The following is a 51,655-nucleotide window of genomic DNA, read 5'->3' as shown; positions in this document are numbered from 1 at the left end:
CACCAACAATTTATCTCGTTAGCAACTTTTATATCTTACCACATCCGCTTGATCGTTGCAAGCTTTTTTTGAATTTATTTCTCAAATTCATTTGGCTTGTTTACTTTCGAACCGTGTGCCAACCGTGTTTTCTCGGCCGGAATTAGAATATACCACATGACTTAGTTACTATGCAAGCATTTTTTTAAAATAAAAAAAACCGCCTCTGAACGAGACGGTTCTATTATGCAACAACTATGAAATTGTTATTCAGCACCCAGGAAAGCATAGCGGATCAAAATGATCACAAACAGGATCCACATCAGCCAATGCACCTTCGTATCTGTGCGTCCAGTCAGCTTGCCGAACACAGCCAGTACCACATAAGCAATGATACCAGCGGAGATGCCGTTAGCGATACCGCCAGTGAAAGGCATCAGGATGATGGTCAAGAATGCCGGGAAAGCTTGCATGAAATCATCCCAGTCGATATCGCGTACCTGGCTCATCATCAGTACGCCGACAATGACAAGCGCCGGAGCTGTAGCGGCAGAAGGAACAACCAAAGCGATTGGAGCCAAGAACAATGCCAGAATGAACAGCACACCTGTCGTTACAGCAGTCAAGCCTGTACGTCCACCTTCAGCAACACCGGAAGTACTCTCCACGAAAGCGGTGATTGTGCTCGTTCCAAGGAACGCACCCGCACTTACACCGCCGGCATCAACGAGCATCGCTTTACCAAGCTTCTTCTCGCCTTCCTCTTTGTTCTTCAGAAGTCCGGCGCGGCCTGCCGTACCAACCAGCGTACCGAACGTGTCAAACAATTCAACGAATGTAAAAATGAAAATAACTTCTATTAGACCAATGCCAAGCGCACCCTTCAGATCCATCTGACCGACAGCCAGATTATCAAATGAAGGAATCCAGCTTGCACCGCTCAGACCCGACAGATCCGTAACTCCCATAGGAATACCGATCAGCGTTGTCAGCACGATACCGATAAGCAAAGCGCCCTTTAACTTCAGAACCATCAGGATGGCGATCAGGAAAAGGCCGATAATCGCAAGCAGTGTATCTTTGTTCTCAACGAAATTCCCCAAGCCCAGGTTGAAGGCACCGCCCGGTACAGGATGAGTAATATCGGTTCCCGGATTAATCGAAGCCGTAACAATATTACCGAGCTTAAGTCCAACAATCGTGATGAACAAGCCAATACCGACCGTGATTGCAATCTTCAAGTTATTCGGAACTGCCGTCAACAGCATTTGGCGAACCTTCGTTACCGTAAGAATGATGAAGACGATACCGGAGATAAATACGGCGCCGAGTGCCGCCTGCCAGGTAATCGCTCCATTTGAGCTTAACACGACGGTCATGAAATACGCATTCAATCCCATACCAGGTGCCAATGCAACCGGGATGTTAACAAAGAAGCCCATCGCCATCGTCACAAGACCCGCACCGACTGCAGTGGCGAAGAACACGCCTTCCTGCGGAATGCCCGCGCCCTCAGGACCCAAGAACAGATTGTTGACCAGCAGGATGTAAGCCATGGTCATAAAAGTGGTCAAGCCTGCAATAATCTCGGTTCTTACATTTGTTCCGTGTTCCTTTAGCTTAAAGAAACGCTCCATTGTAGAGATATCCCCCTTAAAATTAATGACACGGCAACACACAAATAGACCCTAAGGATAGATCCCCAGGGCCGTCGCTTGAAAAAAGAGCCGCAAAACAATCATTCGCATGCTGCCGGGCAGCATCCTTATCGAATAACCGACAGCGGATCAGGAGCAACTGCTCCATCTAGCTGGCCGGTCTCGAATGCTGGACGAGTCCGCATCATTATATTGCCGCTCTTCTTTTCGTAGCGAGATCATTACGGTGACCTGTAGAGACTCCCGGGCCCATTCCCGGGATTATACGAAAAAGCTCGTTATTTGTTGTTGTCATGTCAGTTTCTACACATATTCTAGGACGAGAAGCCCAAGCTTGTCAATAACAAAAACGAATATTAAACTTGTTAATTTAAAGAAATGTTCGGAAATTGACTCCACTTGTCATATCCCAGCACAGTGGCGTTGAAAAGAGTTAAAATCATTCTGGTGTTCACTCTAGCTTGGTGCTTCAATAAATAGAATAAAAATACAAAATAGCCCTGCACCGAGGCCTCTCCCCTATAATTGTATTAGGTGATCAGACATAAGAAATGATTAGCCTCTTGGAAAAAAGCTTCTGCCCGAATCTCTAGGCCATGGAAGCTTCTGCCTGAATCGTTAGGCCATAGAAGCTTCTGCCTGAATCGCCAGGCCATAATACAGCTTCTGTCCAAGTCATTTTGGCCATAAAAAACGCTCCCTCTCATCTGCCAAAAGAAGCAAATGAAAGGGAGCGTATATTTTACTATTCCGATCCTATTCCCACTCGATCGTTGCTGGTGGTTTGGACGTCACGTCATACACGATGCGGTTGACGTTCTCGACTTCGTTCACGATGCGCACGGAGATCTTCTCCAGAATATCCCATGGGATACGAGCCCAGTCAGCCGTCATGCCGTCAATGGAAGTTACAGCACGGATGCCTACGGTGTAGGAATACGTACGCGCGTCACCCATTACGCCGACACTCTTCATGTTCGGAAGCGCCGTGAAATACTGCCAGATCTCGCGATCCAGGCCAGCCTTGGCGATTTCTTCACGCAGGATGTAGTCGGAATCACGAACGATTTGCAGCTTGTCCTCCGTCACTTCGCCCAGTACACGAATCGCCAGACCCGGTCCAGGGAAAGGTTGACGGTGCACGATTGCTTCAGGCAAGCCAAGCTCTTCGCCCACCTTGCGAACCTCATCCTTAAAGAGAGCTTTCAATGGCTCGATCAGCGTGAATTTCATGTCTTCAGGCAGCCCGCCAACATTGTGGTGAGATTTGATGGTATGCGCCGTCTCGGTACCACTCTCTACGATATCGGTATAGAGCGTACCTTGAGCCAGGAATGCAAAATCATCAAACTTGCTGGATTCCTCATCAAATACATAGATGAACTCGTTGCCGATGATTTTACGTTTTTTCTCCGGATCGTCTACGCCTTTCAGCTTGGACATGAAGCGTTCCTGAGCGTCAATCTTAACAACCTTCATGTCGAATTTGCCAACGAAGGTCTCCATAACACTCTCAGCCTCGCCCTTGCGCAGCAGGCCATGATCGATGAACATACAAGTCAGCTGATCACCGATGGCTCTGTGAATCAGCATCGCTACAACGGAGGAATCAACGCCGCCGCTCAGTGCGCACAGTACTTTTTGCTCGCCGACAACTTCACGGATTTCACGAAGCTGATCCTCGATGAAAGTCTCCATGCTCCAGTTGCCCTCGCAACCGCACACTTCATACAGGAAATTCTTGATCATCTCATTACCATGAACGGAGTGACGCACCTCCGGATGGAACTGAACAGCATACAGCTTCTTCTCTTCGTTGCTCATGGCTGCGATCGGAGCAGATTCCGTTCCTGCATCCAGCTTGAAGCCGGAAGGCAGCGATACCACATGATCGCCATGACTCATCCATACCGTTTGTTTTTGCTCAATCCCTTTTACAAGCGTTGAGTTCGGAGCAAATTCCAATTCGGCCTTACCGTACTCGCGCTTCGAGGCGCGTTCCACTTTGCCGTCCAGCTGCTGAGCCATAAGCTGCATACCGTAGCAAATACCAAAAATCGGCAGCTCCAGATCATAAATGGCAGGGTCCACATGCGGCGCATTTTCAGCGTATACGCTTGAAGGACCTCCTGAGAAAACAATGCCGCGCGGGGAAAGAGCTTTAATCTTCTCGACGGGCGTGTTGTATGGCAAAAGCTCACTATAAACGCCAAGATCGCGAATGCGTCGTGCTATAAGTTGGTTGTACTGTCCACCGAAGTCCAAAACTACGATGATTTCATTAGGCTTATTCATTACCGGGCCTCCCTTGATTAATGAAATTAATTATACGCAACCCCAATTCATACCGTCAAGAAAGAGGGCCCTTTGTTTTCATGCCAGTTTTTTGACAATTCGGATGCATTGACGTAAAAAGAGTACTTTTTCCGTACGGGACCAAGGTTCGTCCTTGTATGCCGCCCGCTCCCAGCGCTGTGCAAACTGCTCCAGATCCGCTCTGAATTCGACATCGGCAATCGACAAGGAATGGACATATTGACGAAGGGTCTGCCCTCTCTCCAAGGCTCCAAACCGGCGCTGCAGCTTGTCCCAAACCAGTACGGAAGCGGATACAAGACCCTCACGCCTGCTTACCGCTATCGTTCTGGCCATCCTGATGAAGGCAAACCTCTCGCGAACGGCCGGAATTTGATAAATGACTGCCACGATGACAGGAAGAATAAGCAGAAGTAAGCCCCCAAACATCACGGGACCGATCACGGATATCAGAAGTAATACTTTAACGGCTGCGTTAATGACGGAATCCCAGAAGTCTAACCAAGGCTTAAACCCGGCAGGAGCTGAATCGCTGGCAACCGAAAGTGGCGACATCGGCTCAATGCCAAACCCGGGGGTCGGATCAAACGTCACCCAGCCATGATCGGGAAAAAAGACTTCAACCCAGGCATGCGCATTCTTCTGTGCGATCTCGTACCGATCGACCGTTCCCGCGACCCGCTCGCCAGGTGCAAATCCAGTTACATAGCGTGCGGGGATGCCTTCAGATCGGAGAAGTACGGTCATCGTTGTAGCAAAATGAACACAGTACCCTTCCTTCGTATCAAACAAGAAATGATCCGTAAAGTCTGTACCCTCAGGCGGCACCGATGTTTGCAGCGAATACGTATAGTTCTGCTCCAAATAGGATTCGATAGCTTCGGCCTTTTCATACCTGTTCGCAGCTGTCGAGGTGATCTCCTCCCCTAAATTGCGTACTCTAAGCGGCAGCTGTTCGGGAAGCTGCAGGTACATTTCTTTCATATATTCCGGATCGTCACCAGACGCACTTCGAAGTGATGGCACATCAGGCTGATCGTATAAAGATTCAATGGTAAAACCGGTTACCGCACTTTGGCCTTGTAAAGATACACTTTCGGAGAGCCGATCAACGGATAAGGTTGGCGCCCCTCTCTCCCTGGAAGATTGGATCTCATTCACGCGGGTAATGATGCCTCCTGCCAGAAGCGTCTGAATGGGCGTATCCTTGTCAAAAGTCAGCGTCTGAACCAGCGTGTTTCCTGCAGGCCGCTCCCAGAAGGGCAGGATCCCGCTCAGATCTTCGGATACCTTGACCGACTTGCGGATGGAAGGATCAATCCCCCATTTTCGGCCGTCATACAGGTTATAAGTGTCTCCCCGCCAATAGGTGCGCACAGGCGACTGCGCCGTAAAATACAGCTCATCACTGAGCGTCAGCGGCCCGCCTAAATCTTTTCCCTGAGCAGCATAACCCGTAACCTGGGAGGCAGGAACCGCTGGCTCTGTATTTCCCCGGAGCCGCTCCCCCCAGCCCGACAAGCGCTCGGCCACCTCGGTTAAAGACAACCCCATGCCTGCCGAAGGCTCGCTCAAGGCTCCTCCCATTCGGGTAACTCCTGTTATCAGAAATGAGGTTGCCAGCACAATCAGACCCCATCGCAGCACGGGCAATCCCGACAAGCGACCGACTTTTACAGGCTCATGGACCTGTATATCGCTACACGCACCCTCGACGGTTTCCTGCTTCAGCTTAAGAATCAGCATCATGCCCTGTGCCAGCAAAATATACAACACAGCCCGCATCATATCACGATAGATGCTCTCCTCCATGGCAGATTCCAGCACAGCTAAATAAAGCAGTGTCGAACCGCCAAACAGCCAGACGGTCCGGCGGTGTAATGCCAGCATATGGACGGCAGATACCATAATCCCCCACCCAACGAGCAGGACGATGGTCCTCGTCTCCTGGCTTAACGCTGTAAACTCCCACGCACGACTGAATGCCGCAGCATCATCCGGAAGTATCGCCGAAGCGTAGTCAACAAACCACGCGAGCGGATTCCGATAATCGAATAATTGGGAGCATAGCCAAATTACCAGTACGGCATTCAGCGGCAGCCACACCCAGCCTCGCCACGTAAACAATCCTTGCAGCAGCAGAAATACAGCCCAGAGGGATAAGGCTTGCAGCACAAGGTAGCTGCTCCCCTCTCCCGCAGCGTGAAGCGGCAGGAGCCACTCTGACAGGAGCCCCAACACAGGCAATGTAATAAGAAAACGATGAAGCAGCGTTCCGTGTGTTAATCGGGAATGAAACAAATTCGGCAGGAGCTTGGTTTCCAACCTCTGACTCCCCCGACGGCCAGCTTCAACGGACGAGCTGTTGCTGGATCCTCTCATACCCGGCACCCCCTATCCGGGTTGAATTCTCATAAGCCGATAACTCTTGCAAATAAACCAGCTTCCCGCCTTTGCTGAAAAATTCATGCGCCCACTCCGGGTGATCCTGATCTCCCCCTTGAACAGGCGATGCGTTTACAGGGGATTTCATCCGCTTTGCCATTTGCGTACAGTAAATGGTCACTTTTCTGCTGCCTTCATTCAGCAGGTTTATTCCGGTAACAGCCACATTCTTATGGAACACACCTGTCATTACAGCCCATTCCGTATTTTTCTCTGAAGAGTTATGTGAAAACTCAAACCTGGGCCTCCGTACAGAATCCTTCTCAGCCAGCTGAACGGAAGCAAACGGCAGCAGTATATCCTGATGATGCTCTGAGGAAGCTCCTTTGTACTCGATAGGCTGATTCGCTACACCAGCCCCATCCATTCGCAGCTTGAATGGCATTCTGTCGCGAAGAAGCTGTGTTACCAGTCCTACTGCGACAGATACGGTTTCTTCGAAAGCATCCTCCGGTTTCACTCCTTCATATCCGAAGTAACCTTGGAGCGCTGTATCCAGCACAATTCCCTGTCTTACCCCGTAACCTTCATGCGGCATAAAAGATTGCAGACGTCCAAGCTTCGCGGAGTTCTTCCAATGAATCCGGTTCATGGGATCACCGGGAATATAATCACGGACGCCGGTACCTCTCGTTTCGTTCCATACCCTCACCCGTGCACGCTCATCCTCTCTGTCCATATCGCTTCCCTGCACAAGCACCTGGGCCTCGGGCCACTTCATGGGCCTTGGGAGTACGATAAAGCCGCCAGTGTCACTTTGCAGACTCCGGCATGTCCTGAACCAGCCGAACATATCGCCCCATTCCACCTCACTATAGATTGAAGACCAGACTCCGCGGGGAACCTGGTTCAGACGGTAGGTATACTCGAGCCGCTTGCGCATGCCAGGAAACAGAAGCTTGCGATATTCCCTGCCACCCATCCGATCGGTTACGATGAGCCATGGAAGGGGCAGCACCGAGCGATAGGTGATCTGAACGGTCATCTCAACGGAATCTCCCGCCTGTATGCAGGCAGGGGAACTTCTACGGGAAATGGTCATCCGGGTTGGACCGAACAAACTCGTTAACCCCCCGCATAACAATAGAAACGTACACGCTAACCATACAAATCGAAGCGATTCCCCGCCTAACCACAGATAGAGCCCAAGCGCTGACGTAACCAGATGGCGATTCCCCCTCCGACCATTCCAGCAAACCGCGTACTCATGACAAACGTTCCCTTCCGGCTTCGCTAGACGGGGAAGATCAAACCTCGTAATGATGGACTCTACCATTTCATAAGGGGTGACTCCTGCTGCGCGTGCATCATGCCCCAGATGGATGCGATGGGTCAGCACAGGCACAGCGACACGAAGGCAATCATCAGGAATGACATACATTCGGCCTGTCAAAAATGCGGCTGCTTGCGAAGCACGGAGCCAGGCCAGCGTTCCTCTTGGACTGATCCCGAGAGACACGCCCTGCTGTTTCCTTGAAGCATCGGCAACACTGACCATGTAGCGCTTAATGGTGTCATCCACAAATACACGGGAAACCATCTGCTGCATTTTCATGAGCTCGGACCCCATCATGATTGGCTTCAGATCCTCCAGCCTCGGGCTGCCCATTCCCCGCTCCAGGAGCTCCAGTTCCCCCTCCATGTTGGGGTATCCGAGCGATAATCGCATGAGAAACCGGTCGAGCTGTGCCTCCGGCAGACGGCTTGTCCCTTCGTATTCGTAAGGGTTTTGCGTTGCCAACAGGAAGAACGGAGCTGGCAGCGGATACGTATGACCATCCACGGTGACGCGTCCTTCTTCCATCGCCTCAAGGAGTGCGGATTGCGCCCGCGGCGACGCCCGGTTAATCTCATCGGCCAATACGATATTGGACATTACCGGTCCCGGCCTATAAACGAATTCACCCGTATGAGGATAATAGACCGATGCGCCCGTAATATCCCCCGGCATTAAATCATAAGTAAACTGAATCCGGCTGAAGTCGCAGCCAATTAATGCTGCCACCGACTTCACCAGCATCGTCTTCCCGACTCCCGGCACATCCTCCAGCAGCACGTGTCCGCCTGCCAGCAGTGCCATCATCGTTAACGAAATTTGCTCCTCATGTCCAACAATGACACTGCCAACCCGCTTGGTAACTCTCCCCAGAAGATCAGGCGCCCATTCCGGAAGATTTGATTCTTCAGCATGTATGGATGAACTAAACAAGAACATCAACCTCCAACCTGTATTCATAGATTATTAGATTTAGAACCACTCGAAATTTAGAATCTATGAATAGGTTTTCCAAGAAAGAAGGAAGATAGACATCATTTACTAGAAAACCTGGAAGCCTCTACTGCCTCACTCCTATAGAAACCGGAATGATCTGCACCCCATCGCAGTTGGTTTGATGATCCCCTTCTTTCTTAGCCGCGCAAAAGAAAAAGCGGTTACCCGACCTAAAAAAGATCAAAGTAATCGCTTTTTCTATCGCATGAATGATTGATTCGTAGCCTTAACCGTCCGGGTCCCCCGCCGATTTTCACTATAACACGGGATGCTTGCCTTCATGATCTGCATGATAGGAGTTTGGCATTTTGTGCAACGGTTTTATTCTTTTACGCTGCCCACGTTCAATCCGACTACAAAATACTTCTGCAAGAACGGGTAAACGACCAGAATGGGCACGGAGGCTACAACCGTAACCGCAGCCCGTATGGATAAGGGCGTTACCATAGCTGTCGCTGAATCCTGAGTCATCCCGGCCCCTGCGGCCACATTAGGATTACTGTTGGAATTCATGCTGGACGACAGCAGTTTCATGAGCTCATACTGCAGCGTGCTCAGCTTCTGCGTGGAAGATGTATATAGGAATGCATCAAACCATGTATTCCATGCGCCTACCGCTACAAAAAGAGCAATCGTAGCCAGAACCGGCTTGCACAGCGGGAATATGATCTGCATAAAGATTTTGAAATCCCCCGCTCCATCGATTCTTGCCGATTCAACCAGACTTTCGGGCAGCGTGCCGATGTAGGTGCGAATCACGATCAGGTTGAAGGCACTCACCATGGACGGCAGAATGTATACCCAGAAGCTGTTCAGCAAATTCAGGTCCTTGATCAGGAAATATCCTGGAATCAAACCGGCGTTAAAGTACATCGTCAATACAAAAACAAGTGTAATTGGCTTGCGGAAGGCATATTCCCGCCGGCTTAAGGTGTATGCCAGCATCGTGGTCAGGAAGATATTCAATACGGTTGAGAGAACGGTTCTGGCCACCGTAATCCAGAATGCATTGTAGATCGTTCCTGAGGCGAATACAGCCTTATAATTCTGCAGCGTCCACTCTCTTGGCAGCAGATAGATTCCGCCGCGAATCGTATCGTTCCCGGCATTAAACGATACCGCAATTGTGTTGAGGAACGGGTACAGCGTAACAATAACAAGGAAAATCATGAACACCGTGTTAAAGGTGTTAAATAGAACTGGCTCGACACGGTTTCTTACGATATTTTTCTTCACTGGCGCATTTGCCGCTTTCTGCGGGCTGAGTTGTTGATTTGCCATGTCTATAACAACCTCTCTTCCCCAAGCCGCTTCGCGGTCCAGTTGGCAAGCAGCAGCATAGTGACGCTGACAACCGTCTTAAATATACCGCCGGCTGTCGCCATCGAGTAATTTCCTTGGGCAATCCCGTACTTCAATACGAATATATCAATCGTCTCTGCCCAGTCCACCACAAGCCCGTTGCCAAGCAGATACTGCACTTCAAATCCAGCTTCAAGAATATGGCCGATGGACATAATCAGCAAAATAACGATCGTTGCTTTGATGCCAGGAAGCGTAACGTGAAGCATCTTGCGATAACGACTGGCCCCGTCTATCTCAGCTGCCTCGTAAAGCGCAGGATCGATGGAAGCGATGGCGGCCAGATAGATGATCGTGTTCCAGCCAACCTCTTTCCAGACATGGGAGCCCCCTACGATTCCCCAGAAGTATTTCCCTTCGCTCAGCCATAGGATCGGTTCTTTAATCACCTGAAGTTTCATCAGGAGATCGTTGATGATCCCGTCAGAGGCAAGAGAGGTAGCCACGATGCCCGTTACGATAATCCAGGACAAGAAGTGAGGGAGATACGAGATGGTCTGAACGGTTCTTTTCCAAAACACTTTCTTGATTTCGTTTAACAGCAGCGCCAGTATAATGGCGGTAACAAACCCGAGCACGAGGTTAATCAAACTCATGCCCACCGTATTGCGCAGCACGCGCAAAAAGTTGTCGTCCGTAAACAGGAACTTGAAGTGCTTAAAGCCTACCCAGGCTTGTTCTCCGAAATCCTTGGCTGGCTTGTAATCCTGGAAAGCCATCGTCCAGCCCCATACCGGAACATAGGCAAACAATATAATGTACAGCATCAGCGGGACGGACATCATAATCAGCTGTTTCTGATTTTTGATGAGGTTCCATGTGATAGGCTGTTTCTTTCCCCTCTTGGGTATTTCGGACGGCTCTCTTTTTCGCTAAGGTCTCATCCATATCAAGCTGCTCTCCCCACAAACCTTAATTTTAGAAAGTGGAAGGCTAATTGCACGCCCTCCACCTCCTGACCTTGCCTGAACATTATTTGCTCCAGTTCGTAATTCTCCACTGGATCTGTTCATTAATGCGGTCTTCATAGGCTTTAATGTTGATCTTACCGATTTCAGCCGTATACTCACTCCATGCAGATTCGAAATCGGCCGGTTTAGCCAGGATCGCTTTTGGCAGGAATTTGGTAGACAAGTCGTTCAGCTTGGTATTGACCACCTTCGCTTCCGATCCTTCAACCAGATCGATGGTCCATGCCGGGTAAGCAACCTCATTCTCCGGCGGTTCGCTGAAGAAATCCACGTAGCTGTCGAAGCCGTACGCTTCAAGGAATTTCTTGTCATACTCCTTCAGACCGGCTTTGTACTCCTCAGGCTGAGCCGCAGCATCCGTAGCATTTCCGTCACTGAAGCTTCCTTCGATTTTTGGAGCGAAACCGAAGAACGCATCTGCTTTGTTTGCCAATTTCCAAGTTCCGTCCGTAAATGCATCACGCTGCTCCTGCGTTTTCATAAAGCGGCCTTCCTCATTCACGATGTAATCTTCGCCCTCAATCCCCCAACTCAGCACTTTCTGCCAATCTTCCGTAATCAACGCATCCAGCATCTTCAGAATCTTCACGGGATCCTTGGCATTCACGCTGATGCCGAATCCATTATTCAAATTGAGCGGTGCACGGTCACGATAATGATCCTTGGTGTTCTCATCATAGACCAGCGGAAGGCCGACGTACGTTCTTTCGTCCTTGCCCTGCGTGATCAGGGAATTCTCAGCATTCTGGAAATTCCAGTGCTGGTCGAACATGCCGAGAACCGTCCCGCTGGATAACTTGGCAAGATACTGATCGTAGTTCTGCACAAAAGTCTCTTTATCAATCAGGCCTTGCGCATTCATTTCGTTCAGCTTCTGGTAATACTGCTTGGCGTAATCCTTGTTGGCAAACACCTCGGCAACTCCATCCTTGACAACAACACCGCCGTCATTCGGATGTCCGATCAAATGCTGCGGTGCATTGAACAGGCCCCAGTTTCTCCAGTCATAGTTCAAGATCTCGAACCCGATCGTTGGACTGCCGTCGATCGTCGGATATTTTTCCTTGTACTTGCCGATCAGATCAAAGTATTCGTCCAGCGTTTTGACCTTCGGATAACCGAACTCCTCCAGCACAGCCTTCTGAATCCAGAATGCCGGTCCTGAATACCAGGAGCTGTTCAATTTACCGTTGAATACGCCATAGTTCGGAAGAATATAGATATGCCCGTCATTAGGGTCCTTCATCATGTTCCAGTAATCTTCATAATGCTTCTTCAAGTTCGGAGCATGCTCTTCAATGAGATCTTCCAGTGGAATGTAAGCACCGGCAGCTGTAAGTTTCGTATTTCCAGTCATCATATCCGGATAATCAGAACCGGCTATCATGACGCCCAGCTTCTGATTGATGTCGCCAGCCAGAAACTCAAAGTTGAAGCTGGCACCCAGCTCATCCTTGATCTTCTTATAAATTTTGTTATCCGGCGTCGGCTGCTGGCCAGCCTCGCCGATAAAGACACTGACTTCAAATGGCTCTACCTTATTCCCGTCTGTTCCGGGTCGTTGTTTGTTCCGCGGAGTCCTTTTTTTCCGGCGTGGCCGCATTATTTCCGTTTCCGCTCCCGCAGCCCCCAAGGACAACGCTGAGCGACAACAGCAATACTGTGCTGAGCCGAAGCCATGATTTTGTCTTTCCCCCCATAAAAGCACCTCCGTAATAATGTGGTTACATCGTGTACGAACCCGCATGCTTGTAACCTATCTATATTGTAAAAGCGCTTTCAAAGTCGGACTATACTATAACTAAAGCATTAACCTTAAAAACTTTAGAACATCCCGCTTTTGAATTCATTCGGCGACATGCCCCATCTTTTTTCAAAATGCTTAAGAAACTGGTTGTAGTGGCTATAACCGACCCGATCCGCAATCTCGCTGTTCTTGAGCTTGTTCTGCTTCAGCAGCGCGGTGGCCTCATCGATCCGCAAATTATGGATGAGTTCACTGAAGCCAATACCGTTCTTTCGAATCAGCAGTTGGCCGAGATAGACAGGATGTAAATAAAAGAGTTCCGCCAATCTCTTAATGGTTAGATTCTCGCGGTAATGCAAATGGATATAATGGTTGATTTCTTGTATTACTCCTTGCGATTGCCGTGCTTGCTGTACGAGCAGAAGCTCAATACACTCTTCGCCGCAGCGTATCAAATCCCCGATCAAGTCATCCAGATGGGTGACCCCGTCTGTTAATCCGGCTACGTTGTATTTGCTGGACAGATTTTGAGGCTCAGCGCCCTCTGCCTCTTTCACCAAGCCTATGATCTTGTACAGGACATGGATCACCATTTTTTTCACAATTCCAGGTGCGATCCAAAGCTCTCGAAATGCGGATGCCGCGATGGCGGCAGCTTCACGGAACCCCGCCTTGTCCAGCAGCTCCACAGACCTGATCACATCATCCATCAGGCTGATCTGATAATGATAGTGAAACGGTTGATCCCGTATCTCACGATAAGAAATGCATCCACCATAATCCGTATCATAAAATTTATGCTCGATGGCTTCCTTCGCGGTCAGGTAGCAGCGATGGATATTCAGAAGAGAAGGCTCAGTCGCTCCCTCTGACGCAATCAACCGCTGACCGGCATGACGGTGGAGCAGCTCCCGCAGCGTATCAGAAGACTCGCTCTCTCCGCTTGCGGAATGTCCATAAACCAAACCTATTCGGTTCGGTTCCAGATCGATCACATACTCTCCTTCCATCTGAACGGACAAACTGGCAATCGTCTCCCTGACGCTTGCCATCAGGGAAGGCTCCGATTGGATCAGGCAGCAACTCCATGCTTCACGCGCCGAGGATATTGCCTGAAGTTTCACAAGCCCGCTATCTTTAAGCGGCAGCTCCAGCAGTGAATGCTTGATCAGAGAAATGGCTTCTTCTCGCATGGCAATGACCCCGAGATTGAATCTGTTCTTCTCTTGCACAAGCTCCTCATGAATCCTGCTCAATTCCTCCTCGGCCTCTTCCCCGATAACAGGTTTCAGTATGTAGTGGTTGATTCCATGGCGCAGTGCCTTCCTTGCATATTCGAATTCGCTGTATCCGCTCATGACTACAAACTTAACCCCGCTGTCGGGATACTCCTGCTGCCACGTTTCAATCATGAGAAGTCCGTCCATGAGCGGCATATTCACGTCCGTGATGACCAAATCCGGCTTATATTCAACAATCTTCTGCAGCCCTTCAAGTCCGTTGCTGCAAGTTCCGCAGATGATAAACCCAAGGCGTTCCCAATCAATCCACAGCGCAAGCCCTTCCAGCGCACCCGGTTCATCATCGATCAAGAGCACGTTGAATGTCATGGCTCTCCCCTCCTCCGCTCCCTTGCTCCTGAGTTTCCAGCAGTTTGATCGGAATCTCGAACGAAACCGTTGTCCCCTGATTCGGGCTGCTGGCAATATTGAAAATGACATGATCGTTATAGTACAATTCCAGCCTCCGGTAGACATTTCGGATACCAAAGCTGTTGCCCGAGAATTGCTCGTTGCGAACCGACAGGATGATGTCCCGGAGCTTGTCTTGCTCAATGCCCTTCCCGTTATCCGAGATGACGATATGAAGATAGTCGCTGGCTACGGAAGCGCTGATCGTAACAAGACCGGCTCCATCCACCGTTTGCAGACCGTATTTGCAGGCATTCTCAACGAGAGGCTGAATGCTCATTTTCGGTATTTTATAATGAAGCGCTTCCACATCGATATGGAATTGATATTCAAATTTATCCCGAAACCGAAACTTTTCGATTTTGAGATACATTTCAATAAACCTTATTTCTTCCTCAACAGAGACCAAATCCTCTCTCCAGCTTAATAATCTGCGGAGCAGCTTGGACAAACTCTTAATGATGTCCGTCACATCCGAATATTGGTTCTTCGTACAGACCACTAATATCGCGTTAAGGGTATTAAACAGGAAATGGGGATTCATCTGGCTCTGCAAAAAGTTCAATTCAGCCCGGACCCGCTCCATCTCCAGGTCCTTCTTCTGAATTTCCAGCTTATACACATTGTTGATCAGAGAGTTCATCTTCGTTGTCATCTGATTAAAATTACGGATGAGTCCGCCAATTTCGTCCCGGCCTTCATCAATTTCGATCAGATCAAATTTCTCATTGCTCACCTTCTGCATATGACGGGACAGTCGCTTCACACGGTAATTGTAAGACCTGAGCATAACCGTAATAAAAATCGCAGCGATCAGCGTAACCACAGCTGCCAAAATGACGGTAAACAGCTGCATATCCAGCATGGCGCTCGTGATCCGGTTGCCCTGGGTTATGCCGATCAGCTTCCAGCCCTTAACATACCTGGCCGTTCCGATGGAGAACACGTGCCGATCCTCTTCATCGTACTGCTCCAAGTCAAACACCGGATAAGCATCATACTTCCCTCTCTCGTAACCGCTGCTGGCCGACATGATGATCTCGTTGTTCTCGTTTACTAAATACATATCCAGATAATCGCGTTCCCGTACAATGACGTCATAGATTTTGCTTAAGTCGATATCAATTCGAAGCAGCTTCTCATAGGTGTCATAGTTATCAAAATAAGCCATTTTCTCAATCACGCTTAAATACGGAACCGTCGAAGCCGAGTTATTCGCCTCCGTTGCCCTGTATGCTGCCACCAGCACCGGGTGGGTCGAATTGCTCCACAGCTTAAACCAATCACTGTCCAGCACATCGTCATTGATCACATGATAGTTGCCCCCGGACACAATGGAGGGATTGCCGGTGAAGATACTGATTCGCTGAATCTGGTTGTTGACCGGAATGTAGCTGATTACCCGATTCCGCAGCTGTTCATCAAAGGTCTCATAGAAATCCAATTGCGACTCATATTCCCGATCGAGCATTTCGTAGAGTGTCTTATCGGTGCTCAGGGCATGGCTTACTGCCACGCCGCCGTCTATGAAATTATGGATATCCTTTCTTGCCCGCTCCATCGATATGTCAAGGTTCTGCTCTTCTCTCTCCCTGATCAGCTCCGACATTCGATCCATGAACATCAAGTTAATCACCAGAATAGGCAGCAGCACACCTATGACAAAAATAAGAAAGAATTTATATTTCAGTGGAATATCGTTTACGAAATTTCCCCGTCCGAACATCCTCTTCATAAAAGGCACCCTCCCGGATTAGCGCAGCTTGCTATCCTCATTATTCTTGTAATTCGAGGGCAGCATCCCAGTTGTCATCTTAAATTTATGGATGAAATAGTCCGCGTTCGGGAACCCGACATGCTGTGCAACCTCGGACACCTTCATCCCGCTTCGCTTCAGCAGCAGCTTGGCCTCTTCAATCCGCTTGTCATTGACATATTCCTTAAAAGGCCTGCCTGCGTGCTTCTTGAACAGCTGTCCCAAATAGGTGGCGTTCATGTGAAAATGCTGTGCCAACTCCTGAAGCTGCAGCTTACTCCGGTACTCCCGGTCGACATACTGAATCACTTGAAAAATCGTGTTGTGCTCGTTGTGCTTCCTCAACTCAGCGAGCAGTGAGGAGGCTTGGAGCGCGAGATGCCGCACGTAGTTCTTAAGCGCTGCACCATTGCAGGCATCATCCAGATTGCCAAGCTCCTCCTGCAGCCTGTTCATGAAAATATCCGGATCCCCATTCATCTCGGCGATTGTTCTGCACAGCGACAACTCCAGATCAGCCACATCGGCCCGAATGGCTCTCAGATCCGGCATGTAATCGGTCATGACTGCGAAGATCCGCTCCAAACATGCTTCGATTGGTTGGGACTCCCCTGCCAGGATCATCGACATTAAATCTTCGACCCGCCCGAACGGAAATTCCCGGGAATCGGCCATTCTCCTCAGCTCCTGATAACAAAACACGCCGCTTCTTCCTTGGCTTCGTCTATAATGACGCACCTCCGCGCTTTGCCGGTAAAGCTCCCCGACGGCCTGAATTCCTCTCCCCATGGCACTCAATGCCACGATAACCGGCCCTCCCAGCTCCTGGACCAGTGCGGACTGCAATTGAAGCGCGGTTTCCATAACGTCATCAGGGGCCTGCTGCTCAACACGAAGCAGGACTCCGAGACTGCCGCTGCTATCCTGAAAGCATCCGAGCAGTCCCTCGGGGCCATGATTGGCAATCCATTTCATCAAGTCCATGCCCGAGGACTCCGTATCAATCAATAGACACCGAAGCTCCGGCTCTCCCTGGATCAACATCGCCTTGCGGACTTGCTCCGCTATATCGTGGTTATCCCCATCCTGAATTAATCGATTCAATAGATAATGGATGGCGATGCCCGCTTTCATCTGATGGCTATGTTCGGTTTCATACTCATCCCGGATCACATGGCTCAGTCTGGCTAACAGAGCTTCGATCTCTTCATCATCAATCGGTTTGAGCAAATATTCCGCAACCCGCTGCTGCATGGCGTTGTGGGCGTATCCAAAATCATCATATCCGCTCAGAATCACGAATTTCGGTGGATGGGGCATTGTCCGATTGCTGTGCTCAATCAATTCCAGACCGTTCAGCACAGGCATGCGGATATCCGTCATGACCAGCTCCGGCTGCAATCGTTCTATTAACTTCAACGCTTCCGGAGCACTCAGGGCTTCTCCGCATATTTGGAATCCGAACCGGTTCCAGTCAATCATGGTCCTAAGCCCCTCCAGGACCCATGGTTCATCATCCACCAGAAGTACATTGAACATCGTCATCGTCTCCCTTAGTGAAGCGTATTATGTAAGCGCACTCATTTTACTTATACTACCATACTAGTATACCTATGAGAATATACTGACTTGTATAAATTGATGTGAACGCTAATCGTGATGGTGCCTGGTTCTACAAGGCCATTCAGGCGCAGAACGCAAATAACCCGCAAGCGGATTCTGTCATCTAAGAATCCAGCTTATGGGTTATTCCTATCACCTATCAGCTACCCTTTAATTCCCGATAAGGTGACGCCCTCAATAATATATTTCTGGCCGATGATATATACGATAAGGACCGGAATCAGTGCTATGGAAGCCCCCGCCATCATCAGTGTCCAGTCTGTGGAATACATGCCGCGGTACAGATTCAGCATCATCGGAACGGTGAACTTATCCGTGCTGCTGAGAAAGATCAGCGGATTAAAGAAGTTGTTCCACATCCCGAGAAAGGTGAAAATGCCGAGTGCCGACAGCGCCGGTTTAATCAAAGGGAGCATGATCCGGGCATAGATCGTCCAGCGGTTCGCGCCATCCACAATGGCGGCCTCCTCCATCTCTTTCGGAATTCCCCGGAAGAATTGCCGGAGCAGAAACACCCCGAATGCGTTGAGCAACGCCGAAGGGACAATAATCGCCAGATGCGTGTCCAGCCATCCGATATTTTTCATGATCAGATATAGCGGAATGATGGTCACTTGTCCCGGCACCATCATGGTGGCCAGAAACAGAATGAACAGCGGCTCCCGAAACGGGAACGTGATTTTGGCAAAAGCATAGGCTGCCATGGAACAGGTAACTAGCTGTGAAAGGACGACGATCATATTGATATAAAAGCTGTTAAAGTATGCGCGCCCGAAGGGCAGTGCCGTCAGGGAATCCTTATAGTTGGACCAGATGAACGGGTCCGGAATCCATTTGGGCGGCACCACGAATACTTGCGACAAATCCTTGAGCGAGCTGAGCACCATCCAAACAAACGGCAGTGCCATAATACAAGCACCTATGATCAGAACGATGTGCAGCACGACGGTGGACATTCTCAATCCCCGATGTATCATTCATTCTCCTCCTCCTTCCTCGCATGGATCCGTTAGTCTTCGTAATGAACCCACCGTTTGGACATTTTCATCTGGAACAAGGTGAGCGACAGGATCATCACAAACAGGATGACGGCTGACGCCGTGCTCTTGCCGAAGGTAAAGTCCGCAAAGGCTGTCTCGTAAATGTGATACACGAGAGTATAACTCGCCTTCGCCGGTCCGCCGGAGGTCATGACAAAGGACTGGTCGAACACCTGGAAGGAACCGATAATGGACATGATCGTTACAAAAAAGGTTGTCGGCGACAGCAGTGGAATCGTAATATGAATCAACTGCTGCCATTTGCCTGCACCGTCAATCTCGGCTGCCTCATAATAACTTCTGGATATCCCCTGAAGTCCGGCAAGGAACAGCACCATGTTCCCCCCGAGTCCCATCCATACGCTCAAGAGGGCAATCGAGGGCATGACATATCTGGAATCCGTCAGCCAGGAAGGTCCCGTAATACCGAACCATTGCTGCAGATACATGTTAATGAGCCCAAAGTCTGCGTTGAACAGCCACATAAACACAACGGCCACTGCGACGGACATTGTAATGTTCGGCATGAAGTAGATCAGCCGGTACAGGATTTTCCCGCGAACCCGGTTTAAGCCTACCGCCACCAGCATGGCCAGAATAATGCCTGTCGGTACCGATAGAATCGTATAATACACCGTGTTGACCAGGGCGATATGGAACTCCTCATCCTGAAGCTGGGATATGAAATTCTGGAGTCCGATAAACTTCTTGGCTCCCATCCCGTCCCAGTTCATCATGCTGATAACAAAAGCCGAAATCAGCGGAATTAATGAAAAAGCGATCAGTCCGATCATCTGGGGAAGGATAAAAAAGTAGCCCCATAAACCGTCGGATGTCTTGCTTGTTAAGGAGGTTGTTCTCCTCTCCGGGAGCTGCTCCGGAGAAGGAGAGACTCCGGGGCTTCCAGCAGGCTGCGTCTTCATATCTTCTCACCGTTCCTCTCCAGAGCTTGATCAGTTCTTGCCGCTCTTGTAATCCTGAATTTTCTTATTAGCCATATCCTGAATGTCCTGCAGGGAGCTTTCAAGATCCTGATCTTTCAGCCACAGTGCCTCGAATTTGGATGTGATATCCTGGCTGAGACCCGGAATGCCCGCCTCGAACGGCGTCAGGGAATACCCGATCTCACGAGCATCGAGGAATAACTGGGCATGCTCCGGCAGATTTCCTTCCAGGACCACATCATCCGTGCCTTGTACCGACGGGACCGCATTGCCACCGCCCTGCAGGCGGTAACGTTGACCTTCTTTACTTACATACTCGGAGAAAAAGGTATAGGCTGCTTCCTTATTCTTCGCTGCCTTGTTCATGACCAGGAATGCCGTTGGGATACCGGCCGGCTCGATTTTGTTGCCGGTGTTGGTAGGCCAAGTTACCACGTCATACTCAAGTCCTTGATTCTTCTTGAACAGCGGCAGATACCAACGTCCCGCAGCAACAAATCCGACCTGGTTGGACATAAACATGGCGTCCCCGCCCTGCCCTTTGGGAAGCGTCCCGGAGAACGTAATGTTCTTGGACTTCACGTTGTCGAACAGGAACTTGAAAGCCTCCATTGCCTTGGGATCCGAAGCCGCCACGAAATTCCCCTCGTCATCGTAGACCTGGCCTCCATTCGAGGTAACCCAGCTGTGATAGCTGTTCCAGGAATTATCCAGCACGTAGCCGTATTTCTTGCTGTCCCGGATCTTGTCCGACATTTCCTTGAACTTGTCCCAGGTCCATTGTCCATTCGCCTGAAGATCGGCAGGCATCTCGGTTATACCCGCTTCCTTCAGCACCTTCTTGTTGTACCACAACACCATCGGGTTGCAATCCACCGTCACGCCGTAAGTCTGCCCATCCCGCACCGCTGCTCCCCACAAGCCCTCGAAGTAATCCTCCTTCTTGATCAAGCTCTCCGGGGCATCCATGTAGGGGGTTAAATTCTCAATGCTTTGATTCTCGATCAATTTCACGATCAGACCGTCACCGGCGTAAAAAATATCCGGCGCCGTCCCTCCCGTTAATTGGGTTAATATTTTCTGATCATACTCGCCGGGAATTGGAATGAATTCGGCTTCGATATCAGGATGCTTCTTGTTGAAATCCTTGGTCAGCTCCTGGTAGCGGCTAAGCTCTCCGGGATTCCCCCAGCTCGCCCATTTAATCTTGACCTTCTCGCTACTTCCCGAATCTCCGCCCTCCGTAGTTCCGCCTCCTCCACACGCCTGAAGCATGGATGATAGTAGAAGAATGATTACAAGCAACGACCCTCTTACCTGTTTCCTTGTCATTTCATTTCCTCCATTCAAACCCGATTTAGTTTTGCTGGCACAGCACTTTGTAACCGCTTTAATTATAAAATTTTGGCAAAAAGCATTTGAACGGATTATGTTCCGAAAAAGTGGCTTCTTTTCCGATCTATGAAGTTTTGATCATTTACGGTGCTGTCCCTGGTACTCAGCTGGCGAAATCCCTACCAGCTTCTTGAACAATTTGCTGAAGTATTTCACATCATTAAATCCGGATCGGTCAGCTACTTCATACACTCTGAGCGAGGTCGTGGAGAGCAGCTCCTTGGCGCGTTTCAGTCGAAGGTCGATCACATAATCGATAAAGTTGTGCCCGGTGACGCGCTTGAACATTTCACTAAAATAGTTGCGGCTTACAGCCACGTCGTCCGCCACCTCCTGCAGAGATATGGGCTCGGTAAAGCGGGCGTTAATATATTGAACAGCCTGCAGCACAATCCGCTCATGCAGCGTGGATTCCGGGACGGGGTGACGGATGGCTTCCTCACGCAGCATGCGGAAAGCTTCAAGAACAAGCCCTTTTACCTCCTCCACCGATCGAAGCCGCCCCGCTTCTCCTGCCTGGGGCAGCGCCGGACCGCCAGGGAGATAATGCATGGCCAGCAGTCCCAGAATGCCCTCTGCTTCTTTAAGAACCGCAGGTTTGTTCATCCTTCCAGGCTTCCAGCGCTCCATGATCGCCTGCAGCTCCACTTCGCTTTTATCCATATTCCCAACAGCCAGCCCCGCTCTAAAGCCATACAGTCCGGAAGTTGAACCTTCCTGTGCCGATTCGGCATCCACGAGGAGCCTATCCTCCGCATGAAGAATCTGTTTATCCCTATAAAAGAAAAGCCCCTCCAGACTTTCAACGGCTTCTTGAAAAGCCTCATGCAGCTTGCCTATGCTGTTGAAGCCTCGGCTCAGTCCGATGATACAGCGAATTGGCAGCTTGATGCCCGCTTCGCTGACTTCCCGCCTCTCTTCGGGACGCACCGGTACGTAGGCCGCGATCCGGTCCGTTTCCAGCCGCGCTGCCAGCGCTTCCGGGACCTGGTCATATAACAGCTCCAGAAGCCGTTCGATCTCTTCATGCCAATCCTTCTGCTGTCCCCCCGCCGCCCGATCTCCTATGTCGGAATCAAGCTGAAGCACAGCCATCATATAAGAGCCGCCATGACTCCTGGCTTCCAAATCTTCTATCGCATTTGGATCGCCGGATAAGGCCTGAAACAGTATTTTCTCATCGGCCTTCTTCTTGTTCCGCCGCTGCTGCTGCTCATGCTCCGTCAGAATCCGCTGCATCTGCCGCTCCTCTTCCAGCTTCGAACGCATCTGATCGAGTATGGCACCGAGCGAGTCCGGGTCCAGCGTCGGCTTGAGAATATAATCCGATGCGCCAAGCCTGATGCCTTCGCGCACGAATTCGAAATCGCTGTGGCAGCTGAGCAGCAGCACCTTCACCCATGGACACAGCTCTCGGGTCCGGCGGGTCAGCTCCAAGCCATCCATGACGGGCATCGCGATATCCGTAATCAGAATGTCGAGATCCCCATTCAGAATCCACTTCATTGCCCGCTGTCCATTGGAGGCCTCTCCGACCAGACGATAACCGTGCTTCTCCCAATCGAAGGTGGATCGAAGTCCTGTACGAGCGATTGCCTCGTCATCCACGAGCAGCACTCTGTACATAAGCGTCCCCCCTTTCCTTGGCAAAGGTGATAGTGACCCGTGTACCTTCGTGTTCCCGGCTCTCCACCCACACTCCGTAGCCGCTGCCATAATACAGCTGGACCGTTTGGTGAACATGACGCAGCCCGATATGGGTCATGCCGTGTTTGGAGTGATCCTGATCATGCGAGAGCAGTCCTGTTATTCGCTCAGGTCTTATGCCGATCCCATTGTCCTCGATCTGTACCAGGACATCCTGCTGCTGCGATGAAATCCTGATCTGAATCACGCCCGTGTCATCCAGCGGCGCAATCCCGTGAAAGATCGCATTCTCCACAATTGGCTGCAGCAGCATCCGGGGAATATGGATGTCCTCCATATCCTCAGGACAATCGATCCTTAGTTCAATCTGATGGTCGTAACGGTAATTCTGAATAATCATGTATTTACGGAGCTGCTCCAGCTCGTCGCCGAGCCGTATGAACACGCCATTGCGCTCCAGGCTCCCCTCCAGCAGATGAACAAGGGCGGTGACCGATTGATCCACGTCGTTAGTCCGGTTAAGCTTGGCCATCCAGCGGATGGAATTCAGCGTATTGTAGAGAAAGTGGGGATTAATCTGGTACCGCAGTGCACGGATTTCCGCTTTTTTCTTCTCGGACTCCTCCGCGGCAATCCGCCTGATCAGCAGATCAATTTGCTCAATCATTTTGTTGAAGCTTCTTCCCAGCTGCCCAATTTCACTGGAACCTACATTCTTGCTCCGGACCGATAGATCTCCTGCTTCGCTTCTGCGCATAAGCCTGCTTAGCTGGACGAGCGGATTGCCAATCCGCCGGGTCATGAAATAACCGATGCCGATCGCTGCGAGGATCGATCCGAAGACAATCCAGACGGTGAAACTCCGGATGCTGGCCGAGTCCGCCGTCAGCTCCTTAAGCGGTACCATCCCAACCACATGCCAGCCATTGTTCAGGCGCGACGGAATCATGAGTGTTTTATTGTTGTTCAGGTTATATTCCGTCAGACCCGTCGGCAGCTTGATCTGGGACTGCTTCCCATACATGGAGGGATCGGGATGATAGAAGTAACGGTTCTCATCATTGGCCACGTACATATACCCTGTATCACCGAACTGGACATGGTTTAATTCGTCGATCAGGACATCCCCCATGATCTCGATGAACATCACCCCCACAATCTCCCCCGTATCCCAGCTCCGTATCGCCCTGCCCAGGCCGAATACCGGAAATCCCATTCCCGTCTGCTTCAGGTAGGAGGTATCGGACAGGCCGAACCATACCGCCTGGCCGTTAGCTTCCAGAATCGACTGATACCAAGCGGAATCCCATTGGTCCGGGATGGACATCAGGGAATCGGCACTGAGGACCGAATTGTTCCGCAGCACATCGAATACATACACATCCAATATTTCCGGCGAGTTAATCATGATGGAGGTCAACAGATCCTTTCCCTCCTTCACCTTCAGCGTCAGATCATATTTGCTCATATCCTGATCCTCCAGAATGCCGTGCACCACCTTGCTGTTCAGCACCATCATCGAGGAATCGTCCAGTTTCTTGAAAAACATATTCAGTTTGTCACTGACTTGAGTAATGGTGAGAGAGGCAACTTTACTGACTTGTTCCTCCACAATTGATGCCGATTTGTTGTACGACAGGAAACCCATAATAAGTACCGGGAGTGTGGTGCCGATGAAAAAAAACAAAAACAGCTGAATGACAATCGAATGAAGACGATGATATCCCCGCATACAAACTCCCTCCGTTTCGTAAATGAAAATGATGAATCTCTTTTTGATAGCGCTTACATAAATACTTAGCCTTCTTACCTCATTTCCTCCTTCAAGCTCTCCTCTTCCACCTCCTCTACCGTTTGCTTTCCCCCTTCCCGCCTTCTCCCCAAGTCCCCGTATCTGGCATAACCCAGAACTCGCTCTGCTCCCGGGTGTATACATCGTATTATGTTTTAAGATGATTGTCCCTAAGTCGATCTGCTTATGTTTGGAGTCTGTGCTTCACTTCACCGAGGTCATCTCCATATAAAAAAAGAGATGGCCCCGAATAACTCCGGGTCCATCTCTTTGTATTCGTATAATGCCGCCCTTTGGCTTAGTAAGCCAGTGTGAACAAACCGTTGATGTGGGACAGGTAACGCATGTTACTCGCTTCCTTCATCAAGGTTGCAGGCAGACCTTTCAATTGGGTCTTGTTCGCGCCGATCGTACCGATGGCATCTTTACGTCCCAAGCTGCCCAGCGTACCGGAGAATACCGGTGCGAAGGAAGCTGGTGCGCCGCCGTTCAATTGAGCGAACATGTTGTATCCGATCAGCTCGCCCATTTGCCATGCCAGCTGTGCTGTCGGCGGGAACGGACGACCTTCTGGTCCCATAACAACCGCGCTGTCGCCAGCAACATATACGTCAGGGTGGGAAGCGGATTGCAGGAATTCGTTCACAACCGCACGTCCGCGGTTCACTTCGATTCCGCAGTTAGCGACAACGCTGTTGCCTTGTACGCCGCCTGTCCATACCAGTGTGCTGGTTTCGATGGTGCTTCCATCTTTCAGCTCAACGGTGGTGCCGTCCATTTTGGTAATAGGCAATCCAGTCAGGAAGTTCACGCCGCGTTTTTGCAGGCTTGTTGTCGCACGGTCAACCAATTCAGCAGGGAAGCCCGGCAAAATGGAAGGAGCAGCTTCAACACAATAAAGCGTGATTTCCTGTGGATCGATACCGTATTTGCGAGCCAGCTCGCTTCTCATATCGGCATATTCACCAACAAGCTCAACGCCGGTCAAACCGCCGCCGCCAACCACGATGGTAGCGTCCGCTTTGTTTTTTGTTTTGCTGTATTCCGCAATGCGGGACTCAACGTGAGCACGCAGACGGTTTGCATCGTTAACAGACTTCAGAATGAAGCTGTTCTCTTGAAGTCCCGGGATACCGAAAAATGCAGTTTCACTGCCCAGAGCGATAACCAGGGCATCATATGTGAAGCTGCCGCCGTCATCGAGGGAAACCGAACGCTCATCCGGCTTGATTTCCTTAACATTGCCGATGCGCAGGTCAACGTTCGCGCCGCGCAGAAGCTTATCCAGCGGCAAAGCTACTGCTTTCTCTGCGATGTTGCCTGCTGCCAGGCGGTGCAATTCCGTAATGATCTGATGGGTTGGGAAACGGTTAATCAGCGTGATTTTTGCAGATGCGCCGAAATGCTCGCGTGCAGAAAGTGCACTAAGCAAGCCGCCGTAGCCTCCGCCCAAAATTAAAATATGTTTAGACATGACCATCCTCCGTTCTTCGTATGATTTATGGATTAACGCTTGTTTTGTTGGTCGCGCTCGTTAAGAACGTCCAAAAAAGCCTGAGCATAGCGAAGACCCTTTTGAACCTGAGGATCTTTCAGCATTTTCATCAGACCAAATACACCGATCTGAGCTTGGTCGCCTTGAGCGTGGACACGATCCCCGGCTTCGATAGCTGCAGATGCAACGCTTTTTGCTGCTGTCGTTACCGGCTTCGCGAATCCGCTGAGGGAAGCCATAGTGTCTTCCGCAAGCACGGGATCCGTAGCTACGGATTTACCGAAATCATACGCTTTGGTCATGACGGACAGCATTTCCGTAAGTTTAGGAAGATTGTCCACGAGAGTTGTAAGGGATTCCTGAACCTCGGGCTTGAGCAGTTGTTCGAGCAGCACATCAGGACGGCTGGACGCCGCAGCTTCTTGGTTTCCTACAACATTTTCCGGAGTTTCGGACGGTTGTGGAGAAGATGTTTCTGTCATAAAGAATTGCCTCCTTTTCTTTAAGTAAATTCCCAAGATGAACTTGGCGACGATCGAACCGGCTAGGTTTAATTTTGGGATAACCGGTATCTATTATGCATCACTTACAAAAGTGCGAACTTATGGGTGACTCATCTATCGCCAAAAATAAAGCAGGGGGAAGCTTCCCCCTCCTTTATTCTGAAACATTCTTAGGGATTGTGATAAATATCTCTAAGTACTAGTCTATAACTTGTGCAGCATAATTACAAACATAAAATACAAATTTCGACTACAAAGTTAGAACGCGATATTCGCTTTCTTCATATGTCACTCTTGTAACAGGGTGGCCGGAAAAGTCAAGCGCGTCCCGAATCGGAATCCAAGCCGTGCCGCCGATCAGATGCACATCCGATGACACAGGTTTGCCACCTGTTTGATGGGATAACAGCAAGCCCCCTACCGGGTCCGCATCCCAGCGATTCCCTCCAAGCTTCACCTGCACGGTTTTGTTATGAGACTTCCAGGACACGCTTCCGCCAAGCCGCTCCACCAGGGAGCGCAGCGGAACCATCAGCCGGCCGTCCACCAACTTGTATTCACCTGCCGCAAACGCGGTTTCAAGTCCGCCGAATTCCACGGCGAGCGTCCTTCCAGATTCAAAGAGTGCGGAATTGGCAACAACTTCCTGTGTGATCCACTGCTTCGAAGGCTGCGAAGCCTTTCGGGCCGCCTTCTGTGCGGTAAATTGAACAGGCTGCGTTTTTGTCGAAAGCACTTCAAAGGCGTACCCCTGCTTTTTATAATAAGAAATAATGTCCGGCAGAGCCTTCACGCTTTCGCCATGCCCTTTACCATCATGAAGAAGCACAATCGCCTCATTGCCCTTAACTTTTGTGGTTGCCCCTTTTACGATGTCCTTAACCGGGACCCCTTTATACTTGGAATCGCCACTGTCAACATTCCAATCGAATACATGATAGCCACCCTGCTTCATCAATTGAAAATAGGCTTCGTCAAAATGACCTGCCGTGCCCCCTGGTGCTCGCACCAACTGCGGCCGCTCCCCCGTAATCAAGCGGATGACTTCCTCCGTCTTCTTAATCTGTCCCCAGAAATCCTGAAAACGCCCGTAGAGCTGGTCGTAACGATGATCATATGTATGATTCCCGATGGTATGGCCTTCTTCATAGATGCGATTGATAATCTCCGGACGGGTCTCGGCTTCCTTGCCCAGTACAAAAAAAGTGCCTTTAATTCCTTCTCGCTTCAATATATCAAGCACCTCAAGCGTTAAATCCGATGGCCCGTCATCAAAAGTGAGATAAACCGTTTTATCCGTTAGTTTTTTATATGAAACAGGTGCGGCGTTCACAGCGGGTTTGTCCTTGTCTGCCGTAATGACGATGGGCTTGCTTACCTCTTTCCCCTTCATCTGTGCAGCCTGCTGAGGCACTGCCAGGGGTACTGTCGCCAGAGGAGCCTGTTCTACATATATCTCCATCGGCCGCTGGAAGTCCAATCCCGTACCGATCATGATCAGAACAGCCAATACGCCGAAGAATACTGCAATTGATGTTACCCGCACCATGTTTTTCATTATCAACTCTACCTCCATCGTTTCTATGAGTTCGGTTTCCTGATAGATTATAGTGGGGCGAATATTTGAAAAAAGACTAGAATCTGATATTTTCTTGCGAACTTGATTTTAATTCAGATTACTAGTAAACTGAATTTGAGTTCTTCGCTAGCGTTATCTTAATTCCATTATTATAAGAAGCTTCGTTATACAGATTTGGATTAATTCTTGGCCTATTTCGAGATGAGAAGGGATGATAGAAGCTATGGACAACAACTCAACGGTATTCAAACGCGATATTGCAGAGGTCAGAGACGTCGTTCTCCGGCGCAACAGCCCCATCCATGCCGCTGGACCCGTTATTGAATTCGGTAACTGGACCCAATCCGACCCGTTTCTCGGCATGATGGAAGACAAATTCCAAGCCGGTTCATTCGACGACCATCCCCATCGGGGAATTGAAACCGTTACTTTTGTAATCGACGGAACCATCGAGCATTATGACAGCGTCTCCGAACAACGCGGGGTGCTTGGGCCCGGTGATGTGCAGTGGATGACTGCCGGCAGCGGCGTCATCCACAACGAAGTCCCTTCCGAGGGCGTAACGGCTCATGTCCTGCAGCTCTGGGTCAATTTGCCCCGTGACCGGAAAATGACCTCCCCTCGCTATCAAAACCTGAAGGGGGCGGAGATGCCGGTCAGACAAGAGAAGAGTGCGATCGCACGGGTCTTTTCCGGCTCATCTGGCCATGTGGTATCCGGCACTAAAAACCATGTTCCGGTTACGATGGTTGAGGCCATCCTTGAGCCTGGCGCTTCCATAGCGCAGGACCTGCCCGGCAGCTACAACGGCTTCATCTATATCCTTGAGGGCAGCGGAACCTTCGGAAGCCAAGGTGTGACTGCCTCCCAGAATCAGGTGCTGTGGCTGGGTGCCGGTATTGATGGAATGCCAAGTGAAATCCAGGCAACGGCTGTGGAGCCCCTCCGCTTCGTGCTGTATGCAGGCGAACCCTTGAAGGAACCCGTGGCCGCACGCGGCCCCTTTGTCATGAATACGGAAGAAGAAGTGAATGAAGCGTTCCGCGAATACCGGATGGGTACGTTCTTGAAGCATTGATCCCTCCCACCCGTCTATTCCTCCGGTCCTATTTTCTCAAAAGAACGGTCCCTTATTATGCCTGTCCAGGCATGCTGAGGGACCGTTCTTCATATAGCTTATGACAGCACGGCCGTGAGAACCGCTTCGACATGACCTTTTACTTTAACCTTCCGCCACTCCCCTGTCATCTTCCCGTTCTCATCAATCAAAAAGGTGGAGCGTATAATGCCCATATACTCACGGCCGAACATCTTCTTCATCTGCCAGACGCCAAACATCTCGCTTACCTTATGCTCCTCATCAGACAGAAGCAAATAGGGCAGGCTATGCTTATCCATAAATTTGGCATGAGATTTCAGCGGATCCGGGCTGATTCCGATCACGACCGCGCCCGCCTCTTTCAAGGCACCATAATGGTCACGGAAGCTGCAAGCCTCCTCGGTACAGGTCGGCGTCATATCTTTCGGATAAAAGAACAGCACGACTTTGCGTCCACGAAAATCGCTTAAAGATACCTTCTCCCCATTCGAAGCCGGAAGTGAAAAGTCCGGCACCTGGCTTCCGATTGTCAATTGCGTTTGATCTACGATAAGGCTTCAACTCCTGCTGTACGGACCTTATGGCCCGTAAAATTGATTGTCTTTTCGAAAAAAATTATAATAGAATGAATGTCGAATATTCAAATGTTCTATCGAATTTATTCATCAGCGTAATCCGAAAGGAAGAACACAATGACCAAAAAAACAAAGAAGACGATTATATGGAGTGTAAGCATCGTGCTCGCAGCTGTCATTGGCTACGGCATTTATTATGCAGTTTCATTCTACGACGGCTTGCACAGTCTTCAAAAATCAGGCGAATCCTCCCCTTTCCGGGAACTTGAAAAAGTGGATGCCAAAGCCCCTGCCCCACCGGAGTGGGAAGGAACGGAGACCGTTAACATTTTACTCATGGGTGTCGATGCCCGCGGATTTGAGGAAGGTGAAATCCCTCGCTCCGACAGTATGCTTGTTGCCTCAATTGATCCCGTAGCCAAGAAAATGCACTTATTCTCTATTTTGCGCGATACTTACGTAGAAATACCTGGATATGATCGAAACCGGATCAATACGGCAATTACGCACGGTCCGAATACGGCGATGAAGGCCGTAGGCGATTTGCTTGGTATCCCGGTTCAATACTATGTCTATACGGATTTTCAAGGTTTTATGAAGTTGGTTGATTCCGTCGGCGGCGTTGATTTCTATGTTGAGAAGGACATGAATTATTCCAGTAAAGCAGATAAAAATGAATACGACATTGAACTTAAAGAAGGCATGCAGCATCTTGATGGTAATGCGGCGCTGCAATACGTCCGCTTCCGCTATGATGCGATGGGCGACTTCACTCGAACCGAGCGTCAGCGCGAGCTCCTGAAGGCCGTAGCCAAGAAAATGCAGACCACCACATCAATCATGAAGCTGCCGGAGATTCTGAAATCCGTCAGCCCGTATATTGATACCAACCTCGATGTCGAGGATATGTGGAAACTCGCCAATGTCGCCTATAAGAGCAAAATGAGCGGCAGTGAGCAGGTTCCTCCGATGAAACTTCTGAAAGAAGAAACCATTGGAGGCGCAGCCGTCTTAACCGTTGGCAATCCGGATACGCTGAAGCAGTATATCCAGGATATCATGAATCCGCCGGTGCCTGATCCAGAGACCGAGGGCAGCGAGAGCACGGAAAGTGATCCTGCCAGCAGTTCTTCCGACAGCATCGCTACTCCATCCACAACAACAGACCGCAATTAACACCCTATACCGCATCAGGACAGGTCGCTACTTCATTCAGCAACCTGTCCTGATTCATGAAGAAAGGAAGTTTTAGTCTAATGTCCACATCCAGAAACCATTCAGAAACCCTGTATCAAGAAGCACTCCAGCATATCGTTGGAGGCGTGAACAGTCCCTCCCGATCGTTCAAAGCCGTGGGAGGCGGTGCCCCTGTCTTCATGAAGCGCGCAAACGGAGCCCACTTCTGGGACGTGGACGGCAACCGCTATATTGATTATCTGGCGGCTTACGGCCCGATCATAACGGGACATGCCCATCCGCATATTACAGCCGCCATTACAGCCGCTGCCCAAAATGGCACTTTATACGGTACACCGACCGAGCTTGAGATTACCTTGGCTAAAATGCTGAAGGAAGCCATCCCCTCCATGGACAAGGTACGTTTTGTCAACTCCGGCACCGAGGCTGTCATGACCACGATCCGTGTAGCCCGAGCATATACCAAGCGCAACAAAATCATCAAGTTTGCGGGCTGCTACCACGGCCATTCGGATCTTGTCCTTGTAGCCGCAGGTTCAGGTCCGTCCACGCTCGGAATCCCAGACAGTGCCGGAATTCCGAGCAGCATCGCTTCGGAAGTGATTACGGTTCCGTTCAATGATCTGGAAGGCCTGCGCGCTGCCCTGGACCGATGGGGCGATGATGTTGCTGCCGTCATGGTGGAACCGATTGTCGGCAACTTCGGCATGGTCATGCCGAAGCCGGGATTCCTGGAGGGGTTATGCCAGATGACTCACGATAATGGTTCCCTTGTCATCTATGACGAGGTCATCAGCGCCTTCCGCTTCCACTACGGCTCCAGCCAAACCTACGCGGGCCTGGCTAACCACGAGGCTATACAGCCCGACCTTACAGCACTTGGCAAAATCATCGGCGGCGGGCTGCCGATCGGCGCGTATGGCGGCCGCAAGCACGTGATGGAGCAGGTCGCTCCGCTGGGCCCTGCTTATCAGGCTGGAACCATGGCGGGCAACCCCGCTTCCATCGCAGCTGGAATCGCCTGTCTGGAGGTTCTGCAGGGTGATGGGGTTTACGAGGAAATGGAACGATTGACAATCAAGCTGACGGAAGGCTTGCAGGCTTCCGCGGACCGCTACGGCATTCCGCTGACCATCAACCGGATCCGCGGCTCCTTCTCCACCCACTTCTGCGATCATCCGGTTACGAACTATGATGAAGCGCAAGACACCGACGGCGAAGCGTTCGCTGCCTTCTTCCGCCACATGCTGGACCGCGGCGTGAACCTGGCTCCTTCCAAATACGAGGCCTGGTTTATGACAACGGCCCATACGGATACGGACATCGAGGCCACGCTGGTTGCTGCGGAGGAATCATTTAAGGCCATGAAGAATTAATCCTATATATCCAAAAAGACGCAAGGAGGTACGCCCATGAAAAAACACCTAAACAAGTTATAACAGGCTTCCTATCCATGCGGTGCTTCTACGGTCCGAATTCGTGGACCTCCTGCCTGTCCGATTCGAATAAAGCTGCTCTAAAAATATGAATACGGAGGCATGGATAACATGAGAAGCGAACAAGAGATGATGGATTTGGTACTGGGCTATGCAGCCCGTGACGAACGGGTTCGGGCCGTGACCCTGGAAGGATCCAGAACGAATCCGAATGTGCCCAAGGATATATTTCAGGATTATGATATCAGCTTTCATGTAACGGACATGGACAGCTTCATTCAAGATCCGAATTGGATCGGTGTTTTCGGGGAACGGATAATTCTGCAGACGCCGGAAGACATGGCTATGTTTCCCCCTGATCTGGGAGGCTGGTTCTCGTACCTGATGTTATTTACCGACGGCAACCGGATTGACATGACCCTGATTCCCATCGAGGAGAAGGAGAAATACTGCAAGGAAGACAAACTGATCCAGATCTTAATGGATAAAGATCAAATCTTTCCCAAGATTCCTGCTCCTTCCGACGAGGATTTCTGGGTACAGCGTCCGTCAGCAGCCTTTTTCGAGGATTGCTGCAACGAGTTCTGGTGGGTATCCACGTATGTCGCCAAGGGCTTGTGGCGGGCAGAAATCCTGTATGCCCAGGATCATCTTCACAACATCATGCGGCCGATGCTGATGAAAATGCTGGAGTGGCAGGTAGGAACCCAGACCGATTTCTCACTCAGCGTAGGCAAGAACGGCAAGTACTTGAACAAGCACCTGTCTGCGGACAGCTGGAATGAGCTGATGTCCACCTACCCTCGCGGAACCTACGAAGAGGTATGGGAGGCGCTGTTTACGATGGGAGCGCTGTTCCGCAGAACCGCGCTGGATGTCGCTAAGCAGCTTGGCTTTGACTATGACATGGGGCAGGATCAGCGCGTGAGCGCCTTCCTGCGGCATGTCCGGCAGCTGCCGGCGGATGCACGCGAAATCTACTGATTCTGATTGAAGCAGCGGAAACTGTCGCAGGCTGTTGTGACCCTGCCACACGGAAATGCTACCGATGTTTGCCCCCTGGAAACCGAACAACCCGCTCAAGGAATTCCTTGAGCGGGTTGTTCGTATTTCTCTTTAAAGATAGGCCGACCATCGCCGGTCTCTCTCCTATTTCTGCTCGATTTTGTCGAAGAAGTTCTCCTGTACTAACTTGGCCGTATCGTCCAGCTGCTTCTTGGAGTCCGTGCCTTCCTTCGAGAACGATTCCTGTACGACATTGGACATCGCGGCATAATAGTCCTGCGTGCCAAACTGCGCTTCCGGCTTGCCTTCCAGCAGGCTAAAGAGCTGTGGATCATATTTGTACACGTTGTCGTATTTATCGTAAATCGCTTTTACCTTGGCTGCGTACTCCGAATCATCGCTGAAATATTCAAGCGGTGTCGGAACGAAGTATTTGCCCTCGGCTTTGCGGGCATTGATTGTATCCTCCACTGATTTCAGAGCATCATCCGTAAAATAATCAAACGTAATGTAACGGAATGCCATTTCCTGCTCATCCTTCGTGGCGTTCGGGTTGATAACCAGGTAGTTACCGCCCAGAATCCCGTGATGTGCTCCGCCCTTCTCCATAGCTGGCATTGGATAAGCGATCACATCCTCAGGCTTCATGCCGCCTTCATTCAACGCAGGCTGGATCACGTCAAATGCACCTGCAATGACCATAGCCGTACGTCCTTGCTGGAACGAACTGACAGCATCGCCCCAACCGAGAGCCCAGTCCTGGGGAATGGCATTTCCTTCCCATCTCAGTTTCTTGTAGAAATCCAGTGCCTTCACGCCGGCTTCCGAATTAAACACGGCCTTCACTTTACCGTCCTCGTTCACTTCGATATCCCCGCCGGCTTCGAACAGGAAGTTGGTCCAGTTCCAGCCTGCCTCATTGCCTTTGCCCATTGGCGCAATACCGGATATACCTGCCTTCGGATCAGCGGCACCCTTCGCCGTGTTGTACATATCGTCCCACGTCCAATCCATCGGCGGCAATGCTACTCCCTTCGCGTCCAGCAGTTTCTTGTTCACGATGGTTGACGTGATGTATCCGTTCTGCGTAACGCCGTACACCTTGCCGTCTACGATAAATTGCTCCTGCAGCACAGGGTTCATGTCGTCCTTGTACTCCCAGTTGTTCCAGAACTCCGTAATGTCGGCTACCCAGCCCCGCTCCACGAGCAGCTGCGCTTCTGTAGCCCAGGTGTTATAAAATGTCGGTGCTTCGTTCGAAGCCATCTTTACCCCAATTTCATTGACGCTGTACTGCCAGTCATCCTTCACAATCGTCACGTTTGGATACTTCGCCTGGAAACGCGCGATTTTATCATCCTCCTGCTGACGCAGTGTGGTATCGTCCGGCAGCGGATAGTGAATCTTGATCGTTACTTTTTTATCCGCGACATCCTCTTTCGGCTCTTCATTCTGTGTCGTGGTTGTCCCCCCTGTATTGGTGGTCCCTCCCTCTTTACTGGTGACCTCCGGAGCTGCTTTGCCGCCGCCGCACGCTGCAAGCAAGGAGCTGAACAGCATAAGGCAAATCAGTAGTGCTGAGAACTTGCGCATGGATACTCCCCTTTTCCTTATTGAAATAATATGTTCTTTCCTATCTCCATCATAAAAGCGGAACGCTGAAAGAACGATGTGCATTCATATGACGATCATGTGCAGGCCTACGATCATGCAAACGCTATTTCTACCCTTTGACGGCCGAGAGGCTGACGCTGCGCATGATAAACTTCTGGAACAGCAGAAACACAAAGATAGGCGGCACCATCACCATGAACAGGATCGCGAATTTAATGCTGCTGTCCAGGTTCCGTGCATTGATCACATACTTGTAGATGGCTGTTGCCAGTGTGTATTTGTCCTGTGTCTGCATCACAAGGGACGGCCAGAACCAATCATTCCACGCAGTCGAGAAAATAAAAATCGCAAGCGTTGCAAAAATCGGGACCGACAGCGGAATCGCGATACGCAGAAAGCTGCTGATCTCCGAAGCGCCGTCGATGCGCGCCGCCTCAAATATCTCGGGATGAATGCCATCGAAGAAGTTTTTGATCAACAGGAAGAAGTAAGCGTTCGCCCCTGCCGGCAGCCAGAACGCCCAGTAGGAATTCAGCAGCCCCAGCTCCTTCAAATTGACGAAATTCGGAATCATATAACTCGATGCCGGTATAAACAAGGTCATGAGAATGAAGAAATAAATCGCCCGGTGATACGGAACTTTAATGCGCGAAATGCTGAATGCCGCAAGGCCCAATACCAGAATGGTCACCAGCAAATTACCGCCAAAAATAAACAGCGTATTCTTGAGAAACATCGGCAGATCAATGTAATCCCACCCCTTCGGGAAGTTATCCCAATGCCACTCCGAAGGGAAAAATCGCGGAGGAAACGTGTTGATCTCCTGGTTGCTCTTCAGGCCGTTGAACATCGTCATGCCGATCGGATACAGCATCGTAAAAGCCATTGCCGCAATACACAGCACCATAAAGCCGTAAACCACTTGATTCAAGGGTTTTCTCAAATCCGAAGTCGATAATATGCCTCTCTCTTTCATCCTAGTACTCCTCCCTGTTCATCTTGAATTGCAGGATGCCAAGTATGCTCAGCACGAGGAACATCAAGACGCCCATTGCGGTTCCCGCCCCGTAATCCAGCTGGTTAAACGCATATTTTACGGTGAGGAGAGCATAGGTGAGCGTGGCCTTGTTCGGACCACCGTCCAGCATCGCGAGCTGCGATTGATACGCCTGTGAAGTACCGATCAGCTGCAGAATCAGCATGAGTATAATCAGATTGCGCATCGAGGGAAGCGTAATATATTTGATCCGGGCCCATACGCCCGCACCGTCGATTTCGGCGGCTTCATACCAATCTTTAGGTATGCTGAGCACCCCCGCCAGATAGATCAGCATTGCCGAGCCGAATTGCTGCCACGTTTCCATCACGACCAGTGCCACCATCGAGAAGCGGCTATCCGATATAAACGATACCGGCTCTGCCCCGAAGAAGCCAAACAAGGCATTGATCGGCCCCACCGGATCATACATCCATCTCCACATGCCGTAGAGCACAACACCGGGTACAACAAACGGAAGATAAGCCGCGATCCGGGCGAAGCCCTGGAACAGCTTCAGCTCCGAGATGGCAATGGAAGCCACTATCGGCACCCAGAAGCCGATCACAAACGTTAACAGCATGAAATAGAGTGTATTACGAACGGAAAGCAGCAGGTCGGGATTACTCAGAACGTTGGCGTAATTATCCAACCCGACGAAGGTGTTTCCTTTGACAAAATCGATATGAAAAAAGCTGTAAAAGATCCCTTTAAATATCGGCACCCATAAAAACACGATAAAGATCGCAATAGCCGGAACGAGGAATAAATACCCCCATAAATACTTCCTCCACAGCGGCTTTCGCTTGTGCTCCTGCCGGGTACGATGGCCGGGCTCCGTCAGAGCCTGGCCTTGTGACATGACCGTTTCTTCCATCAGACTCCCTCATTCCTTTATTTAATGTCTAGCTTTTATTTTAAAAAAGCAGGGGAGCCTTCGAACATGTCTAAAACTATGTGAAGTATGACCGTTCTTACTTCTTTAACTCACTCGGGCTGACGCCGAAGTACTTTTTGAAGATTTTGCTAAAATGCTCCGGGGACTCATAGCCGACCCGCTCGGCAATCTCGTACCGGCGAAGATCCGTGTTCAGGATCAGAGACCTGCTCTCTTCCATCCGAAGCTTGACCACATACTCCCATAGGCTGCTGCCGGTATATTTTTTGAACAGATAACTTAAGTAGTTCGGGCTCACGTGATTGTTCTTGGCCACCTCATGTATCGTAAGTCCCTTCTGACGGTAATAATCCTCGATGTACTGCCTGGTATTCTCAACGATCCGGTTGCTCTGGCTCGAAAGCACCTCCTGCGACGTTTCATGGGCATAGTTGTGCCAATTGAAGTCCCCGTAATAAAACACATGAAAATCATGCAGCTGCTGGCTCCACAGCATCGCCTTATCCGCCTGACGGCTGAGCACGCTCAAAAATTCGGTCCCCCTCAGGATTTGGCTTATTCCCACGGTACAGCTCTGCTTCAGGTGCTGCTCCACGTGGTGGTGCAGGCTCCGGCCAATCATCTCCAGGTGATGGATCTTTCCGCCCGCATTCTCCTCCATTTCCTGTTCGCTCCATTGAAGGATGATGTTGATATCCCGCTCCGGCGAGTAGAACGCCAGGGTGTGCGGCTCCTGCTCCAGCAGCTCTTTGGCAATATTCAGCGTTGCGTATTGAATCAGGCGTATGTCTTGTGAGGAAAAAGAAGATTCGGTGCCTTGCTTCAGGGCAAGCTTCATCTTGATGACGGCAAAATAAGGACCGATCAAGCCGAGCTCCGACTCGTCGTGCAGATCGGCTAACTCTGACTGCTCCGGCTCGGTTGCAAGCCGCTGATTCAGCCGCTCCGTTCTCCCGGACGGAGGCTCATCCATCCGAAAATGCTCATTGTCCGCCATGAGAAACTGCTCTACCTGAGGTGCAGGTTTATCCAGCTTCAGCAGTACACTGCGAACCGAATCCAGAAACTGCTCGCTGTTCAGCGGTTTGATCAAATAATCCCTTGCCCCGAGCTGGAGCGCCCGCTGCGCGTATTGGAACGTTTCATGGGCTGAAATAATGATGGTCTGGACCCATGGCTTCACAATCTTGGCCTGCTGCATCAGCTCGATGCCGTTCATCTCACCCATCTGGATATCGGTGACCAGCAGATCAATATCTCCCATTCGTATGTAATCCAGCGCCTCCTGCCCGCTATAGGCCGTTGCAATGTCGTCTATGGCAAGCCCCGAAGACGTTAGCAGTCCCGCCAAGCCTTTGCATATCAACGGTTCGTCGTCTACCACCAAAATGTTGTACATCAGGAGACCTCCTGTTCGTTTAAGGTAATGGTTGTTGCTTCCATCCGGGGGATCGTAATGGTCACCCGGGTCCCCCCTTCGTCTCTTGGTTCATATTGCAGTCCGTATCCACTTCCATAATGCAGCTGAATCCGCTCATGGATATTGCGGATGCCATAGCCCAGCGAATGATCCGGGGCTTCATCATACAGCAGCCTGCGGATGGATTCGTAATTGACCGGACGATAGCCGTTGTCCTCGATGACAATCCGGCAGTGTCCATCCTCCAGATGACCGGATATGCGGATGATTCCGTCCTCGCCCATATTTTTAATGCCGTGAATAATGGCATTCTCCAGCAGCGGCTGCAGCGTAATCTTCGGCACATGATTCACCAGCAAATCCTCCGGAACCTCCCAGTGGACCGCGAACTGGTAATCATAACGATTCAGCTGGAGATTAATATAAGCCCCCGCATGCTCAAGCTCTTCCCCAAGCGTAATGAGATCCCGGCCTCTGCTGAGACTGATCTTCATCAATTTGGACAGATCCTTGATCATTTCGGCAGACTCCGTATTCCCTTCCATCGTGCTCTTCCAGTAAATGCTCTCCAGCGTGTTGTACAGCAGATGAGGATTTATCTGCTGGTAGAGAAGCTGCAATTGCGCCTCCTTCTGCTTCAAATCCATACGGTATTTGTAATGGATCAGATCATTCAATCGGCGGGCCATGTCATAAATCGTGGAGATCAGGACACTGACCTCATCCTTTCTGCGCCGATACGGGGTTTCCGGCACAATGTTCCCCGGTTCATAGCGCCGTACAAAATGGGCCAGCTTCTGGAGCGGTGTCATCAACGACTGCCAGAAATAAAAGACGATGATTAGGCCCACAACAAAATAAGCGATGGAGATGACCTGGATGACCCGCTTCATCTCGCTTTGCTGGGCGAGCAGCGTTTTGACAGGAACCTTATAGACCAGCTTCTGCTGAAGCATATAGTTATAATCGATGACGTAGATGAAATCCGAGGTGATAACGTCCATGACGCCCATGGTAGAGCTGCCCGGATCAACCTCGGGCGGCAGCTCAAGCGTCCCCGCCAAGCCTTTTACCGATGAAGTCAAAATATTGTTGTTCCAGTCCGTCAAATAGAGCTCCCCGTCCGGTATGGATACCGTTGATAAGGACTCTCCGATCCGCGCATCCAGATTGGTAACAACCAGAACGCCGATGGTTCCGCCCTGATAAATATTGTTGACGGCCCGCACGTAGCTTAGGGTCTCTTGATCCTTGCGCCCTTGCACCGGGGGTGACAGATGCTCCATGCGCCGCAAATATCCGTTGCCCTTCATCGCCACGGCTTCATCAAACCAAGCCGGCTTCTCATTCTCGTCCGAGAAGAAATACACGCCTGCTTTTCTGCGTTCGGGGTAATAAGGAGCAAAAAAGTAACTGTTGTCGGGGTCATACACATAGAGAGAGTAATAAACCGGTTCGCGCTCATCCGTCTCCTGGGAGAAGGAAAACAGCATCTTTTCAAGGCGTTCATAGTTCTTCACCCGCTCCAGAACACTCCCCTCGGAAAAGGTGCCGAGCTGCTGGATCTGCGAGTTCTGAATGACTGTAGAGGTTACTTTGTTAACGGTTTCAATGTCCCGGTTGATGAGCTTGAAATTCTGTTTGTTCAGCTCGATATAGGCATTGGTCACATGGCGCTTCAGAATTTGACCAGCCATGGAATTCCCGTAGGCGTTGAGTGCAAACAACGGGATGACCAGCACCAGGAACAGCAGAATCATCTGCTGTTTAATATTCATGCGGCTTAGCGGATTTTTGAAGCGGTTCTTCATCTGCCCTTGCACCTCCGGCTTTTTCAAGCATATCAACAATCAAATGGAACCAGCGTAGTCATTCCTACGGAAATGATGCGTATTTTTACGATGAGATACGAAGTCTCAACTGGAAGTATTAGCCTCGGGGCATGTAATTTCCTGCTAGCTCGTCGGGGTTTGCAGGGGGCGTGGCTTCGGGGGGACAAAATTCAAAATGCCCCCATACGGGTCCGAGCGGACGGAATGGAGGCTTTTGTAACGGATATTTACTTGGAACTTTGCAACTCGATTCGATGCAAAAGGGAAAATCCATTGTGTCTATCAACAGATCGAATACGTTTAGGAGAATGTGGAGTTAAAACCATTGTGCGACGTTTCATTGTCGAGTGACAAGAACCGCATTCAAGCGATCCATCATACGGACGATGATCTTCCCCCCTTCCCGGGGAACATTTTACCATCGCGCAGGACTCCGAATATGGGCGACTTCGCCTAAGGAGACCGTTCGCCTCCATTCTTACTGGGCCGTTAAAATCAGTGGTCCATCCGGCGTGATTGCAATCGTATGTTCATATTGCGCCGACAACTTGCCGTCGGCCGTTCTCGCCGTCCACTGATCGTCGTCAATCGTGATATGGAACGTACCTTCGTTGATCATCGGTTCGATGGTAAACACCATGCCTTCCTTTAGCCGGATGCCTTTGCCAGCTACGCCGATATGCACGTAGTTAGGCTCCTCGTGCAGGCTCCGCCCGATCCCGTGAGCCAGCAGATCACGCACGACCGAATACCCATTCGCTTCCGCATGCTGTTGTATCGCCGACGTTATGTCACCGAGCCGGCCCCCTGGGATAGCCCGGGCGATCCCCAGATCCAGGCATTCCTTGGTCACCTTCATTAATTTTTGCGCTTCCGGCCGGATATTGCCCACCGCATAACAATGGCAGGAATCGCCGAACCATCCGCCATATTCCACGACAATGTCGAGCTTCAGCAAGTCGCCATCCATAAGCACCCGGTTTGAAGGAATGCCGTGGGCCACCACATCGTTGACCGAAGTGCAGGTTTCGGCGGGGAAACCGTTGTACCCCTTCGTAAACTGCTTGCCGCCCAGCTTGGTGATGTGTCTGGCAACAAAGTCATTGATCTCCCGGGTGGTGATCCCAGGCTCAATCAGCTTGGTCACCTCGCGGTAGCAGTCCGCAACGATTTGGCTCGCCGGCTTCATCTCTTCGATTTCCCTAAGTGATTTTAAGATAACCATCTTTTGTTTATTCGCTCCTTATCCATTTTATAATTTTAATAACCGGGCGATATCCCTGGCCTCTTCGTGCAGCTTTCCGCGGCGCAGCGAAAGCGAGGCGCAGCCGACCAAGGCGGCCAGCAGCATCTCCGCGTGCTGCAGCAGATCCTGCGGCTCCGCAGCGTTTCCGCCGGAAGCGGCTGCCCCGTCCGCCGCATGCCCGCTTCTCAGCAGCGCGGCAAGCGGCGTGAGCACCTCCCGGCGAAAGGCAGCCAAGAGCGGGATCGAGCGCCCTTCAGGCAGCGCGGCAAAGCCCTCACCGGCCAGCTTATGCAGCAGGTACAGGGCGTGGTCCTCCGCCCAAAGCTGCATCAGCCGGACACCAGCGGCAGCGACGGGACCAAGCTCTGCGGCCGTTACACGGCTTCCGCTTCGGGAACCCGCGGCAGCCGAGTTCCCGGTATCCGCCGCAGCAGCCCAGCAGAAATGCCCGTCCGCCGGTGCCATCCCCGCATCTGAATCGTGTGGAGCTTCCATCGGAACCTCCAGCCAATCCCCGGCCCGATCCAACGCGTCCCACAGCAGATCGTGGAGCAGATCGCCCTTATGGCTGTAATAATGATATACCGTGCCATAGCCGAGTCCCGCCTGTGCGGCTACATCGCGGATTTCCAGTAAAGGTCCTTTATTCAAAAAAACATCGGCAGCCGCTTTCCGAATTTGCGCCAGACGCCGCAGCCGGATCTCTTCGTTTTGCTCCTTCGTGCGTGGAGTCATCTTCTCCGTTCACCTCTTTTATTTTTGACCTACTATTATGTCAATATAAAACATCGGCTGGCGAATAACAAGAGGCGAACCGGAAGATTTCCGGCTCAAACCTGAAAACGGTGTCTGGCCAGCGGGTAGCCCGAGCTGAGGTTAAGCACTTTATTTCAGATCTTTTTTCCAGGCGTTACGCTGCAATGCCAGCAGTCCACTCATTTCATCCTAAGCTGCCGCCATATCCCCTCTACCCATAACTGCCCAGGGACTGAACCAGCATATCCGAGATCATGGCAGCGGCCACGGTCTTCTCGATGGCGATCGACATCGGAATCATGCCGCCAATCAGTACGAAATACCGGCCTGAATGAACTCATATGAATAACATCACACTGCTGCTGGATCGCCTTCATCCTATGTCTCAAAAAAGTTCCCATTAAAAAAGCTGAACCGGCTTGATTCAGCCGGTCCAGCTATTCTACGCATGAATATTACAAATTAATGAATGCCGTACGCAATTTGGAACTGTATTGAACATCAAAACCAAGACCGGATGCAATCACTGCGAGTGGAACGTAGGTTTTGTCTTCCTTCCCTACTTTTTGCAGGAAAGCTGGTGTATCAATCGGTACAGACTTTCCGTTGACCTGAACGGTTTTGGCACCGATCTTCACCACAACGGTCTGATCTCCGAAGGAGATCGTTGCACTGGACGTTTTATTTTCCCATTTTGTAGTCGCTCCAACTGCATTCACGATATCCTGAATAGCTACGTAGTTCAGATTGTCGCGAAGAATCGGCTTAAACGGTGTATTCAGCTCCTGTCCCTTCACGACGATGCGCATCGGCTGCCCCACCTCCTGAACAGGGGGTTTCTTATAGCTGCCCCAGATCGTCTCTGCAAACACGCTGGCCATCGTCTCATATCCGTATTGGTTCGGATGAATATCATCTTTCAGGATATGGGTCATCGTCAGCTCAGAGCCCACGAACTTCTTGGCAACATGGGCGACTTTGATATCTACGCCCTGACTCGCAAATCCGTCAGCCACGCCTTCCACCAGCTCCGTGAATTCACCGGATGATGCGAGCAGTTTGGCGTATGCGACTTCGTCCGCGATTTTCGGTACCGGATTGTACTGGTCGGCCACTACAATCGCAGCATCCGGATTCATGGTATGCAGATTGGTAATTACAGCCGAAACATTGTCCGTGTACAGCTTGAACAGTTCCTGCATTTTCGCCTTCAACTGCTCGTCGCTTAGGGTTCCCACCGTGCTGACCAGACTCATCATGTCATTCCCGCCGATAGTAATCGTGATCAGATCTGCGTCAGCGATGACAGGCTTGGCTTTCGCTGCTTCTGCTCCAATCTGCTTGGTGCGCGGGTCAATGCTGCTGAGACCGGGCTGTATTTCCTCTGCTGTAATGTTCCGTTCATCTGCAACGGCCTGGACATAATGGTTCAACCCGTCCGTCTTCAAACCGCCGATGCCCAAATTCGTCACTTCCGTTCGACCGTAGAACAATCCCTGCTCATACAGCCGATCAACAAAGCCATAGGGCTTGCTGTTCAGATCCATACCCGGCTCATACCCAACGGTCAGCGAGTCCCCCAGTGTTACGATACGATATGTATTCTTGGCTGTCACATCATCGGCAAAAGCTGGTGCAACGCCCGGTGCGACCAGTGCCACCGCGAGCGTCAAGGTGCCGGTTACTGCGGCCAGCCCCTTTTTCCATGGTTTAAACATGCCATCACTCCCTTAACATCATAAATCTGATTCAGCCTTATTTTACCACCACAAACCTGTGAATGGTACCGCCATCAGCTTCTTAATCGTGGTTTCATCAGCAGATAAGCAAACAAATAGCCTAACGATGCAACTCCAAACCAAGCAAATATCCCGGGCGTCCCCGTCAGATACAAGCTTGGCAGTATGGACCATCCAAACGCAATCAGCAGTAGCAATCGGTACGAATAGAACACTGCGATAAGTGCCAAACAGCCGGGAAGAAAAGGCATGATAAAAGTATTTAAGGCAGGACTCAAGTTCGTGCCATCCGTATACGGATTGAAGAAAATAAGGATGAGCCAGAGCAATATGGAGCCCATACCTGAAAGTCCTGCAACAATATGTGAAGCCTTAAGCTTAAGCCTCAGCCGAACTCGCAACGCTCTTCCCCCATCCATGTCAATTGTAAACACCCGAACGCGACCCGCTCCATCATAAAAAAGAATGGACAGCCGCTCAAGTGCTGTCCATTCTCCGTTTGCCAACCTATGGTGATATTATGCACTCTCACAGCAAATGTTTCCTGAAGCGCTGTCAAACATCCTCACCTGATTCCTCAGGCTTATCCTTCTTGATCGTCTTATCCATATACTTATCGTACCGGCCATCAACTTCCTTAGCCATACTGCGGTATTTCTGGGTCTCCTCCACGATGGGATCGAGCTGGGTCTGAATTCGGATCTCATATTTCGGAGAAAGAAGCCGGCGCTCCTCTTTCTCCCGGTCCCTCTGCTGCATTTCACCTTCCGTCAACATCTCGCTGAGCTGGCGCTCCAAATTCTGATCTGATTTCTCATTCATCGCACGCATACTCCTTTATCAAGCGGTTGTATGTGACCTGCATTTTCTTTTGTTTGTTCCAGGGGTTAACGGACTGATGCTTCGCCCGCATCTTTTAGTGTGTCCAGAAACCGCTGATGGATCAGCCCGTTCGTTGCTGCCAAATGACGTACCGACAGATCGTAAGGACGCCCCTCCGTATCAGTCACTTTGCCACCGGACTCCTGAACCAGCAAGGCACCCGCCGCAACGTCCCAGACACTCAAGCCGTGCTCCCAGTATCCACTGAGCCGGCCCGCCGCAACATAAGCCAGATGAAGCGCGGCGGAACCGCCGGCTCTCACATTGCGTACCTTCGGCAAAAGCGCCTGAAGCTCTGCCATATTCAGCGGCAAGTTGACCGTGCTGTCAAGAGGAAAGCCTGTGGCAAGCAAGCTGTCCGATAACTGCTCTTCCTTGGAAACATAGGTAGGGTTGCCGTGAACGTAGGCTCCCTTTCCTTTTTCCGCAACAAATAATTCATCCCGGGAAGGGTCATATATGACACCGACGATGACTTCGCCATGGTGAGCCAGTGCAATGGACACGGAGTAAAAAGGGAATCCATGCACGTAATTCGTCGTTCCGTCAACAGGATCAATGATCCAGAGATACTCTTCGTCTTTTGCATCATCCAAAGCCTTCGCATAGGCTTCGGTGCCTGGAGCAACCCCTTCCTCTCCAAGAATCGCATGGTCTGGAAAATGGGTCAGAATCAGCTTGCGGATCATCTGCTCCGCACCTTTGTCCACCTCGGTTACGATATCCTGCGCGGACGTCTTCGTGCTAAGCTGTTTCACGGTACCCAGCTTGCTCTCAATCCATTCACCCGCTTTCGCGGCACAATTAATCGCTACAGCGGTGTAGCTTTTACTGCTGACAACATAAGGAATCTTTTCGTTCTCATTCAAAGCGCTCACTCTACTTTCTATATAAATCTAGTGATTTTGGCAATCCCTACATCCTATTCAATTAGTACGGGAACGAAAGGGCAGCGTCTCAAAAAATCCGCCCTATTTCAATAAAAGTCCGTCCTATGCTGTGCACCTGAATGCTTGGCGAGAACGAACTTTTTTATCCAATACGATAGCTTGAGGAGAATCTGTGTTCCGTACTTCCAACGTAACCCAAAATCCGTCAACTTGCAAGTCATAACAGGCTCGTCTTATGGTTTTAGGTCATTTACTTCGATGGAGGCCCCGTCCAGAATCGTTACACCCTCTCCCGCATAATCTCCCAAATCCTTCATCAGACCAAACAAGGCGCCATCCTTCATCTTGGCTTCAATCATAACGTCCACCTTCGGCGTAGCGCCCGCAATCTTCCGTAAAAATGCCAGCAAAGGCACAACGTCCACCCCGTCTGCATGGCTTCGGATATCTGTAGGGCTTTTGGGACTGGACACATGAATCTTCGGCGGCAGCGGTTGTATCGGCTCAGAGCCTTCTTGAGCCAGCGGCGTCTCCCAGGTGCGGAGAATGGCCGGCCACAGCTCCCAAGGCGCCTCACCATCATTATTGACCCACTGATGATGGATATCCAGCACCATCGGCAGCCCGGTCTGCTGGCATACCGCCAGCGTCTCCTGTGCGGTAAAGGTTTTATCATCATTCTCAAGTGTCAGACGTTCCTTGATGCTCTGATCAAGCGCATGAAAGTGCTCAACGAATCGGGCTGAAGCGCTGGGCTTGTCCCCGTAGGCGCCGCCGATATGGATGTTGTTTTTCATGGAAGCAGGCAAACCCATCGCCTTCAGCATATGGACGTGTGACTCCAGGTCCCGAATGGAATTAATCAACACTTCAGGTCGAGGCGTGCTCAGCACCGTGAAATGATCCGGATGAAACGACACCCGCATCTCATGCTTCTTCACAAACTCCCCGATGGCCTGGAAGCCCTCCTTCAACGCCGGGAAAGGGTTCCAATCATGCATATCATTGTGCGTGGCAAGCGGAATCAGCTTGGACGAGAAACGGTACACCTTGATATCATGGGCCAGATTATGTCTCAATAACCGAAGGGTATTATGTAAATTCTCGTTCGCGATCCGCTCCAGTTTGTGTATGCCGGCCTCACGGTCATCCAGCTTCGTAAAACTCTTCATGGTCATTGTCTTGGAGGGAGAAGCGTTCTGCACAACCGTGGACATGGCTACATAACCGAAACGGACAATCATGCATGGTCTCCGAAGAACATCTCATGAGCGAGCGCGGTCTGAACGCGTGCTTCCTCATCCGTCAATTTGCGGATCAGCTGCAGCTCAACCGAGGTCACCTCACGACCCTGGAAGTTAATCTCCGATACACATGCCGTAATCAGGACAATCGCTACCGCCTGGTTATCCGGCGTATAGGCGATGACCTTCTGTCCTGTCGGAAACACCCTCAGTCCGTCCTTCAGCATTTTGCCGCGGCCGTATTCCAGCAGCTCGTAAAGCTCCTGCTCACTCTTAAACTTACAAACGGAATTGAACTCGGTTTGAAATCCCATATCACGAATCTTCCTTTCATCCCAAAATATTAGACTCAAGGGGAGCCGTGATGAATAGCGCGGACTCCCCCTGGTCAATCGTATCCTATTGTAAAACGGCTAGCTTATGCCTGGTTCTCATAAATCAAGGATTGCTTGCGGTTGTACCGCTCAAGCCCCAGCTCAATCATCCGGTCGAGCAGCTCGCGGTAGGAAACGCCTGTCTCCCGCCATAGAAGGGGATACATGCTGAACGGCGTAAAGCCGGGCATCGTATTCACTTCATTGATCAGAATCGCGCCGTCGGAGCGGCGTACAAAGAAGTCCGCGCGAGTGATTCCGCCGCCTTCAATCGCTTTGAACGCGTTAATCGCGAGCTCGCGCAGGCGATCAGCCACATCCGGCTCGATCTCCGCCGGGATTTGCATCTGTGACTGTCCGTCCGTATATTTGGCCGCATAGTCATAGTATTCACTGGAAGACACGATTTCACCCGGAACGGATGCCATCGGCTCATCATTGCCGAGCACGCTGACCTCCACTTCACGGGCATCCACAAACTCTTCCACGATGATCTTGTCATCGAACCGGAGGGCGGATTCAATTGCCGACTTGAGCTGCTCCCGGTTCTTCGCCTTGGAGATGCCGACGCTGGAGCCGAGGTTAGCCGGCTTGACGAAGCTTGGGAAACCGAGTTTGTCCTCGATGTCCTTAAGCACGTTGTACTGCCCCTGTTCCCACTGCGTGCGATTGAAGTAACAATATTCACATTGCGGTAATCCCGCTTGGGCGAACAGCTTCTTCATCACGACTTTATCCATGCCTGCAGCCGATGCAAGCACGCCGGTGCCTACGTAAGGAATGTCCGCCATTTCGAACAATCCCTGAATGGTCCCGTCCTCGCCAAACGTTCCGTGCAGCAGCGGAAACATAATGTCCACTGCCTGATTTTCTTGACCATACAGCCTGCTGAACACAGCGTTCAGAGCCGTCTGCGTCCCTTCCCCTTCGGCCAGCTTCAAATCTTCCAGTTGGCTAAACGGAGCTGATCGCTTGCTCCCGATTCTCCAGGTTCCCTGCTTCGAAATATAAAAAGGAATCATTTCGTATTTATCAAAATCAAAAGCGTTCATGACTGCAAATGCCGTGGAAAGTGACACCTCATGCTCGCCAGATTTTCCCCCGTATACCAAGCCAACCGTTAATTTATCCTGTTCCATGTTTACCTCTCTCTTGTCCGTATTGCAGCATGACATGCTGTCATCTTAAAAATAATCGGGTATATGGTAAAACCGATACTCGGTGTTGTCGTTCCATGACGTAGGAATCCCGGTAGTCCCAGTAGCGATGACGGCTTGATACCGTATGAGCATTGACCAGCGGCATACCGCCAGCATCAAATGCTGTCACAATGGTGCTGTGCTGAAACGCCCCATCACCGTCCCAATCATACACGATGACATCCCCAAGCATCAGCTGCTCAGGCCGTTCTACCCGCTCGGCTCGCAGTCCCGAGGTACTGGAGTTCAAATAATGCGCGAAGCTGTTCGAAACCGCCCAGCTGTAACTCCACCATTCCCGTTTGCTTACATACCCCTTGTACCACCATCCCGTTTCTCTTTTACCAGTATAGAGGATTGGGGCTTTACCTGCAAAGAGGCACTGGGAGATATAATTGGTGCAATCCACGTCAAATTCTTCAAACTCCGGATTGCCGGAATCCCACCACCTGTCGGCATAAGCAGCAGCGGCTTCACGCTCGTATCGACCGGACCGCGGACTGCTGCCAGCCGAGTAAACACGACCATTCATGAATGGAGTGGACGGTTCTCTTCCAGCCGAGTCCTGGCCTGTGAACGAAGCATCGGTTCTTTGCAAGGGATGGCGTTCGTCCTGCAGACGTTCAATGCCAACGATCAGCCAGGCTTCCCCATCACGGATCAGCGTCAGCCGCTCCCGTGACACCGTGTCCTCACGGTGCGTCATGCCTCTTTTCTCATAATAGAACACGCTGTGAAGCCTTACATCGGCAACAACGTCATCCTCCGTCTCTCTGAGTACACGCTGGAGCCGTGCACGAGTCTCGCTCTTTAGCGGGGTTGCTTCGCGCAACTCGTACCATGACTGCAGTCGGAACTGCCTTTCTCCTCTCTCTACCAGGAAATTCAGATCTGCTACAATTTGCTCTTTCAGGCCTGAAGAATAGTCCACGCGATTTTGGTTATATTGATTGACGTAAATATATAAAGCTTGCTTCCATGGCTTCTCTGCTTGCTTCAGACTGTTCATCTTCTCTCCTCCTCTGACCTTGCCTTTCACGCAGTTCCCTATCACAACTATATGAAGCAAATCTTCAGGCTATGAACTTCGGTAAAGAGAATACAGAAACACTGAATCAGGGCAGCCGTGTCAGCTTAAAAAACGGGCGAATTTTCACGGTTTTGAAATACGTTTCTTCTATAAAAAATGCTTTACGCGGCGAGTTGAAAACGTTATACTTAAGTTAGTTAATTTATGAAATTAGGTTTCATCTAGTGAAACCACAAAAGGTTTAACTCAGATCGTCATAATAAGATCAAATGAAATGACTCAAGGAGGTTCATCTATGCCAGCAAAGGATCAATTCTCCATCTCTCGCAACCTAGAGGTGGGCGGTAAAAATTACCGTTATTTCAGCCTGCAGGCGCTCGAAGAGCAAGGATACGGAAGTGTATCCAAGCTTCCTTTCTCCATTCGGGTACTGCTGGAAGCGGCCGTCCGTCAATTTGACGGACGCGCCATTACCGAGGATCATGTAAAACTTTTGTCCACGTGGAATGAAGCACGCGACAACAACAAGGAAATTCCGTTCATCCCTGCCCGTATCGTATTGCAGGACTTCACCGGTGTTCCGGTTGTCGTGGATCTTGCAGCCATGCGCGACACCGTTAAAAAATCCGGCGGCGACCCGAAACAGATCAACCCTCTCGTTCCGGTCGATCTCGTTATCGACCATTCCGTCATGGTTGACGCTTTTGGTACCGACCAAGCGCTTGAATATAATATGAAGGTTGAATTTGAGCGTAACGAAGAGCGTTACCGCTTCCTCCGCTGGGCTCAAACAGCGTTTAACAACTTCCGCGCGGTTCCTCCCGGAACAGGTATCGTTCACCAGGTTAACCTGGAGTACCTGGCTTCCGTAGCAGCTACGAAGACAGTTGACGGCGAAACCCTCGTCTTCCCTGATTCCCTCGTAGGCACCGATTCCCATACAACCATGATCAACGGTCTTGGTGTAGTGGGCTGGGGTGTAGGCGGCATCGAGGCAGAAGCCGGAATGCTCGGCCAACCGCTTTATTTTGTAACACCTGAAGTTATCGGTTTCAAACTGACAGGCAGCCTGTCAGAAGGCGCAACGGCGACCGACCTTGCCCTCACTGTAACCGAGCTTCTTCGCAAAAAAGGCGTAGTGGGCAAATTCGTGGAATTCTACGGTCCTGGTCTTGCCAACATCAGTCTGGCTGACCGTGCAACCGTTGCGAACATGGCACCGGAATACGGCGCTACCATCGGTTTCTTCCCGGTTGATAGCGAGACGTTGGCTTACCTGCGCAACACCGGCCGCACCGATGAGCAGGTTGAACTCGTGGAGAGCTACTATAAAGCACAAAACATGTTCCGTACGGCTGACACGCAGGACCCTGAGTTCTCCGATGTAATCGAATTGGATCTCGCTTCGGTTGTACCGAGCTTGGCTGGTCCGAAGCGTCCACAAGACCGCATTGAACTGACCAACATGAAGCAGAACTTTAACGACATCATCCGTACACCGATTGATAAAGGCGGCTACGGGCTCAGCGATGACAAAATCGCGGAAACCGTTAAGGTCAGTCATAAAGACGGCTCTACCAGCGAAATGGGCACAGGTGCAGTTGTTATCGCAGCCATCACGAGCTGTACGAATACATCTAACCCAAGCGTTATGCTGGGTGCAGGTCTCCTGGCCAAGAAAGCGGTTGAACGCGGTCTGAAGAAACCTGGTTATGTGAAGAGCAGCTTGACTCCAGGCTCCCTTGTCGTAACCGACTACCTTGAGAAGTCCAACCTTCTGCACTACCTGGAAGCTCTCGGCTTCTATGTTGCAGGCTATGGCTGCGCAACTTGCATCGGTAACTCCGGTCCATTGCCGGACGAAGTAAGCGAAGCGATTACCGATAACGACATGACGGTAGCTGCCGTATTGTCCGGTAACCGTAACTTCGAAGGACGTGTGCATGCTCAGGTCAAAGCCAACTACCT

36 protein-coding genes, 3 pseudogenes and 1 riboswitch (1 of these 40 only partly in view) are annotated in these 51,655 nt (G+C 50.8%); of the genes and pseudogenes, 5 read left to right on the top strand and 34 right to left on the bottom strand.

All coding sequences use genetic code 11. The annotated features are described in order from the left end of the window. Window positions 1–245: 245 nt before the first annotated feature. The 18 genes and pseudogenes from PVOR_RS06150 to PVOR_RS06060 form a co-directional block, all read right to left on the bottom strand. A complete protein-coding gene (locus PVOR_RS06150; protein WP_006208251.1) occupies window positions 246–1,616 on the bottom strand; it encodes an NCS2 family permease in 1,371 nt (456 codons plus the stop codon). A 211-nt stretch (window positions 1,617–1,827) separates the two neighbouring features. After that, window positions 1,828–1,926: riboswitch (purine riboswitch) on the bottom strand. A 467-nt stretch (window positions 1,927–2,393) separates the two neighbouring features. Beyond that, a complete protein-coding gene (guaA, locus tag PVOR_RS06145) occupies window positions 2,394–3,932 on the bottom strand; it encodes a glutamine-hydrolyzing GMP synthase (protein WP_006208249.1) in 1,539 nt (512 codons plus the stop codon). 78 nt (window positions 3,933–4,010) lie between these two features. Further along, window positions 4,011–6,335, bottom strand: a complete 2,325-nt coding sequence (locus PVOR_RS06140; RefSeq protein ID WP_006208248.1) for a transglutaminase family protein — start codon at window positions 6,333–6,335, stop codon at window positions 4,011–4,013. Between the two features lie 1,282 nt (window positions 6,336–7,617). Then, a pseudogene (locus tag PVOR_RS06130) lies at window positions 7,618–8,613 on the bottom strand (AAA family ATPase); the annotation flags it as partial. Between the two features lie 378 nt (window positions 8,614–8,991). Next, entirely contained in the window at window positions 8,992–9,951 is a 960-nt protein-coding gene (locus PVOR_RS06125) for a carbohydrate ABC transporter permease (protein WP_006208246.1), read from the bottom strand. 2 nt (window positions 9,952–9,953) lie between these two features. Then, window positions 9,954–10,883, bottom strand: coding sequence for an ABC transporter permease (locus tag PVOR_RS06120; protein ID WP_083811663.1), 930 nt, complete (start codon window positions 10,881–10,883; stop codon window positions 9,954–9,956). Between the two features lie 121 nt (window positions 10,884–11,004). After that, window positions 11,005–12,703 (bottom strand): annotated as a pseudogene (locus PVOR_RS06115) (ABC transporter substrate-binding protein). Between the two features lie 124 nt (window positions 12,704–12,827). Continuing rightward, window positions 12,828–14,360 carry a response regulator transcription factor gene (locus PVOR_RS06110; RefSeq protein ID WP_006208243.1) on the bottom strand — a complete coding sequence of 511 codons (1,533 nt, stop codon included), beginning with the start codon at window positions 14,358–14,360 and terminating at the stop codon, window positions 12,828–12,830. Then, on the bottom strand, window positions 14,332–16,176 hold the full coding sequence (locus tag PVOR_RS06105; protein WP_006208242.1) for a cache domain-containing sensor histidine kinase: 1,845 nt from the start codon (window positions 16,174–16,176) through the stop codon (window positions 14,332–14,334). Before PVOR_RS06105 ends, PVOR_RS06110 begins: the two co-directional genes overlap by 29 nt. An 18-nt stretch (window positions 16,177–16,194) precedes the next feature. Further along, complete coding sequence (locus PVOR_RS06100) at window positions 16,195–17,736, bottom strand: helix-turn-helix domain-containing protein (protein ID WP_006208241.1); 1,542 nt, start codon at window positions 17,734–17,736, stop codon at window positions 16,195–16,197. A 227-nt stretch (window positions 17,737–17,963) separates the two neighbouring features. After that, entirely contained in the window at window positions 17,964–18,797 is an 834-nt protein-coding gene (locus PVOR_RS06095) for a carbohydrate ABC transporter permease (protein WP_006208240.1), read from the bottom strand. A 32-nt stretch (window positions 18,798–18,829) separates the two neighbouring features. After that, window positions 18,830–19,783, bottom strand: coding sequence for a carbohydrate ABC transporter permease (locus tag PVOR_RS06090; protein WP_006208239.1), 954 nt, complete (start codon window positions 19,781–19,783; stop codon window positions 18,830–18,832). 30 nt (window positions 19,784–19,813) lie between these two features. Next, complete coding sequence (locus PVOR_RS06085; protein ID WP_006208238.1) at window positions 19,814–21,136, bottom strand: ABC transporter substrate-binding protein; 1,323 nt, start codon at window positions 21,134–21,136, stop codon at window positions 19,814–19,816. Between the two features lie 141 nt (window positions 21,137–21,277). After that, the gene (locus tag PVOR_RS06080) at window positions 21,278–22,825 is read right to left on the bottom strand and encodes a response regulator (protein ID WP_006208237.1); all 1,548 of its coding nucleotides are present in this window, start codon (window positions 22,823–22,825) and stop codon (window positions 21,278–21,280) included. After that, a complete protein-coding gene (locus tag PVOR_RS06075; protein ID WP_006208236.1) occupies window positions 22,800–24,578 on the bottom strand; it encodes a sensor histidine kinase in 1,779 nt (592 codons plus the stop codon). The genes PVOR_RS06080 and PVOR_RS06075 overlap by 26 nt, the downstream gene beginning before the upstream one ends. Before the next feature lie 358 nt (window positions 24,579–24,936). Next, window positions 24,937–26,112, bottom strand: a complete 1,176-nt coding sequence (locus tag PVOR_RS06070; protein WP_006208235.1) for an NAD(P)/FAD-dependent oxidoreductase — start codon at window positions 26,110–26,112, stop codon at window positions 24,937–24,939. A 32-nt stretch (window positions 26,113–26,144) separates the two neighbouring features. Next, the gene (locus PVOR_RS06065) at window positions 26,145–26,615 is read right to left on the bottom strand and encodes a DUF1641 domain-containing protein (protein WP_006208234.1); all 471 of its coding nucleotides are present in this window, start codon (window positions 26,613–26,615) and stop codon (window positions 26,145–26,147) included. A gap of 271 nt (window positions 26,616–26,886) precedes the next feature. Further along, a complete protein-coding gene (locus tag PVOR_RS06060; protein WP_006208233.1) occupies window positions 26,887–28,194 on the bottom strand; it encodes a polysaccharide deacetylase in 1,308 nt (435 codons plus the stop codon). 244 nt (window positions 28,195–28,438) lie between these two features. On the opposite strand from PVOR_RS06060, the gene PVOR_RS06055 reads away from it, so the two are divergent. Continuing rightward, the gene (locus tag PVOR_RS06055; protein WP_006208232.1) at window positions 28,439–29,293 is read left to right on the top strand and encodes a pirin family protein; all 855 of its coding nucleotides are present in this window, start codon (window positions 28,439–28,441) and stop codon (window positions 29,291–29,293) included. Window positions 29,294–29,391: 98 nt separating this feature from the next. Here PVOR_RS06055 and bcp read toward each other — a convergent pair whose 3' ends face one another. After that, window positions 29,392–29,847 (bottom strand): thioredoxin-dependent thiol peroxidase, encoded by a 456-nt coding sequence (gene bcp, locus PVOR_RS06050; RefSeq protein ID WP_006208231.1) that lies wholly within the window; start codon window positions 29,845–29,847, stop codon window positions 29,392–29,394. A gap of 159 nt (window positions 29,848–30,006) precedes the next feature. On the opposite strand from bcp, the gene PVOR_RS06045 reads away from it, so the two are divergent. From PVOR_RS06045 to PVOR_RS06035, 3 genes are all read left to right on the top strand, one after another. Beyond that, the gene (locus PVOR_RS06045; protein WP_006208230.1) at window positions 30,007–31,065 is read left to right on the top strand and encodes an LCP family protein; all 1,059 of its coding nucleotides are present in this window, start codon (window positions 30,007–30,009) and stop codon (window positions 31,063–31,065) included. An 80-nt stretch (window positions 31,066–31,145) separates the two neighbouring features. Beyond that, a complete protein-coding gene (locus tag PVOR_RS06040) occupies window positions 31,146–32,462 on the top strand; it encodes a glutamate-1-semialdehyde 2,1-aminomutase (protein WP_006208229.1) in 1,317 nt (438 codons plus the stop codon). Between the two features lie 171 nt (window positions 32,463–32,633). Then, the gene (locus PVOR_RS06035) at window positions 32,634–33,506 is read left to right on the top strand and encodes an aminoglycoside 6-adenylyltransferase (RefSeq protein ID WP_006208228.1); all 873 of its coding nucleotides are present in this window, start codon (window positions 32,634–32,636) and stop codon (window positions 33,504–33,506) included. A 165-nt stretch (window positions 33,507–33,671) separates the two neighbouring features. Here the strand turns inward: PVOR_RS06035 and PVOR_RS06030 are convergent, their stop codons facing one another. The 15 genes and pseudogenes from PVOR_RS06030 to PVOR_RS05960 all read right to left on the bottom strand — a co-directional run bounded on the left by PVOR_RS06030 (window position 33,672) and on the right by PVOR_RS05960 (window position 49,666). After that, window positions 33,672–35,120 (bottom strand): ABC transporter substrate-binding protein, encoded by a 1,449-nt coding sequence (locus PVOR_RS06030; protein ID WP_006208227.1) that lies wholly within the window; start codon window positions 35,118–35,120, stop codon window positions 33,672–33,674. Between the two features lie 130 nt (window positions 35,121–35,250). Continuing rightward, window positions 35,251–36,117: a carbohydrate ABC transporter permease gene (locus tag PVOR_RS06025; protein WP_006208226.1), complete on the bottom strand. Its 867-nt coding sequence runs from the start codon at window positions 36,115–36,117 to the stop codon at window positions 35,251–35,253. A 1-nt stretch (window position 36,118) separates the two neighbouring features. Further along, window positions 36,119–37,054: a carbohydrate ABC transporter permease gene (locus PVOR_RS06020; RefSeq protein ID WP_006208225.1), complete on the bottom strand. Its 936-nt coding sequence runs from the start codon at window positions 37,052–37,054 to the stop codon at window positions 36,119–36,121. A gap of 97 nt (window positions 37,055–37,151) precedes the next feature. Continuing rightward, window positions 37,152–38,474: a response regulator gene (locus PVOR_RS06015; RefSeq protein ID WP_006208224.1), complete on the bottom strand. Its 1,323-nt coding sequence runs from the start codon at window positions 38,472–38,474 to the stop codon at window positions 37,152–37,154. Then, complete coding sequence (locus tag PVOR_RS06010; RefSeq protein WP_006208223.1) at window positions 38,474–40,306, bottom strand: cache domain-containing sensor histidine kinase; 1,833 nt, start codon at window positions 40,304–40,306, stop codon at window positions 38,474–38,476. The genes PVOR_RS06015 and PVOR_RS06010 overlap by 1 nt, the downstream gene beginning before the upstream one ends. A 499-nt stretch (window positions 40,307–40,805) precedes the next feature. After that, window positions 40,806–41,552, bottom strand: a complete 747-nt coding sequence (map, locus tag PVOR_RS06005; protein ID WP_006208222.1) for a type I methionyl aminopeptidase — start codon at window positions 41,550–41,552, stop codon at window positions 40,806–40,808. Window positions 41,553–41,579: 27 nt separating this feature from the next. Next, window positions 41,580–42,308, bottom strand: coding sequence for a TetR/AcrR family transcriptional regulator (locus PVOR_RS06000; RefSeq protein WP_006208221.1), 729 nt, complete (start codon window positions 42,306–42,308; stop codon window positions 41,580–41,582). A gap of 476 nt (window positions 42,309–42,784) precedes the next feature. Next, window positions 42,785–44,047 carry a stalk domain-containing protein gene (locus PVOR_RS05995; RefSeq protein WP_006208220.1) on the bottom strand — a complete coding sequence of 421 codons (1,263 nt, stop codon included), beginning with the start codon at window positions 44,045–44,047 and terminating at the stop codon, window positions 42,785–42,787. Between the two features lie 74 nt (window positions 44,048–44,121). Further along, on the bottom strand, window positions 44,122–44,574 hold the full coding sequence (locus tag PVOR_RS05990) for a hypothetical protein (protein WP_006208219.1): 453 nt from the start codon (window positions 44,572–44,574) through the stop codon (window positions 44,122–44,124). 49 nt (window positions 44,575–44,623) lie between these two features. Further along, window positions 44,624–44,890, bottom strand: coding sequence for a hypothetical protein (locus tag PVOR_RS05985; protein WP_006208218.1), 267 nt, complete (start codon window positions 44,888–44,890; stop codon window positions 44,624–44,626). 65 nt (window positions 44,891–44,955) lie between these two features. Further along, window positions 44,956–45,819 (bottom strand): inositol monophosphatase family protein, encoded by an 864-nt coding sequence (locus PVOR_RS05980; protein WP_006208217.1) that lies wholly within the window; start codon window positions 45,817–45,819, stop codon window positions 44,956–44,958. A gap of 254 nt (window positions 45,820–46,073) precedes the next feature. Continuing rightward, complete coding sequence (gene uvsE / locus PVOR_RS05975; RefSeq protein WP_006208216.1) at window positions 46,074–47,084, bottom strand: UV DNA damage repair endonuclease UvsE; 1,011 nt, start codon at window positions 47,082–47,084, stop codon at window positions 46,074–46,076. Further along, on the bottom strand, window positions 47,081–47,398 hold the full coding sequence (locus PVOR_RS05970; protein ID WP_006208215.1) for a hypothetical protein: 318 nt from the start codon (window positions 47,396–47,398) through the stop codon (window positions 47,081–47,083). The genes uvsE and PVOR_RS05970 overlap by 4 nt, the downstream gene beginning before the upstream one ends. Before the next feature lie 104 nt (window positions 47,399–47,502). Beyond that, window positions 47,503–48,597: a D-alanine--D-alanine ligase gene (locus PVOR_RS05965; RefSeq protein ID WP_006208214.1), complete on the bottom strand. Its 1,095-nt coding sequence runs from the start codon at window positions 48,595–48,597 to the stop codon at window positions 47,503–47,505. Between the two features lie 45 nt (window positions 48,598–48,642). Continuing rightward, window positions 48,643–49,666 (bottom strand): annotated as a pseudogene (locus PVOR_RS05960) (amidase domain-containing protein). A 316-nt stretch (window positions 49,667–49,982) separates the two neighbouring features. Between PVOR_RS05960 and acnA the strand changes: the two are divergent. Continuing rightward, window positions 49,983–51,655 carry the 5' portion of an aconitate hydratase AcnA gene (acnA, locus tag PVOR_RS05955; RefSeq protein WP_006208212.1) on the top strand. 1,045 nt of this gene lie beyond the right edge of the window, so the window shows 1,673 of its 2,718 coding nt (coding positions 1–1,673); it begins with the start codon at window positions 49,983–49,985; its stop codon lies beyond the right edge, outside the window.

This window comes from Paenibacillus vortex V453 (genome assembly GCF_000193415.1).
Classification (GTDB): Bacteria; Bacillota; Bacilli; order Paenibacillales; family Paenibacillaceae; genus Paenibacillus_AQ; species Paenibacillus_AQ glucanolyticus.
This window is presented reverse-complemented; position numbering and strand designations above follow the sequence as displayed.

What these genes read in the sequence shown, in the direction of transcription:
- PVOR_RS06015 (WP_006208224.1), bottom strand. Translation starts at nt 38,474, where the DNA reads ATGTACAACATTTTGGTGGTAGACGACGAACCGTTGATATGCAAAGGC.
- PVOR_RS06110 (WP_006208243.1), bottom strand. Translation starts at nt 14,360, where the DNA reads ATGACATTCAACGTGCTCTTGATCGATGATGAACCGGGTGCGCTGGAA.
- PVOR_RS05965 (WP_006208214.1), bottom strand. Translation starts at nt 48,597, where the DNA reads ATGGAACAGGATAAATTAACGGTTGGCTTGGTATACGGGGGAAAATCT.
- PVOR_RS06065 (WP_006208234.1), bottom strand. Translation starts at nt 26,615, where the DNA reads ATGACAGAAACATCTTCTCCACAACCGTCCGAAACTCCGGAAAATGTT.
- PVOR_RS06095 (WP_006208240.1), bottom strand. Translation starts at nt 18,797, where the DNA reads ATGATACATCGGGGATTGAGAATGTCCACCGTCGTGCTGCACATCGTT.
- PVOR_RS06100 (WP_006208241.1), bottom strand. Translation starts at nt 17,736, where the DNA reads ATGTTCAATGTACTTCTGGTGGATGATGAACCATGGGTCCTGGAGGGG.
- uvsE (WP_006208216.1), bottom strand. Translation starts at nt 47,084, where the DNA reads ATGATTGTCCGTTTCGGTTATGTAGCCATGTCCACGGTTGTGCAGAAC.
- PVOR_RS06075 (WP_006208236.1), bottom strand. Translation starts at nt 24,578, where the DNA reads ATGCGGGGATATCATCGTCTTCATTCGATTGTCATTCAGCTGTTTTTG.
- PVOR_RS06060 (WP_006208233.1), bottom strand. Translation starts at nt 28,194, where the DNA reads ATGAAAAACATGGTGCGGGTAACATCAATTGCAGTATTCTTCGGCGTA.
- PVOR_RS06000 (WP_006208221.1), bottom strand. Translation starts at nt 42,308, where the DNA reads ATGACTCCACGCACGAAGGAGCAAAACGAAGAGATCCGGCTGCGGCGT.
- PVOR_RS06035 (WP_006208228.1), top strand. Translation starts at nt 32,634, where the DNA reads ATGAGAAGCGAACAAGAGATGATGGATTTGGTACTGGGCTATGCAGCC.
- guaA (WP_006208249.1), bottom strand. Translation starts at nt 3,932, where the DNA reads ATGAATAAGCCTAATGAAATCATCGTAGTTTTGGACTTCGGTGGACAG.
- PVOR_RS06105 (WP_006208242.1), bottom strand. Translation starts at nt 16,176, where the DNA reads ATGAAGAGGATGTTCGGACGGGGAAATTTCGTAAACGATATTCCACTG.
- PVOR_RS05970 (WP_006208215.1), bottom strand. Translation starts at nt 47,398, where the DNA reads ATGGGATTTCAAACCGAGTTCAATTCCGTTTGTAAGTTTAAGAGTGAG.
- PVOR_RS06055 (WP_006208232.1), top strand. Translation starts at nt 28,439, where the DNA reads ATGGACAACAACTCAACGGTATTCAAACGCGATATTGCAGAGGTCAGA.
- PVOR_RS06040 (WP_006208229.1), top strand. Translation starts at nt 31,146, where the DNA reads ATGTCCACATCCAGAAACCATTCAGAAACCCTGTATCAAGAAGCACTC.
- PVOR_RS06020 (WP_006208225.1), bottom strand. Translation starts at nt 37,054, where the DNA reads ATGGAAGAAACGGTCATGTCACAAGGCCAGGCTCTGACGGAGCCCGGC.
- PVOR_RS06125 (WP_006208246.1), bottom strand. Translation starts at nt 9,951, where the DNA reads ATGGCAAATCAACAACTCAGCCCGCAGAAAGCGGCAAATGCGCCAGTG.
- PVOR_RS06030 (WP_006208227.1), bottom strand. Translation starts at nt 35,120, where the DNA reads ATGCGCAAGTTCTCAGCACTACTGATTTGCCTTATGCTGTTCAGCTCC.
- PVOR_RS06150 (WP_006208251.1), bottom strand. Translation starts at nt 1,616, where the DNA reads ATGGAGCGTTTCTTTAAGCTAAAGGAACACGGAACAAATGTAAGAACC.
- map (WP_006208222.1), bottom strand. Translation starts at nt 41,552, where the DNA reads ATGGTTATCTTAAAATCACTTAGGGAAATCGAAGAGATGAAGCCGGCG.
- PVOR_RS06070 (WP_006208235.1), bottom strand. Translation starts at nt 26,112, where the DNA reads ATGTCTAAACATATTTTAATTTTGGGCGGAGGCTACGGCGGCTTGCTT.
- PVOR_RS05995 (WP_006208220.1), bottom strand. Translation starts at nt 44,047, where the DNA reads ATGTTTAAACCATGGAAAAAGGGGCTGGCCGCAGTAACCGGCACCTTG.
- PVOR_RS06010 (WP_006208223.1), bottom strand. Translation starts at nt 40,306, where the DNA reads ATGAAGAACCGCTTCAAAAATCCGCTAAGCCGCATGAATATTAAACAG.
- PVOR_RS06045 (WP_006208230.1), top strand. Translation starts at nt 30,007, where the DNA reads ATGACCAAAAAAACAAAGAAGACGATTATATGGAGTGTAAGCATCGTG.
- PVOR_RS06025 (WP_006208226.1), bottom strand. Translation starts at nt 36,117, where the DNA reads ATGAAAGAGAGAGGCATATTATCGACTTCGGATTTGAGAAAACCCTTG.
- PVOR_RS06140 (WP_006208248.1), bottom strand. Translation starts at nt 6,335, where the DNA reads ATGAGAGGATCCAGCAACAGCTCGTCCGTTGAAGCTGGCCGTCGGGGG.
- PVOR_RS06080 (WP_006208237.1), bottom strand. Translation starts at nt 22,825, where the DNA reads ATGTACAGAGTGCTGCTCGTGGATGACGAGGCAATCGCTCGTACAGGA.
- PVOR_RS06085 (WP_006208238.1), bottom strand. Translation starts at nt 21,136, where the DNA reads ATGACAAGGAAACAGGTAAGAGGGTCGTTGCTTGTAATCATTCTTCTA.
- PVOR_RS05985 (WP_006208218.1), bottom strand. Translation starts at nt 44,890, where the DNA reads ATGAATGAGAAATCAGATCAGAATTTGGAGCGCCAGCTCAGCGAGATG.
- PVOR_RS06090 (WP_006208239.1), bottom strand. Translation starts at nt 19,783, where the DNA reads ATGAAGACGCAGCCTGCTGGAAGCCCCGGAGTCTCTCCTTCTCCGGAG.